The sequence below is a fragment of the Streptomyces sp. NPDC048415 genome (assembly GCF_040651675.1).
In the GTDB taxonomy this organism is placed as follows: Bacteria; Actinomycetota; Actinomycetes; order Streptomycetales; family Streptomycetaceae; genus Streptomyces.
On record NZ_JBEZKJ010000055.1, the window covers coordinates 1 to 54,704 of the forward strand.

The window sequence follows — 54,704 nt, forward strand, 5'->3', positions numbered from 1 at the left end:
GCTCTGCCCCCCAGACCCCCCTTGTCGCGCTTCGCGCTCGTCCTCAAACGCCGGACGGGCTCGATCACAGCGCCTGGGGGTACGTGAAGAAGCGGTTCGGGTCGTACTGGTGCTTGAGGGCCGTGAGGCGGGTGGCGGCGTCGCCGTAGTAGGCCTTGCGCCAGTTGGTGAGGGTGGGGTCGGTGTAGTTCTGGTACGCGGCGCCCGAGGCGTGGCGGGACATGGCGTTGTGGGCGGTGGTCAGCCAGGACTGGGCGGTGGTGCCGGACGTGCCCGCCTGCCAGGAGGCGATGTACTGGGCGAGCATCCGGGAACGCCGGTGCACGAAGGCCGTGGAGGTGGGGGCCACGCGGTTGACCGCGCCGCCCAGCGCCGTGAGCGCGATGCTTCCCGCGCCGCCCCGGACCGCTGATATCTGGTTCAGGAGTGTCTGGATGCCCGCCGCCGATATCGAGCGGTCGAAGAAGTCCGAGCGGGCCGCGTAGGTCTCACGGCCGAGTGCGCCCTGCGCACTGCGGCCCGGCGTCGAGCCCGGAAGGTGGCATTGGGCGTCCGTCGAGAAGGACGAGCAGCCCGCGTAGACCTCCATCGACTCCTCGTACGAGCGCTTCTTGAGGGAGACGCTGCGCGCGGGGGAGCCGATCCGGTCGGCCAGGCGGTCCACGGCGTTCTGGAGTTCGCCGTACGTGCCGAGGGAGAAGGCGGCGACGGAGACGGTGGGAGTGCCGCCCGCCGCGTTCGCGAGGTGGCACGAGGACCAGATCTCGTCGGGCTGGTCCGGGCCCCACTCCTGCCAGGCCTTCATCACGGCGGCGGCCTTGGCCCAGGGCCAGCTCATGTACGCGGAGACGGCCTGCGGCGCCGGATGGGTCCTGAAGCGCAGTTCGGTGACGACGCCGAAGTTGCCGTTGCCGGCGCCGCGCAGCGCCCAGAACAGGTCCTTGTTCTCGGTGGCGTTCGCGGTGAGTTGTCTACCGTCCGCCGTGATCAGGGTCGCCTGGGTCAGGCTGTCGCACGTCAGGCCGTACGCCCGTGACACCACCCCGTGGCCGCCGCCGAGAGTCAGCCCGGAGACGCCCACGGTGGGGCAGGAACCGGCGGGTATGGTGACGCCCTTCGCGGCCAGCGCGCGGTAGACGTCGATCAGCTTGGAACCGGCGCCCACGACCGCCTCGTTGGCGCTCGCCCGGATCTTGTTCAGCTTGGAGACGTCGATGACCAGACGGCCGTCCCCGGAGGACCAACCGGCGTAGGAGTGGCCGCCGTTGCGGATCGACACCTTGACGCCGTGGGCGCGGGCGTACTCCATCGTGGTGCGGATGTCGTCCGCGTGGGCGACGTACGCGACGGCGGCGGGCTTCAGGCTGTCGAAGCGGGTGTTGTAGAGCTGGTGGGCGGCCGGCCAGGTGTGGTCGCCGGGGCGGACGAGAGCGCCGTCCAGCTGCCTGGACAGGGCCGCCCAGTTCGCCGCGGCGCGGACGCTGGTGGTCGCCGTGCGTATCGGCGTGCCCGTCGTCTCGGTGGCGGCGGAGGCCTTGGTGCCCCCGCTGTCGCTGCCGTTGCACGCGGACGTCGCCGCCGCGAGTGCGGCGGTGACTCCGCCGATGAACATACGCCGTTGCATGTGCGCCTCCCCTGGGTTCCGTGGAACGAGACGGACACCCGGGCCCAAGGGTTCCATGCGCGAAAGCCACAGAACTGCTACAGCGACGAGAGTCACAGAGGTGCGCGGGCGGAGGCGTGAAAGAACCCATTCCGCCGTGGATTACCCCCCGTGGCCCTCCGCGTCCGCGCGGGCCAGGCTGCGGGCTCGGCGGGCCGGGCCCCTCCAGCCGCAGGTGCAGCGGGCCACGCAGAAGCGGCCCTGTTCGACCGTCGTCGTGCGATGTTGCGGGGAGGAGCCGGTCTCGTCCTGGTGCGCCACGCCGACAACGTTACCCAAGGCAAGTGAACGGGATGCCGCCGCGTGACGGGCGCCCCTACTCGTCGTTAACCGGAACGACAGGGAGGGCCCGGACGGACCGGCTGGGGGTCGGCAGGCGATGGTGGCGCAGGAGGAAGGGCAAAGAAGGAGCGGCCGGCTCGTCGTCTTGGCCGTGGCGGCGGGGCTGCTGGCCTGTACCTGTGCCACGGGGTGCTCCGGCGGCGGGGCCGCCGCCGAGGACGCCCGCGCCAGGTCCGATTCCGTCGAGGTGCTGCACCACGCCGCCGCCACGTTGGCGCACGCGGGCAGCGCGAAGGCCCGTACGTCCATGGAGATGGCCACCGGAGGAACGCGGGTCACCATCCGGGGGCAGGGCGTGTACGACTTCAGGAAGCAGACCGGGCAGTTCAAGGTGCTGCTGCCGGAGGACCCGGCCGGTACGGACGAGCACCGGCCGATCACCGAACTCCTCACCCCGGGCGCCCTGTTCATGAAGAACCGCGGCGCCGGCGTGCCCGACGACAAGTGGGTCCGCGTCGACACGGCAGGCCTCTCCGACGGAAACCTGGTGACGGGCGGCGCCACCGACCCGTACGCGGCGGCGGAGTTGCTGCGCGGGGCGCGGACGGCGACGTACGTGGGCAGGACGGAAGTCGCCGGGACTCCGGTGCGGCACTATCGCGGGACCGCCGATCTGGACATCGCGGCGAGCAGTGCGTCGAAGGGGCAGCGGTCGGCGCTGAGGGCGGCGGCGAAAGGGTTCGCCACCGCCGAAGTGCCGTTCGACGCCTACCTCGACGACCAGGGGCGGCTGCGCAAGGTCCGCCACCGGTTCAGTTTTGTCAACGGGCTGCGGAAGGGCACCGTCGCGGTCGCCTCGACGACCTTGCTGTACGACTTCGGGGCCCCCGCCGACGTACGGCTTCCGGCGCGCGGTGACATCTACGCCGGGAAGATCGCGGAGCAGTAGCTTCCCGGGAGAGGCTGGAAATGGCCCTTCCGTGCCATGCGCGGTGTGTAGGCCGCTCCCTACTCTAGGAGTCGGTGACGGCAGGAAGAGGTGATGTACGTGGCTCCGGTCGGCGGTACGGCAGTTCAGGACCACGTGGCCCTCGCCGAGATCGAGCTGTGCGGTGACCTGATCATCGCGGCCTCGGCCGCCCTTGAGGACCGGCTCAGTCTTGAGAGCATCGACGAGGTGCTGAGAGTGGCCGAAGAGCGTTCCCGTGACCGGGGTGGGGAGCAGTAGGCAGCCGGGCCGGGGTCACGTACGGAGCAGTCGGCCGATCGCCTTTGTCGCTTCCTCCACCTTGGCGTCGATCTCGTCGCCGCCCTTGAGGGCCGCGTCCGCGACGCAGTGGCGCAGGTGCTCCTCGAGGAGCTGGAGGGCGAAGGACTGCAGGGCCTTCGTGGACGCGGACACCTGGGTGAGTATGTCGATGCAGTAGACGTCCTCGTCGACCATTCGCTGCAGACCCCGGATCTGGCCCTCGATACGGCGCAGGCGCTTGAGGTGCTCGTCCTTCTGCTTGTGATAGCCGTGGACACCGCGGTCGTGGTCCGTCACGATTTCCTGGGCATCTCCGGCTTCGGAAGGCGTCGTCGCGCCGGCCTCGGTGGTCGTCATGGCGTCCTCCCGCTATCTCATACCCCTGGTGGGTATATGGTATCGAACTTTGCTGGGTATACGGCCCTTGCTCGATGCCGGGACCGGACCCCGTGCTGATCACTGTGCTCGATGGGCGACACTGGGGGACGGCCCATTAGCCGTGGCCGGATGATGCGCCTAGCATCAGCCTGACCTGACCGAAGCACCCCGAGGACCCCAAGTGCGCTTTCGTCTGACCCCCAGGGAGACGAGCTTCTACGACATGTTCTCCGCCTCCGCGGACAACATCGTCACGGGCTCGAAACTCCTGATGGAACTGCTCGGGGCGGACGCCTCCGCCCGGGCCGAGATCGCAGAGCGTATGCGGGCCGCGGAACACGCCGGTGACGATGCGACGCACGCGATCTTCCACCAGCTGAACTCCTCCTTCATCACGCCGTTCGACCGCGAGGACATCTATAACCTGGCCTCATCCCTCGACGACATCATGGACTTCATGGAGGAGGCCGTCGACCTGGTCGTGCTGTATCAGGTCGAGGAGCTGCCCAAGGGTGTGGAGCAGCAGATCGAGGTGCTGGCGCGCGCGGCCGAGCTGACCGCGGAGGCCATGCCGAACCTGCGGACCATGGACAACCTCACCGAGTACTGGATCGAGGTCAACCGCCTGGAGAACCAGGCCGACCAGATCCACCGCAAGCTGCTCGCCCAGCTCTTCAACGGCAAGTACGACGCCATGGACGTGCTGAAGCTCAAGCAGATCGTGGATGTGCTGGAGGAAGCGGCCGACGCGTTCGAGCATGTGGCGAACACGGTGGAGACCATCGCCGTCAAGGAGTCCTGACTTCTTCATGGACACCTTCGCGCTGGTCGTGACCATCCTGGTCGCGCTCGGATTCACGTACACCAACGGCTTTCACGACTCGGCGAACGCCATCGCCACGTCGGTGTCCACGCGGGCGCTGACCCCGCGGGCCGCGCTTGCCATGGCCGCGGTGATGAACCTCGCCGGTGCCTTCCTCGGCAGCGGGGTCGCGCAGACCGTCAGCAAGGGGATCATTCAGACACCCGCGGGCGGCAAGGGGATGGGGATTCTCTTCGCTGCGCTCATCGGGGCGATCGTCTGGAACCTCGTCACCTGGTACTTCGGGCTTCCGTCCTCCTCTTCGCACGCGCTGTTCGGCGGCATGGTGGGGGCGGCGCTCGCGGGCGGTACGGATGTCATCTGGACCGGCGTTCTCGACAAGATCGTCATCCCGATGTTCCTGTCGCCGGTCGTCGGTCTGATCGTCGGCTATCTGGTGATGTGCGCGATCATGTGGCTGTTCCGCAGGTCCAATCCGCACAAGGCCAAGCGGGGGTTCCGTATCGCGCAGACGGTGTCGGCGGCCGGGATGGCGCTCGGGCACGGTCTTCAGGACGCGCAGAAGACGATGGGCATCGTGGTGATGGCGCTCGTCATCGGCGACGTCCAGGGGGCCGACGATCCGATCCCGGTGTGGGTGAAGATCATCTGTGCCGTGATGCTGTCGCTGGGGACGTACGCGGGTGGCTGGCGCATCATGCGGACGCTCGGACGGAAGATCATCGAGCTTGATCCGCCGCAGGGGTTCGCCGCCGAGACGACGGGGGCGTCGATCATGTTCGCCACGGCGTTCCTCTTCAAGGCGCCGATCTCCACGACGCATGTCATCACCTCCGCCATCATGGGCGTCGGCGCGACGAAGCGGGTGAACGCCGTGCGGTGGGGTGTCGCCAAGAACATCGTCCTGGGCTGGTTCATCACGATGCCGGCCGCCGCGATCGTCGCCGCCGCCAGCTTCTGGGTCGTGGATCTGGCGTTCCTGTAGGGGCGGGGTGCGGGTGGCTGGGTGCGGGTCAGGCGGTTTCGCCCCCTCCGCCCTTGCCCGTCCCTCCTTGGGGGGCTCCGCCCCCACACCCCCGCTCCTCAAACGCCGGAGGGGCTGAAATACAACGGCGTAGGGCTGAAATGCAACGCCGTAGCGGCTGAAATAGAAATGAGCGGGCCCGCCCCCGGGAGCCAGGGGCGGGCCCTTCTCGTCCTCGCGGTGGCACCGCCATGCAGCACCGCGAGGGGTTTGGGGGAGGCGGTCCGCTCAGCCGAAGCGGCCGGAGATGTAGTCCTCCGTGGCCTGGACCGACGGGTTGGAGAAGATGCGCTCCGTGTCGTCGATCTCGATGAGCCGGCCGGGCTGCCCGACCGCCGACAGGTTGAAGAACGCCGTGCGGTCGGAGACGCGGGCCGCCTGCTGCATGTTGTGCGTCACGATGACGATCGTGAAGCGCTCCTTGAGCTCACCGATCAGGTCCTCGATGGCGAGCGTGGAGATCGGGTCCAGGGCCGAGCAGGGCTCGTCCATCAGCAGGACCTGGGGCTCCACCGCGATCGCCCGCGCGATGCACAGCCGCTGCTGCTGACCGCCGGACAGGCCCGAGCCGGGCTTGTTCAGGCGGTCCTTGACCTCGTTCCAGAGGTTCGCGCCCTTGAGGGACTTCTCGACGACGTCGTTCAGCTCGGACTTCTTGTACGAACCGTTCAGGCGCAGGCCCGCCGCCACGTTGTCGAAGATGGACATCGTGGGGAAGGGGTTGGGGCGCTGGAAGACCATGCCGATCGTGCGGCGCACCGCGACGGGGTCTATGCCCTGCCCGTACAGGTCCTCGTCGTCCAGGAGCACCTTGCCCTCGACGCGGCCGCCGGGGGTCACCTCGTGCATCCGGTTCAGGGTGCGCAGGAAGGTCGACTTGCCGCAGCCGGAGGGGCCGATGAAGGCCGTCACCGAGCGGGGCTCGACCGTCATCGAGATGTCTTCGATCGCCTTGTGGGCGCTGTAGTAGGCGGTGAGACCGCTTACGTCGATTCGCTTGGCCATGTCAATCACTGCTTCTTTCGCAAAGTTTCAGGTCGCTGATTGGCCGCGTCAGCGGCCCGTCTTGGGGGCCTTCCAGCGCGCGATGCCGCGCGCCGCCAGGTTGAGGATCATGACGAAGGCGATGAGGGCGAGTGCCGCCGCCCAGGCCCGGTCGTAGGCCGCGCCGGAACCGGCGCTGTTCGCGTACTGCTGGTAGATGTACAGCGGCAGCGAGGCCTGCGGGTCCGAGAACGGGTTGGTGTTGATGAAGTTGGTGCCCCACACCAACAGCAGCACAGGAGCGGTCTCACCGGTGATGCGCGCGACCGCGAGCATCACACCCGTGGTGATACCACCGATGGAGGTCGGCAGAACCACCTTGATGATGGTGCGCCACTTCGGGACGCCCAGCGCGAGGGAGGCCTCACGCAGCTCGTTCGGTACGAGCTTGAGCATCTCCTCCGTGGAACGGACCACCACGGGCATCATCAGGATCGACAGGGCGAGCGAGCCGGCGAAGCCGGAGTAGCCCATGTCCAGGATCAGGATCCAGAAGCTGAGGACGAACAGACCGGCGACGATCGACGGGATGCCCGTCATGACGTCGACGAAGAAGGTGACGGCCTTGGCGAGCTTGCCGCGCCCGTACTCGACCAGGTAGATCGCGGTGAGCACGCCGACCGGCACGGCGATCAGGGCGGCGATGCCGACCTGCTCCAGGGTGCCGATGATCGCGTGGTAGATGCCGCCACCGGTCTCGGTGTCGGCGACCACACCCATGGAGTGGGTCAGGAAGTAGACGTCGAAGACCTTCGTACCGCGCTTGACGGTCTCCCAGATCAGGGAGGCCAGCGGGACGACGGCGACCAGGAAGCAGACCCAGACGAGACTGGTCGCGACGCGGTCCTTGGCCTGACGGCGGCCCTCGACGCGCGCGGCGATGCCGTACGTACCGAGGACGAAGAGGATCGCGGCGATCAGGCCCCACTGGACCTTGCTGTCGAGGCCCGCGCCCAGGCCGATGCCCACGGCGACGGCGACGGCGCCCGCGGCGATCGCCCACGGGGACCACTTCGGGAGGCTGGCGCCGCGCAGCGAGCTGGGGCGCTTGTCGGTGACGGGTGCGGTGCTCATGCGTTGGCCCCCGAGTACTCCTTGCGGCTGTTGATGATCATCCGCGCCGCACCGTTGACCAGCAAAGTGATGACGAACAGAACGAGACCGGAGGCGATCAGCGCGTCCTGGCCGAGCGGGGTGGCCTCGCTGAACTTGCTCGCGATGTTCTGCGCGAAGGTGCCGCCGCCCGGGTCGAGCAGGCTGGCGTGGATCTCGAAGGTCGGGGAGAGGACCGTGGCGACGGCCATCGTCTCGCCGAGCGCGCGGCCGAGGCCCAGCATCGAGGCGGAGATCACGCCGGAGCGCCCGAAGGGCAGCACCGACATGCGGATGACCTCCCAGCGCGTGGCGCCGAGGGCCAGCGCGGCCTCCTCGTGCATCTGCGGGACCTGCCGGAAGACCTCACGGCTCACGTTGGTGATGATCGGCAGAATCATGATCGCGAGCAGGATGCCGACGGTGAGCATCGAGCGGGGCGCGCCGCCCTGCCACTCGAAGATGCCGGTCCAGCCGAGGTAGTGGTCGAGCCAGCCGAAGAGGCCGTTCATGTGCGGTACGAGGACGAGGGCGCCCCAGAGGCCGTACACGATGGACGGGACGGCGGCGAGCAGGTCGATCACGAACGCGATGGGGCCGCCGAGCTTGCGCGGCGCGTAGTGCGTGATGAACAGGGCGATGCCGACGGCGACCGGGACCGCGAGGGCCATGGCGATGACCGCGGAGACCACCGTGCCGAAGGCCAGGACCGCGATGCCGAAGGAGGCCGGTTCGAGGTTGGTGTTCCACTCGAACGTGGTGAGGAAGTTGCCGTGGTCCTTGCTGATCGCGTTGGCGGCGCGATAGGTGAGGAAGGCCGCGATGGAGGCCATGATCACCAGCAGGAAGATGCCGGAGCCGCGCGAGAGACCGAGGAAGATCCGGTCTCCGGGGCGGGTGGCGCCGCGACCGGCGCGCTTCTGCTCGGCCACGGAAGGCTGGGGGGTGGGGGGAGGCGCTTCAGTGTTCTGTGTCGATATGTCCATCAGGATTCTCCGGTCTGCGGAGCCGTAAGGGGTGGCGGCTCCAGGCGGCGGTGCACCGGACGGTGCGGCCCGCCTCGGTGAGGCGGGCCGCACACTCAGGTCAGCTCAGGTTCGAGACAGTCGTGCGGACCTTGGAGATGATCTCGGCGGGGATCGGCGCGTACTTGGCGTCGGTCAGCAGCTTCTGACCGTCCTCGCTCGCGATGTAGGTGAGGAAGGACTTGGTGGCGGCCAGGGTGTCGGCCTTGTTGCCCTTCTCGCACACGATCTCGTAGGTGACCAGGGTGAGCGGGTAGGCGCCCTCCTCGGTCGGCTTGTAGTTCAGGGACAGCGACAGGTCGCTGCCGGTGCCGGCGACCTTGGCGGTCGAGATGGCCTTGGTGGCGTTCTCGACGCTGGCCTTGACCGGGGTGGCGGCGCCCGTCTTGAGGTCGACGGTGCTGATGCCGTCGGCGGCGTACGAGAGCTCGAAGTACGAGATCGCGCCCGCGGTCTGCTTCACCTGCTGGGCGAGGCCGGAGGAGCCCTGGGCGGACTGGCCGCCCTTGGCCTGCCAGGCCTTGCCGCCGGAGTAGGTCCAGTCGGACGGGGCGACGGCCTTCAGGTACTTGGTGAAGTTGTCCGTGGTGCCGGAGTCGTCCGAGCGGTGGAACGTCTGGATCTTGGTGCTGGGGAGCTTGGCGCTCGGGTTCAGCTTCGCGATCGCCGCGTCGTTCCACTTCGTGATCTTGCCGTTGAAGATCTTGGCGAGAGTGGAGGCGTCCAGGGTGAGGTTGTCCACGCCCGGCAGGTTGTAGCCGATCGCGATGGGGCCGCCGACCATGGGCAGGTCGATGGCCGCGTTGCCGCCGCACGCCTTCTTGGCGGCGGTGACCTCTTCGGGCTTCAGCGGGGAGTCCGAACCGGCGAACGCGGTCTGGCCCTGCGTGAACGCGGTGACACCGGCACCCGAACCCGTCGGGTTGTAGTTGATCTGCACGTTCTTGCAGGCCGCGGTGAACTGCTTCACCCAGGCGTCGATCGCGTTCTTCTGAGCGGAAGAGCCGGAGGCCTGCAGCTGCCCCTTGGCGTTGTCGCACTTGATGGCGCTGTTGTTGCTGGCCGTGGCCGAGCTGCCGCCACCGTTGCTCTTGCCGGTGTCGTCCGAGCCGCACGCCGTGAGGGCCAGGGCGCCGGAGACGGCGACAGCACCGAGCGAGAGGGCGCGAAGCCGGTTCGTGCGCTGAAGCTTCACTTTCGGGAGTTCCTTCCAGGAGCCGCCGTCTGGTGGCGGCGTGCGAGGGTCGGTGTAACGCGGAAGCCACATCCAAGAGGCGCTCCGCACCGGGTAAGGCCGAAAGTAGGCAGAACAGGTGAAGGCGCCGAAGGGCGTAAGTGAACGGGGGGTGAACCCCTGAGGGCGGTGCGGTGAGGTAACGGAACGCTTACGTCGAGGACACGGGGACATTCCATTATTTGTGACTGGTTGCGCGGTTCGCCGCGCCCTTGACGGGGTGCCGGTCTCAGGCCGTGTGCAAGGTGCTCAGCAAGGCGTTCACCAGGGTGCGGTCCGGTGGATGAGTCAGGCAGCGGCGGGCGTTTGTGGGGGAAAGCCACATTATGCGGTCCACCTCGCGGTTCGGCCGGAAAACGCCGTCCGTCGCCTCGGCCGCCCAGTAACGGACCTCCTTGAGCCGGCCGCCGACGAGATAGCGGAGGGTGGGGAGAGCGGCGCCCGGGACAGCGACGTACCCCGTCTCCTCCGCGACCTCGCGGATCGCCCCGGCAAGGGGGTCCTCGCCGCGTTTCAGCTTGCCCTTCGGGTGCGACCAGTCGTCGTACTTCGGCCGATGGACGAGACAGATCTCCAGCTCGCCGCCGACCGGCGAACGGCGCCACAGGACGCAGCCCGCCGCGTGGATGGTGTCGTCGGCCATGGGGCCTCCCTCACGGGGTGCGTACGGCTTCCTTCTGCCAGGCCTGGTGGAACGCGAACCGTGCCGCCTCGACCTCGTGCCGCTGGTCGGCGTGGAGCACACCGAGCGCGTACGCGGTGGCCGGCGCGATACGCGGGGTGCGCGCCGCGGACGCCGCGGCCGACGCCGCCTCCGACGCGTCCCGGTGCCGGTTGAGGGCCTGGCCCGCGCCGAGGAGTCGTACGTCGACGGGGTCGTCCCCGACGTAGAGCACCTCGCGGGCGTAGCGGTGCAGCCGGAGCAGCAGGCGGACCTGGTGCCAGGGGGCGTCCTGCGGATGGGGCGCGGTGTCGGCGGAGAGGCCGTGCACGAGGGCCTCCGCGTTGTAGGGGTGACCCGCGGTGACCAGCGGCAGCGCGGTGACGGCGTCGGTGAGCCGGTCCTGCGCGGCGGCGGCCAGTGGGCGCAGGTCGATCGCGCTCGCCGCCGGGGTGAGCGGGACCTCGCTGGCGAGGACGGCGACGCTGTCGGCGACGGCGTGGAAGCGGGAGGAACCCAGCGCCTGGAGAGCTGCCGAGTGAGCCCTTGTACGGGCGAGGGTGAGCTGGCGGTCCAGGAGGGCGCCCGCTTTCGCGGCGCCCACGGTCAGGTTGCCGGACGGTTGAGTACGTGAGCCGGCCGGTTCCGCTGACTGCCCCTGTGCGGGGAAGGCGGCTGACCCCGAGAGCCGGTTCAGCGCCCCCAGCAGCCGCTCCAACCGCCCTCCGTACGCGTGTTCCCTGGCCAGCGTGCCCGACAGCCAGGCCAGTTCCGGGCGCATGCTCTCCGACCAGTCCGCGTCCAGCAGGGGACGGAAGGTGTGGAGGCTGCCGCTGATGCGGCGGGCCGAGCGGCGCAGGGCCCGGGCCGCGTCGACGGACTCCTGGGAGCCGTTCTCCACCGCTCGCGGCTTCGTCCGGACGGGGGGACCCCCGTCGCCACCGGTCTCCCGGTGCTGGCGCAGCGCACGGAGGAACTCCGTTGCCTGGGTCCGCAGATAGCCCGCGAGGGCGTCACCGCAGACCGGCCCGGCTGTGGGGTCGGTGGGGGGATCAAGGTGCTGCTGTGCCACGCCGGCGCCTCCGGGCGTCTATGAGCATCTCCTGGACGTTCCGCAGGGGCTGGCCGTCCGCGTCGGTCGCGTGCCGGGTCCACTCGCCGTCGGGGCCGAGGTGCCAGGAGGCGGTGGTGTCGGACATGCCGGTCTCGAGGAGCCGGTTGAGGGCTGCCCGGTGAGCGGGGTCGGTGACCCTGACGAGGGCCTCGATCCGCCGGTCGAGGTTGCGGTGCATCATGTCGGCGCTGCCGATCCACACCTCGGGTTCGCCGCCGTTTCCGAAGCCGAAGACGCGGGAGTGCTCGAGGAAGCGGCCGAGGACGGAGCGGACCCGGATGTTTTCGGACAGGCCCGTGACGCCGGGGCGGACCGCGCAGATCCCGCGCACCCACACGTCGACGGGCACCCCGGCCTGCGAGGCGCGGTACAGCGCGTCGATGATCGCCTCGTCCACCATCGAGTTGACCTTGATGCGGACATGGGCGGGGCGTCCGGCGTTGTGGTGCTGGACTTCCTTGTTGATCCGCGAGATCAGGCCGTCGCGCAGGGACTTGGGGGCGACCAGGAGCCGGCGGTAGGTCTCCCGGCGCGAGTAGCCCGACAGCCGGTTGAAGAGGTCGGAGAGGTCCGCGCCGACCTGCGGATCGGCGGTGAGCAGCCCCAGGTCCTCGTACAGGCGGGCGGTCTTCGGGTGGTAGTTGCCCGTGCCGACGTGGGAGTAGCGGCGCAGGGTGTCGCCCTCCTGCCGTACGACGAGCGACAGCTTGCAGTGCGTCTTCAGGCCGACCAGCCCGTACACCACATGGCAGCCGGATTCCTCGAGCTTCCTGGCCCACTTGATGTTGGCCTGCTCGTCGAAGCGGGCCTTGATCTCGACGAGGACGAGGACCTGCTTGCCCGACTCGGCGGCGTCTATCAGCGCGTCCACGATGGGCGAGTCGCCCGACGTGCGGTACAGCGTCTGCTTGATGGCGAGCACATCCGGGTCGGACGCGGCCTGCTCCAGGAACGCCTGCACGGAGGTGGAGAAGGAGTCGTACGGGTGGTGCAGCAGGACGTCGCGCTCACTCAGGGCGGCGAAGATGTCGGGCGCGGACGCCGACTCGACCTCCGCGAGATCGCGGTGGGTGCCCGCGATGAACTTGGGGTACTTCAGCTCGGGCCGGTCCAGGCCGCCTATGCCGAAGAGGCCCGTGAGGTCCAGGGGACCCGGCAGCGGGTACACCTCGGCCTCGGAGATCTTCAACTCCCGTACCAGCAGGTCGAGTACGTACCGGTCGATGGACTCCTCGACCTCCAGGCGCACCGGCGGCCCGAAGCGGCGCCGCATGAGCTCCTTCTCCAGCGCCTGGAGCAGGTTCTCGGCGTCGTCCTCCTCGACTTCCAGGTCCTCGTTCCGGGTGAGACGGAAGGTGTGGTGCTCCAACACCTCCATACCCGGGAACAGCTCCTCCAGGTGGGCCGCGATCACATCCTCGATGGGGACGTAACGGTTCGGCGAGGCCTCCAGGAAGCGGGAGAGCAGCGGCGGGACCTTGACGCGCGCGAAGTGCCGGTGGCCGGAGACGGGGTTGCGGACCACGACGGCCAGGTTGAGCGAGAGACCCGAGATGTACGGGAAGGGGTGCGCGGGGTCGACCGCCAGCGGGGTCAGCACCGGGAAGATCTGGTGCCGGAACAGCGTGAAGAGGCGGGCCTGCTCCTTCTCCGTCAGCTCGCTCCAGCGGACCAGGTGGACGCCCTCCTCCGCGAGCGCGGGGGCGACGTCCTCCTGGTAGCAGGCCGCGTGCCGGGCCATGAGCTCGCGCGAGCGGGCCCAGATCATCTCCAGGACCTCGCGGGGCTGCAGCCCGGACGCGGACTTGGTGGCCACGCCGGTCGCGATACGGCGCTTCAGACCCGCCACCCGGACCATGAAGAACTCGTCCAGGTTGCTGGCGAAGATCGCCAGGAAGTTGGCGCGCTCCAGGAGCGGGGTGTCCGGGTCCTCGGCGAGTTCGAGGACCCGCTCGTTGAACGCCAGCCAGCTGCGTTCCCGGTCCAGGAACCGGCCCTGCGGCAGGGTGACGCCGTCCTGCACCGTGTCCTCGTACGCGTCGAGATCGGCATCGAGGTCGGGCTCGAGGTCGGAGACGTTCGCCGCCACCGTGTGCGGGCGGTGGGCGGTCAGGGAGCCGACGGAGGGCTGCGGGTGCTGGACCGGTGCCTGGGCGCTGGGCTGGTTCATGGAGCCATTCTTCCGCGCCGGGAGCGGGACCGGCGCGTCGGAGAGGGCGGGGGGCAGCGCCGCGAGGCGGATGTTCCCGTTCCGAGCGGCGCGGGTGGGCGTCCTCGCCGTAGTCGGCGAGGACTCGTTCTCCGACGACGGCTCCTGGTCCGGCGGAGGCGACGGCTCGGGCACGGCGGGCTTCATTGCTTGAGCGTCGCAAGGTCACCTGAATCGATGGTTACGGCGACATGACGTGCGGGACACCGAGGGGCGGCTCCCGGACGTCGGCCACGTCCGGGAGCCGTGTACGCACCCACCCCCGCGGGATGCCTACCGATCAGGGGGTACGGCGGCGCAGCAGCTGGTTCAGCGCGGCCCGTCCGGTGACCGTGTCCGCGGGCCGCAGGCTCGGCCGGTACTGGTCGAGGACGTCGTAGAGGGCCAGCATCGCGACGAAGGCCACGCCCGCCGCGGGCAGGGCCTTCCCGATGACCAGGCCCGCGAGCGCGCCGAGGGCGAGCCCGGCGAGGACGTGGGCAACGGCGGCCGGCCTGGTGGAGACGAAGGTGCCCGAGCTGTACCAGTCGCCGACGAGGCCCACGGTGGCGAGCAGTGCGGCGCCCCAGAGCAGCGGGGCCGTGCGGTGCAGGCGCAGGACACTCCAGGGCAGGCCCTGGACGGCGGGTGCGCTCATACGGCGCCTCCCTTCACGACGGTGCCGGTCCGGCGCTCGAGCACCCGGAAGGCGACGAGGACCACCACGGCCGTGACGGCGAGGGTGAGGGCGGTAGCCGTGAGCTGGAGAGGCCAGTAGTGGGAGTAGGGGTGCATGTCGCTGTAGAAGCGCACGATGTGCTGTTCGTCGAGCGTGGCGCGACAGTCCTTGGTGGCGGTCCAGTACTCGGCGCAGTCGGGGACCGGCACGTGGGCACCGCTGGAGGTGACCGCGCCGTAGGAGACGACGGGGCCGCCGAACCACGGGCCGTCCTCGAGGGAGGTGGTCACCGTGACGGTCGGCCAGAAGTACCCGCGAAACCAGCTGAGCCCGAAGCCCACGGCCGCGGTGAGCGCGACGGTGGCGGCCAGCGCGGGCAGCGAGCGGCGCAGCAGCAGGCCTGTGAGGACGCCCGCGGCCAGCCCGAAGAGGGTCAGGGCGACGGTGGTCGGGCCGTTGGCCTGGAAGACCAGGATGTCGTTCCAGCCCAGGACGTCGGCGCGGCGGCCCTCGGCCCACAGCAGGTGGTGCAGCAGCACCAGGAGGGAGGTGCCCGCCGTGAGGAGGGTGGCCGGGACGACCAGGGTGGCGGCGAGCCAGCGGGCGGGACTCAGCGACTGGGTCCAGGCGAGCTGCGCCGTGCCGGTCTCCAGCTCGCGGCCGGTCAGCGTGGCGCCGGCCCACGCGGCGACGAGCAGGGGCAGGAAGGTCACGACGTACGAGGCGTAGTGCAGGACGTCCTTGTAGGCGAGGTACGCGTCCTGGTCGTACGAGCAGGAGTAGTCGCACGCCTTGAGGCGCTGGTACGCGGCGGCCGCCGGCTGCGCGAGCCATCCGTAGCCCCACACCATGAGGACCAGGGCGGCGAGGACCACTCCTGTCCAGAGGAACAGTGCGGGGCGGTGCAGCCGCAGGATCGTGCGCGCCGTGGCGAACGGGGCGGGCGCCGCCCGGCGGCCGGTGGCGGTGAGGGCGGTCATACGGCGGGCTCCTGGGCCAGGGTGCGGGCGGGGTCGAGGATCAGCGCGGGCGCTTCGGGGTTGCGCAGGTGTGCCAGGAGCAGTTCCTCCAGCGAGGGCGCGGTGGCGCGGGCGCCTGTGGGCAGCGGGCCCCGCGGGCGTATCAGGGCGGTCAACTGGCGCCCCGTCGTGCGGGATTCGACCACCGTGTGCGGGGCGAGATCGCGGACAGGGCCGGTGGTCAGGGTGTGCGCGGCCAGCACGTCGTCCAGGTCGCCGGCGAGGCGCACCCGGCCGCCGCCGATCAGCAGCAGGTAGTCGCAGCAGCCCTCCAGTTCGGCGACGACGTGCGAGGACATCACGACCGTCGTGCCGTACTGGGCGGCCTCGGCCATCAGCACGCCCATCAGCTCGTGCCGGGCGAGCGGGTCCAGGTCGGCCATCGGTTCGTCCAGGAGCAGGAGTTCGGCCCGTTTGCCGAGCGCGAGGGCGAGTGCGACGCGGGTGCGCTGGCCGCCGGAGAGGGAGCGGATCCTCGCCTTCGGGTCCAGGCCGCCGGCCTCGTAGGTGACCCGCTCGGCGACCGAGGCGTCCCAGCGGGCCGGGTTGAGATCCTGGCCCAGGCGCAGTGTGGCGGCGACCGTGAGCTGCGGATACAGGGGCTTGTCCTGGGCGACGTACGCGACGCGCTCGCGGGCGGTCGCCGGGTCGGTGCCGAGCACGGTGAGAGAGCCCTCGGTGGGGGCGAGCAGTCCGGCCGCGTGGGCCAGCAGGGTCGACTTGCCCGCGCCGTTCGGGCCGACGACCGCGCAGACCCGTCCGGTGGGCAGCCGGAAGGAACAGTCGCGCAGCGCCCAGCCCCCTCGCCGCCCGAACCGCTTGCCCAGCGCGGCCGCCTCGATGGCGGTGTCGGTCATTCCTGGTCTCCCTTGAACTGTTCATCGAGTACGGCGGTGAAGAGTGCCGCCACGTCGTCGTGGTCGAGCCCGGCCTCGCGGGCCCTGGCCGCCCAGGCGTCCAGCTCGGCACGGAGCGGCGAGTCGGCAGGGGTGGCGCCCAGCGAGCGCTTCACGAAGGTGCCGAGGCCGCGCCGGGCCTCGACCAGGCCCTCGCGCTCCAGCTCCCGGTAGGCCTTCAGGACGGTGTTCGGATTGATCGCGGTGGCCTCCACCACCTCGCGGGCCGTGGGGAGCTTGTCGCCCGGCTCCAGCAGGCCCAGGCGCAGAGCCTGTTTGGTCTGCTGGACGATCTGGACGTAGGTGGCGACACCGCTGCGCCGGTCGATGCGGTACTCGACCACTCGGACAATCACCCTTTCACTAATTGAGTAGTGAAAGGGTGGTGCAAGATGGTGGCCGGAGTCAAGAGAGATTCGCGGCGGGCGTCCGCGATGTGTGGGGCTTTGAGATTCGTGGGCCGATGTGTGAACCGATCGGCCGGGCTCGTCCGATGAGGGTGTGTGAGGGAAACGAGAAGCGACGGGGAGCTGCTGCGGGCCATCGCGGCGGACGGGGACCGTCGCGCCTTCGAGGAGCTGTACCGGCGGTATGCGCCGTGGCTGACCGCCCGGCTGCGCGGCCGGTGCGCGGACGCCGGGGTGGTCGACGACGTCGTCCAGGAGACGTTCCTCGCCGTATGGCGCGGCACGGCTCGCTACCGCGAGGAGGGCGACGCGGCCGGCTGGCTGTGGCGCATCGGCTCGCGCCGGCTGGTCGACGCGCTGCGCGGCGACGGGGCGCGCGGCCGCATGCGGCAGGCGCTGGCCCGCCTGCGACACCGCGACGAGGCCTCCGCGGAGGAGCGGGTCCTCGCCGGGGTCGAGCACGGCGACCTCGCGGGCGCGCTGACCAGGCTCTCGCCCGAACTCCGGGCGGTCCTGCAGGCCACGGTGATCGACGGGCTCAGCACCCGGGAAGCGGCCGTCCTGCTCGGCATTCCGCCGGGCACGGTCAAGACGCGGGCACTGCGTGCGCGCAAGCAGCTGCGGGAGGCGTTGGCATGAGCGGTGACAGTCGTACGACGTGGCATGTGCCGCAGGAGGACCTCCGGGCGTATGCGCAAGGGGAGTTGGCCCCACCGATGCTGTGGTCCGCCGACACCCACCTCGCCGCGTGCGCGCGCTGCCGGGAGGCGCTGGCCGCGGTGAGCGATCCGCTCGCGCTGGACGCGGGATGGGAGCGGCTCGACGCCGAGCTGGACGTCCCGCGACCGGGCCTCGTCGAGTCGCTGCTGGTGCGGATCGGCGTCGCCGATCACACGGCGCGGCTGCTCGCGGCCACCCCCGTGCTGCGCGCCTCCTGGCTGGGCGCGGTCGTCGCCGTCCTGATGATGACCGTGGTGGCGGCCTACTCCATGCGGGTCGCGACCTCGCCCAGCTTGTTCCTGGCCCTCGCACCGCTGCTCCCGCTCGCCGGGGTCGCGCTGTCGTACGGGCCCGCGCTCGATCCCACCTATGAGATGGCGGTCGTCTCACCGACCCACGGCTTCCGGCTGCTGATGATCCGTACGGTCGCGGTGCTGACCGTCGGTCTGGGTCTGAACGGCCTCGCGACCCTCGCCCTGCCCTCCTACGGTCTGCGCGCGCTGGCCTGGCTGCTGCCCGCGCTCGCCCTCACCGGGACCGGGCTCGCACTGACCCCCCGGCTGGGGCCCGTCCTCGCGCCCTCCCTGGTGGGCGGCGCCTGGGTCGCGCTGCTGGTCGCGGCGCAGGCGACGGCCGAGGGCCACGGGACGCTCGCCCCGTTCACTGCGGCGGGCCAGGGCGTCGCCGCGGCGGTAGCGGCCCTCGCCACTGGCCTGCTCTATCTCGTACGGGACCGGTTCGACGCGTCCCGCCTCCCCTTCACCGACTTCTCCGAGGGAGGCGCCGGATGACCGCTGCGCCGGCCCGGCCTTCCGGCAGGGCGTGCTGTATGACCGCCGCGCCGGCCCGGCCTTCCGACAGGGCGTGCTGTATGACCGCCGCGCCCGCCCGGCCTCCCGACAGGGCGTGCTGTACGACCGCCGCGCCCGCCCGGCCTTCCAACAAGGCGTGCTCTATGACCGCCGCCCCTGACCGACCTTCCGACAGGAGCGCCGGATGACCGCCGCCCCTGACCGTCCCTCCGACAGGAGTGCCGCTCGTATGATCCCCACCGTCTCCGCCTCCGGCCTGACCCTCCGTTTCGGCGGGACCGTCGCGCTCGACGACGTCTCCGTGCGGCTCGGCCAGGGAGTCACCGGGCTGCTCGGGCCCAACGGCGCGGGCAAGACCACCTTGCTGCGGGTGCTCGCCACCGCGGTGCCCGCCGACCGGGGCGCCTTCACCGTCCTCGGGCACGACCCGAGTACGACGGCCGGCCGCCTGGACGTGCGGCGCGCACTCGGCTATCTGCCGCAGACACCCGGCTTCCACCAGGATTTCTCGGCCTTCGAGTTCGTCGACTACGTGGCGATCCTCAAGGAACTGACGGACCGGACAGCCCGGCACCGGGAGGTGCGGCGCGTCCTGGAAGCCGTTGATCTGTCCGACGTACGGGGCAAGCGCATCAGGAAGCTGTCGGGCGGCATGCGTCAGCGGGTCGCGCTGGCCGCCGCGCTCGTCGGCGACCCCGGCTTCCTCGTTCTCGACGAGCCGACCGTCGGCCTCGACCCCGAACAGCGCATGCGTTTCCGCGAGTTGATCGCCCAGGCGGGCGAAGGCCGGACGGTGCTGCTGTCCACCCACCAGACCGAGGACGTCGCGATGCTCTGCCACCGCGTGATCGTCATGGCCCGCGGCCGCGTCCGCTTCGAGGGCACCCCCGCCGAGCTGACCGCGCGAGCGGCCGGCCGGGTGTGGAGCAGTACGGAGCGGGACCCCGGCGCGAGAGCCGGATGGCGTACGGGCACGGGCACCTTCCGCAATGTCGGCGACCCGCCCGAAGCCGCCGAACTCCTCGAACCGACCCTGGAGGACGGCTACTTGCTCACCCTGGACGGCGAGCCCGCGGAGGTGGCGGCGTGATCCCCACCGCGAGCACGCTCCTGGAGGCGGCCCCCACGGGGGTGGAGCCGCCCGCCGAGGTCAGGGTGTCCAGGACGGCGGCGGTCCTCGCCCTCGCCCGCTTCGAGGCACGCGAACTGCTCATGCAGATCCCGGTGTTCGTCTTCCTCACCCTGTACGTCGGCTACACCGGCTGGACCCTCTTCTCCGGCGGGGAAGGCATGGACGACTACCCGGTCCTGCAGAACGTCGACCGGGCCACCCAGAGCGCCCCCATGCTCCTCGGCATCGCCCTGCTGGTCTGCGTCAACCGTGCCGTGATGCGCTCACGCCGACAGTCCACCGACCGCCACTTCGACGTGCTGGTCATGGAGCCCTGGCGGCGCACGGTGGCGCACGCGCTGTCCGTCGTGCCGTTCGCCGGGGTCACCGCGCTCGTGGTCGCCTTCCAGTTCGGCTGGTCGGCGCTGAAGCCGGGCGCCGTCGGCCACGGTTCGCTCGCCGAACTGGCCGTGGGCCCGCTGGTGATCCTTCTGTCCGGTGTCCTCGGCGTCCTGCTCGCGCGGCTGATCCCGCGCGGCTTCATCGCGCCGCCCTTCGTGATCGGCGCCTATGTCGTCACCGTCCTCGTGTCCGCGTCCACCCGTGGAACGCACTGGGTGCGCTGGCTCGCGCCGGCCGTCTCCGACGAGGGCGCCGACCCGTTCCCGTCCGATCTGCTGGGCCGCCCGGCGGCGTGGCACGCGCTGTATCTGACGGGGCTCGTGATCCTGCTGCTCTGCGTCGCCGTGCTGATAAACGGCGGCCGTACGCGCATCGTCATGGCGGTGACCGCGGTCGCTCTCGCCGCGACGGCCGTCGGTGTGGCCGGGCAGTCCCCGGGCGACTCGGCCGGGCTGACGGCGGCCCGCGACAAGGCGTCCGTCAGCCCGCAGAAGGTCCAGTCGTGCGTCGCCCACGGCAGATCGACGTACTGCGCCTACCCCGAGTGGACCGGCCTCACCGCCGACTGGGCCGAGGTCGTCGGCCGCGCCCAGTCCCTCGCGGGCGGCGCGGGCGGCGGTGCGCGGCTGACCGTACGACAGCGGGTCGACGCCCGCTACGGCCTGGACGGCGACGCCGCGCTCGAACCGTCCACCACGCCGGGCGCGGTGACCGTCGGCACGCGTTGGGGCGGCAACCGCATCCCCGAGTTCGCGGTCGGCGTCGCCTCGGTCCTGGTGACGGGTGACGAGAAGTCCGCCGGAGAGATGTGCGACGCCCGGATGGTGACGACCATGTGGCTGGCGCTGAGCACCCAGCCCGACCCGATGAAGGCGCTCCGCGACGTCCGTCTCGACGACAGCGTGGAGGGCTCCGCGATCGTGCTCGCTCCTACGGACAGTCTCTCCATGAGCGGGCAACAGACCCAGATTGTCCGGGAGTTGCTTCAGAAGCCGCGCTACAGCGTCACCGCCAAGGTGAAGGCTCACTGGACGGAGCTCACCTCCCCGAAGACGTCCACGGCGCGGGTCGCTCAGCTGTTGGGGGTTCCGGCCGGGGGCAAGGGAGCGGCAGCGGAGAGCGCCTCGTGCGAACAGTGACCGCGCCCGACACCGCTACGCCGACCGGGAGGCCGGCGTACGCCGTGGTCCGCGCGCTGGTGCGGCCCGTGTGGCGCACGGTGCCCTGGTGGGCCCTCGCGGTGGGCGCCGGGCTGGGATTGCTGCTGGCCGGCATCCCGCGGCTGCTGCCGGCCCCGCCCGACGCGTGGCTCTGCCTCAACCTGCTGCGGGCCGCCGCGCTCGCCTTCGGACTTGGCCTGGCGTTCCTGCTGGACGACCCGGCCCGGCACACCACGGCTGTCGTGCCGACCCGGCGTCCCGTGCGCATCGGCCTGCGGGTGGCGTTCGTCGTCCCGTTCGCCGTGCTGTGGTGGACGGCCGCGCTGCTTCTCATACCGGGGCGGGCGCGGCCCCCGGTGGGCGCGGTCAGCCTGGAGGCGGCGGCCACCGCTCTTCTCGCCCTCGCGGCCGCGGCTGTGGCCGTGCGGCTCACGCAGGTGACCGAACCGGGGATCACGCTGGCGGCCGGACTGCTGCCCACCGCGCTTGGCCGCGGCCCTGCTGCTGCCCGACCGCTGGACGCTCGTCGCGGCGGCGACCGACCCGCGCTGGGACGGCGCCCATGTCCGGTGGGCGGTGCTGTTGGTCGTCGCGGCGCTGGTGGGGGCATACTCCACCGCGGAGCCCGCACGTCGGCGCCGGCCGCGCCGGAGAAGCGGTTAGGGCCTGCCCGGCGGATCAGGTCGCAGGGAAGCAACGGTTCCTGTCGGCGCGCGGGTGAGCGGGGCTTGGTGCGTGCAGTTGCAAGGCGGGGGAGGGAGTCGACGCGATGGGGGTCCCCCGCGCGAGCAGGGAAGCAACGGTTCCTGTCGGCGCGCAGGTGAGCGGGGCTTGGTGCGTGCAGCTGCAAGGCGGGGGAGGGAGTCGACGCGATGGGGTCCCCCCGCGCGAGCGAAGCCGGGCGTGGGTCGGCAACCGACGACATCGCGGATGAGGGCCTGCCCGCGCGTGCGAAGTCGGGCGTGGGGGAGTCGGCAACCGACGACAACGCGGATGAGGGCCCGCCCGCGCGTGCGAAGCCGGGCGTGGGGGAGTCGGCAACCGACGACAACGCGGATGAGGGCCCGCCCGCGCGAGCGAAGCCGGGCGTGGGGGAGGGCGTGCCAAGCCCCGCGTCCGCGGCGTGACCCGCGGGACGCTAGGACTCCGTGCGGTACATCAGGTCCGTCTCGTGGGTGAAGAAGCCGAGTCGTTCATACACCGTGACGGCCGCCTTGTTGTCGGCGTCGACGTACAGCATCGCGGTGGGCAGGCCCTGGTCGGCGAGGTGACGGAGCCCGATCGTGGTGAGCGTCTTGCCCAGGCCACCGCCCTGGGAGCCGGGGCGCACCCCGAGGACGTACACCTCGCCGAGCCTCTCTTCGGCGTGGACCTTCGTCCAGTGGAAGCCGATGAGTTCGGTTCCGCGGAAGGCGAGGAAGAAGCCGGACGGGTCGAACCACGGCTGGGCCATCCGGTCGTTCAGGTCGCGCTGGGTGAGGGAGCCCTGTTCGGGGTGGTGGGCGAAGGCCTGGGCGTTCACGGCGAGCCAGGCGGTGTCGTCCTGACCCGGTACGAAGGTGCGGACGCTCACGCCGTCCGGGAGCTTCGGGTCGGGCAGGTCGAAGCCGGTCAACGGGCGCCGCAGCTGGCGCAGTTCGCGGAAGAGGGTGAGTCCGAGGACCTGGGCGAGGTGCCGGGCGGCGGAGTGGCCGCCGTGCGCCCATACCCGCAGCCGCTTGCCGGACTCGGCGAGCAGGGCCGAGCCCAGCGCCCGTCCGTGACCGCGCCCCCGATAGGCGGGGTGTACGACCAGTTCGGCGGCCGGGGCCTCCACCGGGTCGGTGTCCTCCAACTGTGCGTAGCCGACCAGTTCGTCGCCGACGTGCAGCAGCAGATGCCGTACGCCCTCGCGGGACCCGCCCTTGAGCTGTAGCCGTCCCTGCTCGGACACCGCCTGTTGACCGTCGGCCCGGGCGGCGTCCGCGAGCAGCCGGAGTACGTCCTCGGCCTGGGCCGGGGAGAGCGCGGAGTAGGTCTCGATGGAGCGGGAGAGGGGGGTTGGTGCGGTGTCGTCGCTGGTCATGGATACGAGGGTACGGCGCGGTGATTTCGGGACAAGGAGTTGGGCGGGGGAGGGTCCCTACGGGTCGCTTTCCGCCGGGGGTGGGTCGGGGCCGCACCGGTACATCCGCCCGCATCCGGACGGATCGGCTGTGGACTGGAGGGTGCTGGCTTCTTTGGATCCGTCCGGATGCGGGCATTCGATGTACCGGCACGGCCCCTTCCGTGCGTCGGCGGCTGCGGGCCTGTGGGGGCGCGCGATGCGCCGACCCTTCCATGCGTGGGCAGGGGCCGGCCCGGTGAGGCGATGGCAATCAGTCCGTAACCCGAAGGCCCTGTTGTGCTACGCGCGTTGATTCTAAAGTGCGTGCAAAGCCACAGGCCTCGCACAGGGCTCGTGGCTCTCACCGCTCTCACGGTTCCAGGGGGGACCCATGCCACCTACGCCCCGGCGTACCCATCGCATCCTCGCGGCCGCCGCAGGGCTGGCCACCGTCGGTGCGCTGGCCGCAGCGATGCCCGCCAGTGCGGGTCAGGACAAGGCGACGCCGCTGCACCACCAGGGCAGCGGGCGTTATCAGGACGTACAGCTGCTGTCCTTCAACGATCTGCACGGCAACCTGGAGCCGCCGTCCGGGTCCTCGGGCCGTGTGACGGAGCTGCAGGCGGACGGCACCACGAAGACCGTCGACGCGGGCGGGGTGGAGTACCTCGCCACGCATCTGCGCGAGGCCCGCAAGAACAACAAGTACTCGATCACCGCCGCCGCCGGTGACATGGTCGGCGCCTCCCCGTTGATCTCCGGGCTGTTCCACGACGAGCCGACGATCGACGCGCTGAACAAGCTCGACCTGGACGTGACGAGCGTCGGCAACCACGAGTTCGACGAGGGGGCCAAGGAGCTGGCCCGGTTGCAGAACGGCGGCTGTCATCCCAAGGACGGGTGTTATGACGAGAGTGAGGAGTTCACCGGCGCCAACTTTCCGTACCTCGCCGCGAACGTGACGGATGAGAAGACCGGTAAGCCTCTCCTCAAGCCCTACTGGGTGTGGAAGAAGAACGGCGTCAAGGTCGGCTTCATCGGTGTGACGCTCGAGGGCACGCCGAACATCGTCTCCGCCGACGGCGTCAAGGGGCTGAAATTCGGCGACGAGGTCGAGACCATCAACAAGTACGCCAAGGTGCTGCAGAGGCAGGGCGTGAAGTCGATCGTCGCGCTGATCCACGAGGGCGGGGCGCCCGCGTCGACGGCGTACAACTACGACTGCGACAGCCCCGGTGCCGGTGACGGTATCTCCGGGCCGATCGTCGACATCGCCAAGAATGTCACCCCGGCGGTGGACGCCCTCGTCACCGGGCACACCCACCAGGCGTACGCCTGCACGATCAACGATCCGGCGGGCAAGCCCCGCATGGTCACCTCGGCCTCGTCCTTCGGCCGCCTGTACACGGACACGACGCTGACGTACGACCGCTGGACCGGCGACATCGCGCGTACGGCGGTGAAGTCCGCGAACCACGTCGTCACCCGTGATGTGGCCAAGGCCGCGGACATGACCGACCTGATCGCGAAGTGGAAGACCCTCTCCGCGCCGATCGCCTCCCGGCCCATCGGCTATATCGCGGGCGAGATCGGCAACACCGGAACCGAGTCCCCGCTCGGCGACATGATCGCCGACGCGCAGCTCGCCCACGCCAAGTCCCTGGACCCCGAGGCCGACCTCGCCGTGATGAACCCGGGCGGCATCCGTGCCGGGCTCACCTACACCGCGAGCGGCGGTGAGGGTGACGGCGTGGTCACGTACGGGGAGGCGTACACGGTGCAGCCCTTCGCCAACACGGTGAACCTGGTGGATCTGACCGGCGCCCAGGTCATCACCGCACTCCAGCAGCAGGTCAGTGGTTCGAACGAGGCCGCGCCTAAGATTCTTCAGGTGTCGTCCGGGCTGACATACACGCTGGACCTGACCAAGACGGGCGCCGCGCGTGTCGTCACCGACTCCGTCAAGCTCAACGGCACCGCGATCGACCCCGCCGCCACCTACCGCGTCGCGATGAACTCCTTCCTCGCGGGCGGCGGCGACGGCTTCGCCGAACTCGGCAAGGGCAAGAATCCGCTGGTCGGCGGGGATGATCTGGCCGCCTTCGAGGCGTATCTGACGGCCAACTCGTCGGCCACGGCGCCGTATCCGGTGCCGGCGGCGGACCGGATCACGATCGTGAAGTAGATCGTGAAGTAGATCGCATACGGGGGGTAGCGGTTGCGGGGAGGGGCGGTACGCGTGGTCGGATGGATCGATGCGTACCCCCCACCGCATTGCAACGCATTTTGGTTCAAACCCCAACTATTCGAATCCCTATGATGAGCTGGGCGCTCTCGATGACGGTCCGCTGGAGGAGTTCCTCCACGACGCGGACGCCGAGGGTGCCGGGAGCGCTGATGACTGGGCCCCGCCCAATCACCGCCGGGGCTCCCGGCGTCGCCGCAGGCGCTTCGCCGGGGTGTCCCGCGCGGCCAAGGCCCTGATCGGCGTCCTCGTCCTCGCCGCCTTCCTCACCCTCGCCGACCGCTGGGCGCTGCTGTACGCCGAGCACCAGGCGGCGGACAAGCTCAAGGACCAGCTGAACCTGCGCGCCGCGCCCGAGGTCGAGATCGGTGGTTTCCCCTTTCTCACCCAGCTCGCCGACCACCGGCTGGACTCCGTGAAGGTGACCGTGCCGGACGTGGCCGCCGACCGGGTCTCGCTGGCGAAGGTGTCGGCGACCGCGACGGACGTCCGGCTCGACGGCGACGGCCCCGTCGCGATCCGGGGCGCCCGTATCCCCGAGCTGCACGGCGAGGTGCTGCTCTCCTTCGACGACCTCGACCGTGAACTCGGCGCGTCCCAGGTGACGTTCACGGGGCACGGCCGAGATCAGGTGCGGGCGCGCGGCACACTGCCCGTCGCCGGGCACGACCTGAGGCTGCGGGCCGACGCCCGGATCCGCCGCGACGGCGAGCGCGGCATCGCGACACGCATCGGCGGAATGCGCCTGGACATAGGCGACTTGGCGACGTACCGCCCCGGCGTCCGCGCCTCGGAGGGCCTGCACCTCACCCGGCGCTCGGCCGCGCGCCTCGGCCGGGAGAGCGCCAAGGCGCGGGCCCTGCTGTCCGTCCCGTCGATCGTGCGCCGCCTCGGCGTTCCTGACTCGGCGGTCCGGGCGGCCCTGCGCGACGACACCCGCCTCGCCTCCCTGACGGGTTCGGCGTCCTTCGTCCGCGAGGCGATGCGCCTGAACCTCCTCGACGTGGCGGCGGACCACCCCCGGCTCCTTGAGCGCCTCGGCCTCGACCCCGCCCTTCTCGACGGCCTCTCCCGGCTCACCCGTCCTGTCCTCGTGGACCAGCTGTCCCTGGGCTTCCGCCTGCCGCATCCGGCGGACGGGACCATGCGGCTGCGGGATGTGCGGGTGGAGAAGGACGGGATACGGGTGCGGGTCACGGGGGCGGCATTGGTCATCGGGCATTGACAGAGCACCGGCGAGACCAATTAACCTCTGAATTACCTCGGTAAGTTCCAAGTGAAGCCCGTAATAAATTCTGTGTGAGAAGCGGTTCGGTTCCACCGGCGCTCTAAGAATCTCTTTCAGCTGTAATTCATCGAGGTCTAAGCTGAATTCGTGATTTCCGGGTCCGGAGTCCAGTAGTGTTTTCCATGTCGAAAGCGAACAGCGCGAACCGGCAAAGGGAATTCACCCGCTGAGAGAAGGAGAACCCCCATGAGCTTCCACAAGATCGCCCCGGTCAAGAAGCAGCACAAGCCCGCCCCCAAGCACGCCAAGCCCGCTCCGAAGCCCGCCGCCAAGAAGGCCGCCGCTCCGAAGCCGCGCCCGGTGAGCCGTCAGGGCCGCTAGCAGCCAACGGCAGTCGCTGCGAGGCGGGGCCCCGGAAGTGAATTCCGGTGGTCCCGCCTCGGCCATGTTCGGGACGGGTAAGGGGATATGACATGCGGGAAGTGAGAGAGGCGTTCGCGCGCTTCTGGCCGTTGACGCGCGGAGACCGTAAGTGGCTGGTGCTGATCATCGGCTGCGTAGTCGTGGCCGCGCTCGCCGAGACCGCCTCGATCCTGCTCTTCGCGCAGCTCACCGACCACGCCCTCAAGGCGGGCTCGCTGTCCGCGTTCTGGGGGCCGGCCGGGGCCTGGCTCGGCGTCGCCGTGCTCGGCGCGCTCGTCGGCTACCTCGGCAACTCGCTCGCCGTGTGGACCGCCGAAAGATTCGTGCTGCGGCTTCGCGCGGGTGTCTTCCGTCATGTCCAGGGGCTGCCCCCGCACTTCTTCCAGCAGCACCGCCAGGGTGACCTGGTCGAACGCCTCACCGGTGACATCGAGGCCATCGAGCAGATGGTCGTCTCGGGGGTCGTCGGGACCGTCTCCGCCCTCTTCTCGGCGGTCTTCTACTCGGCCGCCGCCCTCTGGCTGCGCTGGGACCTCGCCCTCGTCACCTTCGTCCTCGCTCCCCTCTTCCTCGTCGCCGCCCGCCTTTTCTCCGGGCGCATCAAGACCGCCTCCCAGGAGGAGCGCGCCGCCGACGGCGCGATCACCTCCGTCATCGAGGAGTCGCTCGGCAATGTGGTGCTGACGCAGGCGTACAACCGGCGTCGCGCCGAGGAGAAGCGGCTCGACCGCGAGGCGCGCGCCTGGATGCGGGCGTCCGTGCGCGGCGCGCGGGCGAGCGAGATGTACGAGCAGTTCGTCGAGGTCGTCGAGACGGTGTGCGTGCTCGCCGTGATCGGGCTCGGTGCCTGGGAGATCTCCCAAGGGCGCATGTCCTTGGGGCAGTTGCTCGCCTTCGCCGCCTTCCTGGGGTACCTGTATCCGCCGATCCGCAACCTCGGTCAGCTCGGGCTCACCCTCACCGCCGCCACCGCCGGCGCCGAGCGGCTGCAGGAGATCCTGGACGCGGAGCCGGCGGTCACCGATCCCGCCGATCCGGTGCGGGAATGGCCCGTGCGCGGCTGGGTCAGCTTCCACGGCGCCTCCTTCCGCTACCCGGGCGCCGAGCGCGACTGCCTGCACGATGTGACCTTCACCGGCGGACCCGGTGAACTCGTCCTGATCACCGGTCCGAGCGGCGCCGGAAAGTCGACGCTGTCGAAACTCCTGACCCGCTTCTACGACCCCACGGCGGGCGTCATCTGCCTGGACGGCGTGCCGCTGACCGACGTACCCCTGGAGTTCCTGCGCGAGAACGTCGCGCTGCTGCCCCAGGAGACCCTCATCCTGCACGGCACGATCCGCGAGAACATCGAGTGCGGACGGCCGGGGGCCTCCCTGGCCGACATCGAGCGGGCCGCGCGGGACGCGGACGCGCACGAGTTCATCCGCGCGCTGCCGCGGGGGTACGAGACCCCGATCGCCCCCGGCACCGCGGCGCTCTCCGGTGGCCAGCTCCAGCGCGTGGCCATCGCCCGTGCCATGCTCCGCGCCGCACCCGTCCTCGTGCTCGACGAACCGACCGCCGGCCTCGACGCCCTCGCCGCACACCGGGTGGTCGAGCCCCTGCGCCGCCTGATGGCAGGCCGTACGACCATCATGATCACCCACGACCTGAGCCTGGCGCCCGACGCGGACCGGATCCTCGTCGTGGACGGGGGGCGCCTGGTGGAGGTCGGTACGCATGGGGAGTTGTCGGCGCGGGACGGGGTGTACGCGCAGCTGACTTTTCCGGGCAACAGAGTCCCCGTTGGGGGCCCCTGACGGTATTTCACAGACCCGGGTTCCCATTCCCCGGTGTGACATAGGCCATCTCCGGTATGAGGTGGCTGGATTGTGCCGTGAGAGGGATCCCATGTTTCTATGGGGAACGCAAAGTGGATCTTGGGATTCGGATCCGATGCGTTCGCGGTTCCTTGACCCAGAAACCGCTGTCGGTATCTCACGGGGAGACAATCGAAATGAACAAGGCCATACGTATGCGCCTGATGTCCGGGGCTGCCACCGCGTTCGCGGCCGGTGCCCTCGTGCTGACGGCCGCGCCGGCCCACGCCACCTCGGCCTCCACTTCGGTGGGCATCCCGGGCGGCAACAAGGTCAGTATCAATGCCTGGCACTGCGGCTTCTACGTGAGCGCATGTGACTGGAAAGCGTCCACGAAGATGTCGGGGACGAACCCGCGCAAGGCGAAGTGGATCCAGAACCGCACGGAACTGGCGGCCCACGGCATCAGCGTCTCCATCACCATCTCGAAGAACCCCGAGGCCACGCTCACGATGAAGAGCCGGTCCCTGGGCGAGGTGCGCTGGAAGAACACCAATGCCAACATCTCCGACACCTATGGTCAGATGCGCCCGGGCGGCACCACCACGTACGTCTCGACCAAGAGCTGTGGTTCGGCCCAGGTGACCAGCGCGATCAAGATCAGCGAGAAGTGCGCCTACGCGGGCGCTGCCTGATCATCTTCCGGTAAGGGTGTCACACCGTCGGGCCCGGCGGTGTGACACTTTTCGCTGCGGTGCCGCGCACACAGCGCGGTGAACGTGTAGGACGACGCACGGGGGCGTTCGGTGAGATTCGGTTCGGTGACGCGCTGCGGAAAGCTGGCGTCCCGGTTGGCCGGGGCGGTCATGTGCGCCGCCCTCGTCACTTCATGTACATCCCTGTCCAGTTCCGGCGAACCCGTGCGGCGTGAATCCGCCGCTGCCCGGCAGTTCGACCTCCTGGTCAGTAAGCAGAACGGCTACTACTACCACCCGTTCCTGCGGCAGCAGCCGGCCGGTCCCCAGGCGCAGTCCTTCGCGCTGCGGACGCTTTCCGAACTCGGCCGTGATCCGAAGACGAGCGTGGCTTCGGCGCGGGTCGAGTCCCTGCGCGGCGGAGCGCTGGAGACCTCCTCCCTCTGGGGCCGCGACTGGATGATCCCGCTGTGGCGGGCCGGTGCCGGCAAGGCGCTGGGCGCGGGTGACGCGGCGGACGTGAACAGGCTCCGGGCCAAGGGCGGCTGGTACGTCGACTCCGCCCTCGGCGACGACAGTGACGCGGCGCGACTCGGCGCGACCTGGGCGGCCCTCGAAGTGCTCGACGCACTCGGGCGCGTGGACGACCTCCCGGCGGCGGACCGGGCCGCCACCGTCTCCTGGCTGCGCTCGCAGGCCAGGAAGGTCCGGGCGCTCGACGAGGGCAGTGCCCTGGCCCGCTCGCTGCACTTCCTGCACGAGCCGGTCCCCGGCACCCTCACCCGGATCGCCGCGCCGCGTACGGACGACTTCGCGGACCTCGCGCCCGACGCACGGGCGACCCGGCTCGACGACACGTACAGCTATGCGCTGATCCAGCAGGCCGCGAGGAAGCGGCCCGCCGTGAGCCGCCAGGTATGGGAGCCGGTGCTCCGGGACGGCGCGGCGACGCTCCCGTACGAGCAGCTCTACGAACTGGTCCACGTCTTGAAGGCGGCCGGTTCGCCCAAGAGCGTGTTCGCGCCGGTGCTGAAGCGGCTCGACGGCGACCGGCTCGACGACGGGACCGTGCGCGACCCCGACGCCTACATCGGCGACCCGGACGCCTCTCTCTTCGTGCAACGCCTACGGGCGCTGGCCGGATGGTCGCGCAAGGATCCCGGCCTGCTGGCGGCCCTCGAGCGGGAGGAGAAGTCCGACGACGTCAGTCAGGAAGGCGCCGAGCGGCTGAGCCGGGCCGCTCTGCGCAAGGTCACCGCGGGCGGCGGCACCGGCGAGCGGACGCGGCAGCTGTGCGCCGACCCGCGGGTACTGCCCACCACCGTGACCGAGCGGAACGCCACGCAGTGGCAACGGACCACTCTCAACTGCGCCGACGCCGGGGCTTCGGTCGCCGTCCCCAAGATCGCCACCTGGAGCCCGGACACCCCGGAGCGGGTCGTCGCGGCGGCCACGGTCGCCGTCGGGCTCGCCGACGGCGGGCGGCGTGACAATATCCCGTCCTGGATCACCGCCGATGCCCTGAAACCCTGGGCGCAGAACCCGGACCGGTTCACCTCCGTCTACACCTATGCCTTGGTCGTACGGGCGTACTCGTTGCTCGGTGGCGCACTGGACGCGTCGCTGCGCGAAGCCCTCGGGCGCGGCATCACGCCGTACGGCGGCTGTCCCGGACTGCCCGGCCTGTACCAGGTCGGCGGCGGGGACTCCGCCTGCGACCTGAAGACCACCTGGGCGGTGTGGACGCTGGACCGTCAACTGCACGGCGCCATGGGCTGGCTGCCGGCCCCGAAGAACGGAAAGTGAGCGAGAGTTCGGTGAACGCACTGCTGCGCGCCGAGGGCGTGGGCAAGTCCTACTCCCTGCGCGGAAGGAGGGTCGACGTCCTGCGTGGCGTCGACCTCGCCGTGAGGGGTGGCGAGGTCACGGCCCTGGTCGGCCACTCGGGCTCCGGGAAGACCACCCTCCTGCACATCCTCGGACTGCTGACCCCGCCCGACAGCGGCCGGGTGTTCGTCGAGGGCACGGACACCGCGGGGCTGGGTGACGGCGCGCTGGCGGATCTGCGCCGCGGCCGGCTCGGGTTCGTGTTCCAGTCGTACAACCTGCTGCCGCAGCACTCGGCGTTGCGCAATGTCGTCCTGCCGTTCGTCGGCCGCCGCGCCGAGGGCGAGGCACGCGCCCGTACGTTGCTGGAGCGGGTCGGGCTCGCCGAGCGCGCCGACCATCTGCCCGGCGAACTGTCCGGCGGCGAGCAGCAACGGGTGGCTCTGGCACGGGCGCTGATCAACGACCCGCCCGCGGTACTGGCTGACGAGCCCACCGGAAACCTCGACTCGCAGAGCGAGGACGTGCTGCTCGGACTGTTCCGGGAACTGGCCGACGAGGGCCGGGCCGTGCTCCTGGTCACGCACAATCCGGCGGTGTCGGAGTTCGCGGATGTGGTGCACCGCCTGGAGCAGGGCACGTTCACGCCGGTCACAGAGACCACAGAAGCCACAGAAGTCACAGAGGCCACGCCGGTCGCGGCGGAAAAGTCCGCGGGTAAGCGGGCCAGGGCCGAGACCGGACGGGCCGAGGCCAAGAAGCAGCAGACGGAGAGCGCCGAATGAACGTCTTCAGCCTGGCGCTGGCCAACGTCCGTGCCCTGCGCCGCCGCCTGCTCGGCCTCGTGGCACTGGTCTCGGTCGCCGCAGCCGTCTGCCTCGGCGCACTGGGCATCGCCAACAGCGCCCAGGGCGTCACCGACTCGGGCGTCAAGGAGAGCAGCGCCAACCGCAGCATCACGGTCGACCGCCCCGACTCCCGCCCCGACACCCCGCAGCTCACGGACCGTACCGCCGCCCGGCTGGCGAAGCTGCCGCACGTCGAGTCGGTGCAGCACCGGGCGCAGGCGTCGTTCGGGGTGCTGACCAAGGCGGGCGACACCGTCTTGCTGTACGCCACGACCTACCGCCCCGCACTGCCCCCGCCGGTCACCAAGTCCGTACGCAAGCAGCTCTTTCCACTGCACCCGGGCGAGATCGTGGCCCCGGCCGCGTCCCAGGGCGTGGACCTGAGCAAGCTGGTGGGCCACGAGATAGAGATCGAGACCACCCGCTTCGTACGGCAGGGCGAGGGGACCGGAGTCAGCGGCCACGCCCGCCTTGTCGGGGTGTACGACCCGACCTGGCAGCTGGACAACCCGGATGCCGCGTACGCCGCTGACTCCACGGTGGTCAAGTGGGCGGCGCAGCGGTCCGGTGAGCCGGAGAAGAGCTACCTCTCCACTGTTGGCTACGACCAGCTGACCGTGGTCGCGAAGACCGCCGCGGACGTGCCGGACGTGACGAAGGCCGTGCAGAAGCTGGGCTATCCGGCGGTCACCCTTCAGCAGCAGCTCAACGCGCTGCCCGGCGTCCTGGAGATGATCAGGATGGTCGGCCAGGTGCTGCTCGGTGTGCTCGGTGTGCTGGCGTTCGTCGGCGCGGTCACCGTGACGGGCGCGCTCTCGCGGCAGCGGGCGCAGGAGATCGGCATCCTCAAGGCGGTCGGATTCCGTACCAGGTCGGTGCTGACGATGCTCGTCACGGAGATGGCGCTGGTCGGAGTCGTGGCCGCGCTGATCGGCACCGTGCTCGGCGCGGTGCTCGGCAGCGGTGCCGCGGCCCTGCTGCGCGGCAGCGCGGACCTGGCGCCGTATGTCAAGGGCTGGGTGCTGCTGCCGTCGGCGGGCACCCTGCTTCTGCTCCTCGCCCTGACGGTGCTGGTGGTGGCGATGGGTTCGCTGGTCCCGGCGCGCAGGGCCGCGAGCATGTCCCCCACAGATGCGATGAAGGACTGGTGAACCACTCCATGGCGTACCCCACGACGCGTAAGCACCTCACGCGGCGAGCGGGCCTCCTGCTGGCCGGCCTCGGCACCACGGTCGCGCTGACGACGGCCTGTTCCGGGCCGGGCGGGGTGGATCTGGGCACGGACTGGAAGGGCTCCTCGACCTTCGCGCTCGCCAAGGTCGACGGCCTGGTGACGGTGGTCGGGATCAACCCGGACAAGTCCAGGGCGCAGAGCCTGGCCGTCGTGCCCCAACAGGCCGACGACGACGCGTCGATCAGCCCGCACATAGTTCAACTGGCTGACGGCCGCTGGCTGTTGAGCGTGCCCCGCAAGAACGGCAAGCCGGACCGGCGCTACGAGGTCAACCGCAAGGACCACACCCTCGACGGCCTGACCGGCGATGAGCGGCTGCGCCGGATCCTGCCCGGCAGGACGCTGGTCGCCGAAGTCGCGGGGCTGCCCGACACCAAGTCGGACAAGGGGGACGCCGAGACCAGTGTGCTGGTCCGCGATCCGGCCGACTGGGCCACCAAGCGTGAGCTGAAGGTCCCCGGCACGCTCACCCTCGCGGCCTCCGACCCGGCCTCGGACACGATCTGCCTGGGCAGTGGTTCGGGTACCGGCACGAAGATCTCCGTCGCGCGGCTGACCGACGGCAGGATCACCGCCGTACGCGTCCCGAGCGGCCTGGATGTCCAGGAGCTGGCCTGCCCGGCCGGACGTCCGGTCGTCGTCGGCTCGCCTGCCTCGGGATCCGCCGGCACATCCGGGGGAGCCGTCAAGGTCGCCCTCACGCGCGGCGGCGACGCGACGGTCGTCTCGGTGCACGGCGGCCGGGTCGACGCGGTGGCGGCGACGGACTCGTCGGTCGTCGTGGCGGTGGCCACGGGCGGCGGCACCGAGCTGGTGGAGCTCGACGCCACCACCGGCAAGGAACTGCACCGCGCCCGCGTCAAGGGCCTCACCGGCTCCCTGAACCTCACCCACACCTCGGCGGGCTGGCTCGTCTACGCCGAGAAGACGGTGACCCGCGTGGACCTCACGACAGGCAGGACCAAGCGGTTCGACCTGCCGGGAACCCTGCTGGATTCCTGACGGAAGGTAGGCGGGGAGGCTGGGGAGCGGTTGTCCCGGCTCGCCCAGCCTCCCGGAGTCCCGGGGCGGCCCCCCGGCCGTCCCGGGCGTCTGGTGGCCCTGGTTCTCAGGAGGCCGTCGGCGTCCAGTCGCCCAGCCAGGCGGCGACCGACTGGCCGGCGGCCTGCGCGTCCGTCAGCTGCGGACGGTCACTGCTCGCGGTGCCCGCGCCGGCGCCGGTGTTCTTGTACTCGGCGAAGCGGTCGTCCTTCCAGGAGAAGCCGCCCATGTCGGACCACGGGGCCGCCTTGACCGCGGCGCTGAGGGTGGAGTCGCGGACCGTGGTCTGCGGGTCGAGGGAGGCGTCGCCGCCCGCGTGCCAGTTGCGGCCCAGACAGAAGCTCGCGGCCGACACGTCACCGGTCACCGTGGAGTGGGTGATCAGGAAGCCCTTGCGGTTCGCCGGGGTGCTGGGGGCCGTGACGAAACCGGCCGACGAGCCGTCCGCCCGCTTCTTCAGCGTGACGACCGACTTGTTGATCACGGCGGTGGCGCGGCCGAAGACGAAGTCGACGTTGCCGGTGATGTAGGAGTTGGTGATGTAGACCCGGCCGAGCTTGTCGGAGCCCGCGGTCTCCAGCTCCAGGGTGTCCTGGTCGCCGGTGACGATCACACCGTCGAGCATGATCTTGTCGGCGCCGGTGCGCAGGGCCACGGCCTGATGGCCCTGCACGCTCGCGTTCGCGGCCTCGTCGAAGTCGTTGGAGATCGTGAGGTTACGGGCCTGGAAGTCGTCCGCCTCCACGGCCACGGTGGCGCTGCCGGTGGTGCCGTACGTCGTGCCGTCGGCCCTCTTCGTACCGGCCGCGTTGTTGTAGACGATCACCGTGTCCTTACGGCTGCTGCCCGTGCCCTGGATGGTGACGTGCGGCTTGTCGGAGGGGACCTTGACGGTCTCGCGGTACGTTCCCGGCTTCACGGAGATGACCACGCGCGAGGTGTTGTTCGCGGGTACGGCGTCGACGGCGGCCTGCACGGTCTTGTACGCGCCCGTCCCGTCCTTGGCGACCGTGAGCGTCGTGACGGCGGAGGTGGTGGTGACCGTGGTACCGAGGGAAGTTCGGGGCCCCGCACCGGACTTGACCAGGGCGGGCACGTCGGTCGCCTTGTCGAGCGTGTAGCTGTAGTACGTCTTCGGGTCGAACGCCGTGCCGCTGCCGCCGCTCTCGTTGCGGCCGCTGGTGCCGGAGAAGACGTTGCCGCGCTGCACGAGGGTGGCCGTGCTGTCGCGGATGACGGGGTTGTTCATGCCCTGGAAGTAGCTGTTCTCCAGAAGCATGTTGGTGTTGCCGCGCGCGTAGTTGCCGTACGAGGACGTGATGGCGGTGCCCGCGTCGTCCTCCAGGTAGTTGTTGTAGAGGTGCGCGTGGGCCACGTTGTCGGTGGAGGGGTTGCGCTGCTCGGTCTCGCGGATCCAGTTGTGGTGGATCGTGATGTCGGCGGTGGTGTTGGCGGTCCAGCCGATGCCGAACGCCTTGTTCTCGTTGCTGAGCTTGTTGTACGACACCGTCAGGTAGGTCGTGTCCTTGCGGCTGTCGATGAGCCCGTCGGCCATGTGCCGGATGTCGTTGTGGTCGATCCACACATGGTGGGCGCCGTCCATCTGGATGCCGTCGTAGTCGTGCTCCTTGTCGTTCCAGACGCCTTGGTACGCGTCCCGGATCGTCAGGTTCCGGATGATCACGTTGTGCACACCCTGGCCGAGGAAGAAGCCGCCGCCGACGATCTGCCCGGCGGTCCCGGACCCGATGACGGTCTTGTTCGACTGGACCTTGATCTCCTTGCCGACCGGCTCCATGTCGATGGTCGCGGCGACGACGATGACGTACGGGTCGGCCGCCGTCGCGTACTTCTCCAGGTCGGCGAGCGTCTTCACGGTGACGGTCTTGCCGTCCCGGCCGCCGTACGTCCCGTTCTGCCCGAGCGCGTCGACGGACGCGAACCCGTCGGCGGTGGCGGTGGCCCACGCGGGGGCGGCGCTCGCCGCAGAGGCCTTGGGCTGCGCGTCCTCACCGAAGACGCCGAAGACCGTGCCGTAGGCCATGGTCGCTGCGGCGGTCAGGGCCAGCGGGACACCGACGTACAGGGCGGTCCTGCGTCTGCGGTGGCGTGCTTTGCGGATCTCACTCACGGGTTGGGTCCGTTCAACGTCTGTGGAGGGCAGGGTCGTTGACTGGTCGCCGCCGGTGCGCGAATGGTTGCCGTGTCGAGCGGAAAACGAGGAGTGGTCGCGGCGTGGAAGGGCGCCCCTTACGGGGTGGTCGTGCGCGCTGCGACTGACGGTGACGTCAGCGGCACGGCTGCGTCGGCTCCGCGAGTGCCCCACGACGTGGTCCTGGGGCACTGAACCGGCCTGCGCGTCACGGATGAAGCCGGGGGCCGCGATCACGCCTGCCGGCGTCTGCGGTTACGGCACCTCGGGCGGAGGCGTCGGCGCGCCCGGCAGTCGTACCGTCGCCACCGTTCCGCCGCCCTCCGCCGGGCGCAACGACACCTCGCCGCCCGCCTGCTGCACCGTCCGCGCCACTATCGACAGGCCCAGGCCCGAGCCCGGCAGGGCGCGGGCGCTCGGGGAGCGCCAGAAGCGGTCGAAGACGTGGGGGAGTTCGTCGGAGGGGATGCCGGGGCCGTGGTCCCGGACGGTCAGTTCGCCGTCCTTGAGGGCGACATCGATGACTCCGCCCTCGGGGCTGAACTTCACCGCGTTGTCGAGGATGTTCACGATGGCCCGCTCCAACGCCGACGGTTCCGCCCGTACGAACCAGGGCTGCACATCCGCCGTGATCGTCAGCTCCGGTCCGCGCAGGCGTGCGCGGCGCAGGGCCGCCTCGACGGTGTCCTGCAACGCGACCACCTGCGCACGGTCCGCCGGCGTTCCGGCGTCCGACCGCGACAGCGTCTGCAAGTCGCCGATCAGGGCGGCCAGTTCGGTCATCTGGGCGGTGACGGAGGTGAGGAGTGCCTTGCGGTCCGCCGGGGGGATCGGGCGGCCCGTCTCCTCGCTTCGGGTGAGGAGTTCGATGTTGGTACGGAGAGAGGTGAGGGGGGTGCGGAGTTCGTGGCCCGCATCGGCGATGAGCTGTTGCTGGAGGTCGCGGGAGCTGGCCAGGGACGCGGTCATCGAGTTGAAGGAGCGGGAGAGGCGGGCGATCTCGTCCTCGCTGTCCTCCTCCACCGGGATGCGGATGGCGAGGTCCTCCGTGCGCGCCACGTGCTCTACGGCCTCGGTGAGCTTGTCGACGGGGCGGAGGCCCGCGCGGGCCACCGCCAGGCCCGCGGCTCCGGCGCCGACCACTCCGATGCCGGAGACGAGGAGCAGGACGAGGGCCAGGTCGTTCAGGGTGGCTTCGGTGCCCGCGAGGGGTACGGCGACGAGGAAGGCGACGTTCGGGAGCAGGGTCGGTCCGACGCCCGGGATATCACCGACGAGCGGCATGGTGAGCACCTGCACGGCATTGCCCTCGCTGTCGGTGCCGGTCCGGAGCTTGGTCAGGTGCAAGTTCGGATCCTTGGCCACGGCCTTGTCGCTGTCGGTGACTTTCACCGTGCCCGCGGAGCCGTCGAAGGCGCAGACAGTGCCGTCTACCTGGACCACCTGGGAGTAGTACTCGGACCGTCGAGGGCCGTCGCTGCTGTGCTTCGGATCCTGACCACAGTTGCTGATGGCCCGCTGGATCAGTCCGTACTCCACGGCTCCCTTCTGCGCCCGGAGATTGCTGTTGATCTCGTCGTACAACTTCTCCCGCACGATGAACCAACACGTCACCGAAACCGCCGCCACCCCGAACGCCACCGCCGCCGCCACCAGCAGCGCCAAGCGCGAGCGGATCGGCAGTGACCGGAACCGGCGTAGCACCTTGCTCACTCCGCGCCACCCGACCGCAGTACATACCCCACACCCCGCACCGTGTGCACCAGGCGCGGCTCGCCGCCCGCCTCGGTCTTGCGGCGCAAGTACATGACGTACACGTCCAGCGAATTCGACGACGGCTCGAAGTCGAAGCCCCAGACCGCCTTCAGGATCTGTTCGCGGGTGAGGACCTGGCGCGGGTGGGCCAGGAACATCTCCAGGAGGGTGAATTCGGTGCGGGTCAGTTCGACGGGGCGGCCCGCCCGCGTGACCTCGCGTGTCGCGAGGTCCATGCGCAGGTCGCCGAAGGTGAGCGCGTCGTTCTCGGGGACGCCCACCGCGGCGGCGGCGTAGGAGCTGCGGCGGAGCAACGCCCGGACGCGGGCGAAGAGTTCGTCGAGTTCGAAGGGCTTGACGAGATAGTCGTCGGCGCCGGCGTCGAGGCCGGTGACGCGGTCGCCCACGGTGTCGCGGGCGGTGAGCATCAGAATCGGAGTGGTCGTGCCCGCTCCGCGCATGCGGCGGGCCGCCGTCAGGCCGTCCATGCGGGGCATCTGGATGTCCAGGACGACCAGGTCGGGCTGGTAGGCCGTCGCCTTCTCCAGGGCGTCCGCGCCGTCGACCGCGACCTGCGTGCCGTACCCCTCGAAGGCGAGGCTGCGCTGGAGTGCTTCGCGCACGGCCGGCTCGTCGTCGACGATCAGGATGCGCAGGGGTTCACGGTCGCCTTCGGCGGGGCTCATGGGCGGGGTTCCTCGGGTGCGGTGGGACGGTGCGGCTGACGTCCCTCAGCCTCGCATGTTTGAGGACGGGGACGGAAAGGATCAGCCGGGGACGGAGCGGCTCAGACAGGGATGGAGCGGCTCAGGCAGGGACGGAAAGGATCAGTCGGGGACTAAGCGGCTTAGACAGAGGGAAGCGGCTCAGACAGGAACGAGCGGCTCAGGCGGAGACGGAGCGGCTCAGCCCGGCAGCGTGCTCAGCGCGGTGAGCCGGCGCAGCGGGACCTTGCGGCGGTGGGGGTGCGCCGCGGACGTCCGCAGGCCCATCAGCTCCGGGACCGCCACCTCTGGCACCCGTGCCGCCGGGGGGTGCAGCTTGTAGGCCACTTCAAGGGCCAGGGTGAAACCGGCCGGGTCGCGGTCGGCGACGATGTGGGAGACGCGCGTGATCATGTCAACCTCCAGGTGTTAGCTGTCGGAGCCGCCGGCCCGCAGAGAGGCCAGGTCGGACTTGACGGTGTTGATCGGGATGGCGAAGCCGAGGCCGACGCTGCCCGCGCTCGACGAGGAGGACGAGGAGTCCGAAGCGGCCGAGTACATCGCGGAGTTGATGCCGACGATGTTGCCGTTCATGTCGATCAGCGCTCCTCCGGAGTTGCCGGGATTGAGCGAGGCGTCGGTCTGCAGCGCCTTGTACGTCGTCGTCGAGGAACCGGTGTCGCCGTTGAACTGCCGGCCGCCGAACTCGAACGGCCACTGGCCGCTTCCGCCGCCCTGCTGTTGCTGCTGGCCCTGGCTCTCGTCGGTGGAGACGGTCACGTCACGGTGCAGGGCGGAGACGATGCCGCTGGTGACGGTGCCGGTCAGGCCCTCGGGGGAGCCGATCGCGACGACCTGGTCGCCGACCTGCACGCCGTCGGAGTTGCCGAGCGTCGCGGTCTTCAGTCCGGAAGGCGCGTTCTCCAGCTTAATCAGCGCGAGGTCCTTCTTGCTGTCCGTGCCGACGACCTTCGCCGTGTACGACTTGCCGTTGCTCAGCTGCACCTTGATCGACGAGGCGCCCGAGATGACGTGGTTGTTGGTGATGATCTCGCCGCCGGTCGTGATGATCACGCCCGCACCGGTGGACGAGCCCGCGTTCGAGGTCGCGCTGATCTCGACGATGCTCGGGCTGACCGCCTTGGCGACCCCGGCGACCGTGCCCTTCTGGCTGGTGGGCACCACGCTGGCGCTGGTGCTGCTGGAGGCGACGGTGTCGTTTCCGGTCAGCTCCTGAATGCCGTACGCGGTGCCGCCTCCGATGGCCGCGGCGACTATCGCGACGGCCGCGAGCAGGGCGAGCGGGCCCTTGGCGCGCTTCTTCTTGGCGTGGACCGCCGGAACCGGCTCGGCCGTCAGCACCGCGGTGCTCGCGGCCCCCGGCTCGGAATAGCCCGCGAAGCCACCGCCACCGTGGCCCCCGAAGCCGCCGCCACCGTGGCCCTCGCCACCGCCGCCACCCTGACCGGAGCCCGGCCACACGGTGGTGCCCGGCTCGACGGCGACCGGCGCGACCGGCTCGTACGCCGGCGGGGGAGGCCACTCGGGGTTCACGGGAGAGGAGGCGTGCTGCTGCTCAGGGGCCCCCGGCAGGGGGTAGGCAGCCTGCTGGTTGTCGCCCTGGGGGTACTCGCCGCTGCGGCGGAAGCTCTCGGTCATGGAATAAAGACTGGCCCCCGATCATGAGAGGTCCCTGAGTCCCCGCTGAGAAGCCCGACAGAAGCTCGTATGCCCGATATAAAGGCGCCGGGGCCCAGGAAACAGCGGGTTGCGGTGGGGTGATGTCAGGGAACGCCACGGACGAACACTTGTCTGCCCGCTGTGTAGCCCGTGTGTGAAGGGGCGCGTGAGGCCTACGATCGCCGCGCCGGAGGGGGGCTCCGCGGTTACGCCTGAATCGATGCAGTCGATGCAGTCGATGCAGTCACTGCAATCGATGCAATCGATGCGATCCATGCAGCTCATGCAGCTCATGCGGTTGCGATCGATCAGGCGGGTGCGTCGTACGCCCTTCTCGGGCTCTTTACGACATCACACGCACCCACCACCTCAGGAGCCCCGAGTGATACGTGCTCTGCGCGACCGTTGGAGACGCCCCGTCACGGCGTTGCCCACGGCCGCTCTCGCGCTGGCGCTGACCTGCGCCGGCGCCCTGGCGGCGCAGCCCGCGACCGCGGCCGGCAACCCGGCAGGACTGCCCGACGCGAGCGTCGCCCAGCCCGCCGACCGGGCCCCGGCCCCGACCACCTCCGACAAGGAGCTGCGCAGCCGGGTCGTCGAGGCCGCCAAGGACCAGGCGACCCCGGAGACGACCCCCAAGAAGACCCCATTCATCATCGGCGGCAGCGAGACGACGATCTCCGTCGCCCCGTGGATGGTCCAGCTCGCCTACTACGACGACGCCGCCGGCACGGGCTACTTCTGCGGCGGCACCCTCGTCGCCCCGAACAAGGTCCTCACGGCGGCGCACTGCGTCGCGGGCCTCGACTGGGTGAAGAACGGCGCGGTACTGGCCGGCGCCACCGGCCTCTACGACGACACCAACGGCACCGTCGCGGGCGTCTGGCGCCAGTGGAACCACCCGCACTACAACTCCACCACCGTCCAGAACGACATCGCGGTGCTCACCCTGGACCGCCCGCTGAACCAGCAGTGGATGCGCCTCGCGGCCGCCAACGACACGCCCTGGTACACCCCGGGCAACAACGCCACCGTCTACGGCTGGGGGCTGACCTCCGGCGCGGACGGCGCCGATCTGTCGGCGAAGCTGCGCAAGGTCGACCTCGCGGTGCAGTCGGACGAGACCTGCAACTCCGCGATGCGGACGGTCCTCGGTGAGGACGACTTCATCGAGGGCTCGATGTTCTGCGCGGGCACCCCCGCCACCGGCGCCGACGAGGGCACCAAGAGCCCCTGCAACGGCGACTCCGGTGGCCCGGTGATCACCGGCGGCAAGGTCATCGGCATCGTCTCGTGGGGCGTCGCGGGCTGCACGGCCAAGGGCGCCTACCCGGTCTTCACCAAGGTCGACTCGTACACCTGGGCGGCCCAGCCGCGCATCGACGACACCGACCTGTCCTTCGACGGCAAGGCCGACCTGCTGGCCCGTACGCCGTCCGGCGGGCTGTTCGAGCAGGACAGCAAGGGCACCTCGCTCGCGCAGCGCGCCTTCCAGGGCACCGGCTGGCAGGGCATCAGCTGGGGCCTGCAGGCCGACCTGGACCGGGACTTCTCACAGGACCTGATCGTCCGCGACAAGGGCGACGGCAAGCTGTACCGCGACTACCTCAACCACAGCTCCGGCGAGTTCGAGTGGATGCAGGTGAGCTCCGTCTGGGGCGGCTACACGTCGTACGCCATCCCAGGTGACCTCACCGGTGACGCCCGCCCCGACCTCGTCGCGGTGGACGTCGACGGCTCGGTCTACCTCTACCCGGGCAAGGGCAACGGCCAGTTCTACGCCCGCGTCAAGGTCGTCGACAAGGCCTGGAAGAACGTGAAGATCTTCGGCCACGGCGACCTGACCGGCGACGGCCGCGCCGACCTGCTGGTCCGCAACAGCTCCGGCGTCCTGTACCTCTACAAGGGCACGCAGTCCGAGCACGCCCCGTGGTCGACGCGGATCCAGGCACGTACGGGCTGGAACTTCACCTCGTACGTGTCCAACGGCGACGTGACGAACGACGGCATCGCCGACGTCATCACCCGCGACTCCGTCGGCAATCTCTGGCTCTACCCGGGCACCAACAAGGCGTCCAGCAGCCTCTTCGGCTCCCGGATCGGCCTGGGCGGCGGCTTCAACCAGTACAACCTGCTGTTCTAGAAACCCCGAGTGCGCCGGTCCTGCCCGCTACTCGCAGCCGCAGGACCGGCGTACGACCAGCCGCGACGGGAACAGCTTCAGCCGCTCACGGCGCGAACCCGCGACCCGCAACCCGTCGTCCAGGACGAGGTCGACGGCCGCGCGAGCCATCGCCGAGCGGTCGGAGGCAATCGTTGTCATCGGCGGGTCGGTCAGCGCGGCTTCCTTGACGTCGTCGAAGCCGGCCACCGCAAGCTCACCCGGCACGTCGATGCGCAGCTCGCGGGCGGCCCGCAGCAGGCCGATCGCCTGGTCGTCCGTGGAGCAGAAGATCGCCGGTGGCCGGTCCGGCCCGGCCAGCAGCCCCAGGGCGACCTGATACGCGTCGTACCGGTTGTACGGGGCCTCGAAGAGGCGCCCCTCCGTGGGGAGGCCGGCCTCCTGCATGGCGCGCCGCCAGCCCTCGACGTGGTCGGAGACGGGGTCGCCGACGGCGGGGGTCTCCGCCGTACCGCCGAGACAGGCCACGTACTCGTACCCGTGTTCAAGCAGGTGACGCGTGGCGAGCTGGGCGCCGCCGATGTCGTCCGTGACGACAGCGACGTCGTCGATCGCTTCGGGGCGCTCGTGCAGCAGCACCACCCGGGCGTCCCACGCGTCGATCTCGGCGGCCGCGTGGTCGTTCAGCGCGTGGCTGACGAGGATCAGACCGGAGACCCGCATGCCGAGGAAGGCGCGCAGATAGTGCACCTCGCGCTCCGCGACATAGTCGGAGTTGCCGACGAGGACCATCTTTCCGCGCTCGGCGGCGGCCTGTTCGACCGCGTGCGCCATCTCCCCGAAGAAGGGCTGGCGTGCGTCCGGCACGATCAGGCCTATGAGCTCGGTCCGCCGCGATGCCATGGCCTGGGCGACCCGGTCGGGCCGGTACCCCAGCTCCTTGATCGCGGCGAGAACGCGCTCGCGCGTGGCCGGGGCGACCGGCCGGGGTCCGTTGTTGATGACATAGCTGACGACGGCGGTGGAAGTACCCGCCAGCCGCGCCACATCATCCCTAGTCACCTTGGCCACGCGCGGAGTCTACGCGGATGGACCTACCTCTGGGCAGGGCGTACGGCGGCTTGCTGCTCCTCGGCTGTGGCCTCCGCCGCGCCGACGGCATCCAGGTGCGCCGTCTCGTCCGCATCATCCGGCTTTGGCTGGGCCGCCTTGGCCTTGGCCTCGTCCGCCGCGCGGTCCACCTTCTCCGGAGTAACGAATCGATAACCGACGTTCCGCACGGTTCCGATCAGCGACTCGTGCTCGACTCCGAGCTTCGCGCGCAGCCGTCGTACGTGCACGTCGACCGTCCGTGTGCCACCGAAGTAGTCGTAGCCCCAGACCTCCTGGAGCAGCTGGGCGCGGGTGAAGACCCGGCCCGGGTGCTGCGCCAGGTACTTCAGCAGCTCGAACTCCTTGAAGGTCAGGTCGAGGACCCGGCCCTTGAGCTTCGCGCTGTACGTCGCCTCGTCCACGGAGAGATCGCCGTTGCGGATCTCCATCGGGGAGTCGTCGTTGACGATCTGCTGGCGGCCCATGGCGAGCCGCAGACGGGCCTCGACCTCGGCCGGCCCCGCGGTGTCCAGCAGGACGTCGTCGATTCCCCAGTCGGCGGTGACGGCCGCGAGACCGCCCTCGGTGACGACGAGGATGAGGGGACAGCCGGGGCCCGTGGAGCGCAGCAGCTGGCACAGACTGCGCACCTGCGGGAGATCACGGCGGCCGTCGATCAGGATGACGTCGGCACCTGGGGTGTCGACGAGAGCGGGGCCTTCCGCCGGAGCCACTCGCACGTTGTGCAGGAGCAGGCCGAGGGCGGGAAGCACCTCCGTCGACGGCTGAAGGGCATTGGTAAGGAGCAGCAGAGAACTCATCGCGCCCCACCTGCCTGGGTCGTCATACGTTCGTGCACGGTTCGCTCGCCCATAACGTCTGGTTCCTCCTCGGTCCCTGCGAGGACGTTTACGGCACTGCTTTGTACGTGCGGCTCCCGCGCCCTGGGATCCGCTGTGCATTCCAAGGCCCCGTACACCTGCGGTTTCCCGCTTCGTATACAACGGTTCCGAAAGCACAAAAGGACCCGGGGGCTACGCTGCCCGAGTCCTCTGCCCAGCAGAATAGCCCACATGAGCTCAGGTCCGGCAGGTCAAGTGACGCGATCTTTCAATAGTCCACACCTTGAGACAACGTCGCGCACCTCTTTGCGGAGGTTTCTGCGCACGGACGACGGGGTGACGATCGATGCGGCGTACGACCCCGGAACGGGGCCTTCCAGTGACCTCGCGTTCATCGTGGCGCACGGGTTCACGGGCGATCTGGACCGTCCGCACGTGCGCCGCGCGGCCGGTGTCCTGGGACGGAACGCGGCCGTCGTCACCTTCTCCTTCCGTGGTCACGGCAGATCCGGCGGGCGCTCCACGGTCGGCGACCGCGAGGTTCACGACCTGGCTGCCGCGGTGGCCTGGGCGCGGGAACTCGGGCACACCCGGATCGCGACCGTCGGCTTCTCGATGGGCGGGTCCGTGGTCCTGCGGCACGCGGCGCTGCACTCCGTGGCCGGACAGGAGCACGAGGGGCGCACGGACGCGCATACGGACGTGGTGGTTTCGGTGAGCGCACCGGCCCGTTGGTACTACCGGGGCACTGCCCCTATGCGACGCCTGCACTGGCTGGTAACGCGGCCGGTGGGGCGGGCGGTGGGCCGCTACGGGCTGCGTACGCGCATCCACCACCGTGACTGGGACCCGGTGCCCGCCTCGCCCGTCGAGTCGGTCCCGCTCATCGCGCCCACCCCGCTCCTGATCGTCCACGGCGACCGGGACGGCTACTTCCCCGTCGACCACCCGCGTATGCTCGCCGCCGCCTCCGGCGACCACGCCGAACTCTGGCTCGAGCACGGCATGGGGCACGCCGAGAACGCGGCGGACGACGAGCTGCTGGGCCGTATCGGGGACTGGGCCGCCGCGCACGCGGGCTAGCCTGACTGTGTTCGACGGCTTCACAGAAACCGACGATGTTCACGGAAACCGACGGTTTTCACGGAAACCACTGGTTGCGGAAACCACTGATTGAGGAACGAGATGGCAAAGGGCACGGTGCGTTACTGGGCCGCCGCCAAGGCCGCGGCAGGCATCGCCGAGGAGCCGTACGACGCCGGCACGCTCGCCGAGGCGCTCGACGGGGCCCGCGAGCGACACCCCGGCGAACTCGTCCGCGTCCTGCGGCGATGCTCCTTCCTCATCGACGGTGACCCCGTGGGCACCCGCGAGCATGAGACGGTACGGCTGGCCGAGGGCGGCACGGTCGAGGTGCTCCCGCCGTTCGCAGGAGGGTGAGCGAGACGATGAGCGAGCAGCCGTATGAGGGTGCGTACGAGGGATACGACCCCTACCAACAGGCCCACCCGCAGCCGCAGGCCGAGTGGCAGCCGCAGTACACCCAGCAGTGGGAGGGGCAGACCTGGGAGACGCAGGCGCAGCTGCCCGTCTCGGCGGCGGAGACGGCCTATCTGCCTCCGCAGGGGTACGGCGAGCCGTCCGCCCACGGCGCCTATGGCCAGCCCCTGCCTCCGGAGGCGCCGACGCCCGCGTACGAACCCTCCGCCTATACGGCACCCGGTGATGCCGGCATGGCCCAAAGCGGTGGCGGTAGCGGCGTCGATGAGGCCGCGTCCGGCTACGGGCCCCCCACCGTCACCGGCAACCCCCGTGTCACCGACGCCCAGCGGGCCCGGGCCGAGGGGCGGTCGCCGATCATCGAGCCGGGGATGCAGCCCGCCGCGCTCACGGCGCTGCTCGGGCTGCTGCTGTCCGGTGCGGCGGCGATAGGGGAGTACGCCCTCGTCGTACCCCTCGTACTGCTGCAGGCCGTCACCGCGGCGGGATGGTTCCGGCTGAACGGGATGTGGCCGGCCCGGCAGGGCATCGCGCTGGCGTTCGCCGGTGCGCTGACCGCGGATGTCGCGCTGCTCGTGGCGGGCCGGGAGAACGGGCCCGCCGCGATCCTCGGCACCCTCGGCGTGTGGGTGCTGCTCACGCTCGTCCTGCAACTGCGCAGCCACGCCGACCCCGACACCCGGATGTACGGCCTGATGGCGACCGTCGCCTCGGCGGCGCTGTCGATCGTCGCGGCCGGGCACCTCGCGGCGGAACCGGACGCCGTCACGGCGGGCGCGGCCGCGGTCGCCGTGGCGATCCTCGCCCGTGCGCTGCCGCTGCCTACGGGGGCCTCCGTCGTGGTGGCGCTGCTGGCCGCCGCGGGCGCCGGAATCGCGGTGGGCGGGATGACGGACCTGGGTTCCCAGGGCGCCTTCCTCGGCCTCGCCGCGGGGGCGTGCGCCCTCATCGGCCATCGGGTCGCCAGTTACGACTACCCGTCCCGTTTCGTGCACTTGACCGCGGGCGTCGCCCTGCCGCTGGCGGCGGCGGCCCCGGCGATCTATCTGCTGGGCCGGGCGCTGGGCTGAGCATTCTTGGCCTGCCCGCACCCGCGCGGGGTGCCCTGTCACAGGTGATCGACAACTCCGCCGCAAACCACCCCGGAGGGTTACGCTCGCGCTCAACGGCCACTCGGCCGTTGACACCGGGCCGGCCGAGGCGGGGGAAACACCGAGCATGCGCGCACTGCGAATAATCCTGATCGTCGTCGTCATCCTGGGCGGTTTGTTCGTGATCGCGGACCGGGTGGCGGTCGGATTCGCGGAGAACAAGGCGGCGGACCGGATCAAGAGCACCGAAGGGCTGGCCAGCACCCCCGACGTGTCCATCAAGGGCTTTCCCTTCCTCACCCAGGTCGCCGGCGGCGAACTCGACGACGTGAAGATCGGCATCAAGGACTACGAGGCGTCGACGGGCGGCACGAACGCGGCGACCAGCACGATCCGCATCGACGACCTCAACGCCGAGATGCACGGCGTCGTCTTCAACGGCGACTACAGCTCCGCCACCGCCAACAGCGCCACCGGCACCGCGACCATCGCGTACGCCGAGCTGCTGAAGGCCGCGAAGTCGGAGCCCGCGCAGGTCGCCCCCGGTGTCACCGCCCGGGTCATCGGGCTCTCCGACGGCGGCAACGGCAAGATCAAGGTGACGGTCACGGCGACCGTCCTCGGCACCAAGGTGCCCCAGCCGGTCTCCGTACTCAGCTCCGTCAGCGTCTCCGGCGACACGGTGAAGGTGCACGCCGACTCCCTGCCCAAGCTGGGCGTCGAGCTCGCCGAGGGGCGCATCCGCGCGATCACCGACTTCCAGCAGAAGATCGACAAACTGCCCGGCGGCATCCAGCTCGACAAGGTCGAGGCGGCCAAGGAGGGCGTCGACATCTCGGTGCGGGGTTCGAACGTCAAGCTGGTCGGGTAGGACGGCTCTTTGGTAGGGGAACGGTTGTCCGAAAGGCGAGACGTCCCCGTCCGTCCAGCAGATGGGCTGACGGTGTGATGACCGATACAGCCGCCCGGCGAGCGGGTGTCCTCGGCCTCGACGGCCACCCCATCTCACATCACGGACGATCGCGTCTCAGGATTCGACACGCCGGTGACATGCCCGCCTGTCCGTCCCTACGATCGACACCATGAAGCGACAGGCGGATCTTACGAAGCGGCGGGCAGTAGACCTGTGCCGCGTCGCCGCCATGCTCTGTCGCACTTTCTGAGCGGAAGCGTTCGTACTTCCGCGAGCCGGGCCCTTCGACCTCTCTCGTCGGGGCCACCCTTGCGCAGAGCAGCCGTAATCGGCGTGACCGCGCACCCCTCTCCAACGCACCACCCCGCCGCAACTGCCCCGGAGGAGAACGAGCATGAGCCGCAGCGACGTCCTGGTAGACGCCGACTGGGTCCAGGCCCACCTGGACGACCCGAACGTGGCCGTCGTCGAGGTCGACGAGGACACGTCCGCGTACGAGAAGAACCACATCAAGAACGCCATCCGGATCGACTGGACCAAGGACCTCCAGGACCCGGTCCGTCGTGACTTCATCGACCAGGAGGGCTTCGAGAAGCTCCTCTCGTCGAAGGGCATCGCCAATGACACGCTGGTCGTGCTCTACGGCGGCAACAACAACTGGTTCGCCTCGTACGCCTACTGGTACTTCAAGCTGTACGGCCACGAGAACGTGAAGCTGCTCGACGGCGGCCGCAAGAAGTGGGAGCTGGACTCCCGCGACCTGGTCGTCGAGGTGCCCGAGCGTGCCGCGACCGACTACAAGGCCAAGCCCCAGAACACGGCCATCCGCGCCTTCCGTGACGACGTCGTCGCCGCGATCGGCTCGCAGAACCTGGTCGACGTGCGCTCGCCCGACGAGTTCAGCGGCAAGCTGCTCGCCCCGGCGCACCTGCCGCAGGAGCAGTCGCAGCGTCCGGGCCACGTCCCGTCCGCCCGCAACATCCCGTGGTCGAAGAACGCCAACGACGACGGCACCTTCAAGTCGGACGACGAGCTCAAGGAGCTCTACGCCGAGGAGCAGGTCGACCTCGCCAGGGACACCATCGCGTACTGCCGTATCGGTGAGCGTTCCGCGCTCACCTGGTTCGTGCTGCACGAGCTGCTCGGCGTGGAGAACGTCAAGAACTACGACGGCTCCTGGACCGAGTACGGCTCCCTCGTCGGCGTCCCGATCGAGCTCGGCGCCAACAAGTAACCCTCAAGGCCTGAAGGACGGAAACGAATATGTGTGGAGCGAAGGCCGGCGGCCCGGACGCCTCGACGATCAAGCCCGGTGAGACCACGATCCAGGGGCAGGTGACCCGCGACGGCGAGCCGGTGACGGGCTACGTCCGTCTGCTGGACTCGACCGGCGAGTTCACCGCGGAGGTTCCCACCTCCGCCACGGGCCAGTTCCGCTTCTACGCGGCCGAGGGCACCTGGACCGTACGGGCCCTGGTCCCCGGCGGCACCGCGGACCGCACGGTCGTCGCCCAGACGGGTGGCCTCGCAGAGGTCGCCATCGCCGTCTGACGGCACCTGCAGAGCGGCCGAAGGGCCGCACCCCCGGGGGTTGGACGCTTACCGGATCGGGGTGCGGCCCTTCGGCATGCCCCATGCTGCGGCCTTCGGCGGGGGGTCTGTGTGGGTGCGGCGCCGTCGTCGCCGGATGCTCGCACCGATCCGGTGTCGCGGACCTGTCCTTTGACGTACGTACGCCCGACGCCGGCACGTGCCCCCTCCTTGACGCGCTGCTTCGCAGGCTTCGCAGCGCTGCGCCGGACTCCGTCCGGCGGCCTTCGGCGGGGGGTCTGTGTGGGTGCGGCGCCGTCGTCGCCGGATGCTCGCACCGATCCGGTGTCGCGGACCTGTCCTTTGACGTATGTACGCCCGACGCCGTCACGTGACCCCTCCTTGACGCGCTGCTCGCACTGCTTCGCAGGCTTCGCAGCGCTGCGCCGGACTCCGTCCGGCGGCCTTCGGCGGGGGGTCTGCGTGGGTGCGGCGCCGTCGACGCCCGATGCCCGCACCGATCCCGTGTCGCGGACCTACCCTTGACGTATGTACGCCCGACGCCGTCACGTGTACTTCGCCATGATGGGCACCTGCATCGCCCTCTTCGTCCTGGCCTGGGGAGTCGTGCGCATCTGGTCGATCCCGGTGGCTGTCGGGATGTGCGTGGTGGCGATGGTGATTCCGCCGGTCGCCGCGATGGTCGCCAACCGGCGCGGCCCCGAGGACCGGTGGTGGGACGACCCGTCCGGGGACGCGAAGTCCGACGAGTGGTGGGATGAGCTGGACGGTAAGAAGCGGCGGCAGTAAGAAGGCGCTCATGGGGCGTACGAGATTGTCCACCGTGGTGTTCGATGCGCCTGACGCGCATGGGCTGGCCGGCTTCTACCGGCGTCTACTCGGGTACGTGGTGCGCGCGGAGGAGCCGGACTGGGTGCTCATCGGCCCGACGTACGGCGGCACCGCGCTCGCTTTCGAGACGGAGCGGCTCTACACGCCGCCGGTCTGGCCCGCCGGCCCCGGCGACCAGCGGATGATGCTGCACCTCGACATCGAGGTCGACGATCTGGCCGAGGAGACGGCCCGCGCCGTGGCCGAGGGCGCCACGCTCGCCGACTACCAGCCCCAGGAGGACGTACGGGTCCTCCTGGACCCGGCGGGGCACCCCTTCTGCCTCTGGGTGCACACGCGTCACTCGCGCCGGCCGAGTCGGACGCCTCAGTAGACCAGCGCCTGCGTCTCGTCGGCCATCGCTTCCTGCACGAACACCTGCGCGCCCGCGATGCGTACGCCCTCCAGGACGTCCTTCTCCGTGATCTCGCGACGGGCCGCGCACTGTGTGCACAGGGTGATCCGCCCAGCCGCCAGGATCGAGTCGATCAGGCCCGGCAGCGGCGCCGCGTGCGGAAGCTCGAACTCGGCGGCGCGGCCCGGCAGCGCGAACCACGACGACTCGCCGGTCAGCCAGAGGGACACATCGACGCCGCTGGCCACCGCCACCGCCGCCACGGTGAACGCCTGCGAGCAGCGTTCCGGGGCGTCCGCCCCCGCCGTCACCTTGATCACGAGCTTCTTCGCCATGCCCGAATGGTAGTCCGAATCGTGATCACCGCCCGCGCGAAACCGACCACCGCCGAGGTCGACGACGTCAGCCGCTACACGTACGCCGCGGCCAAGCCGTACGGCGCCGAGCAGGTCAGGCAGGCGTACCTGGTCGCCGGGGGCACCTTCGGACTGGTGGTGCAGTCCCGCGAGGGCGGTGCGCCGGCGGTCCCGTTCCAGCGGACGGTGATCCTGCAGAGCCAGCCGCTCGGCTGAGTCACCGGCAAGGCGTACCTCACGGAGAGCGCCGGGCCCCGGCCGACTAAGCTGGGACCCGGCTCTAGTACCGCCCACCCCGCTCATCCGAGGAGCACCCCGTGGAGATCTTCTTCGAAACCCTGCTGGTCCTGGTCTGCGTCGGCGTTCTCGCCTTCGCCGGGCTGACCGTGAAGAAGCTGTACCAGGGCCAGCGCTGACCACCGTCAAGGAACTGCCGACCTCATGATCGAGATCCCGTCCGACCTCCACAAGGACCTCGTCCCCCTCGCCTTCCTGCTCGGCGACTGGGCCGGCGCAGGCGTCCACGACTTCCCCGGCTCCGAGAAGTGCAACTTCGGGCAGGAGGTCTCCTTCACCCATGACGGCCGGGACTTCCTGGAGTACCACTCGCACACCTGGGTGCTCGACGCGGACGGGAACAAGGTCAGGCCGCTGGAGACCGAGTCCGGTTTCTGGCGCATCGACTCCGGCCGCAAGGTCGAGGTCGTCATGACCCGCGACGACGGCGTCGTCGAGATCTGGTACGGCGACCTGGCCGACAAGAAGCCACAGATCGACCTGGTCACGGACACCGTGGCGCGCACGGCCGCGTCCGGTCCCTACAGCGGCGGCAAGCGCCTGTACGGGTACGTGCACAGCGACCTCATGTGGGTCGGCGAGAAGCAGACCCCCGAGGTCGAACTGCGCCCCTACATGTCCGCGCATCTGAAGAAGGTCGTCACCCCGGAGGACGTCGAGCGCTGGGCCAAGGCCCTGCCGGACGACATGCCGGACGACGGGATCGCCTTCTTCAAGTAGTTCATCAGGTCGGCACCACCGGGAATGGTCCTAGACTTCCAGTGTGGTGAGCACCGACTGGAAGAGCGACCTCAGGCAGCGCGGCTATCGGCTGACGCCGCAGCGTCAGCTTGTCCTCGAAGCCGTGGACACCCTGGAGCACGCGACCCCCGACGACATCCTCGTGGAAGTGAGGAAGACCGCGTCGGGGGTCAACATTTCCACGGTCTACCGGACCCTGGAGCTTCTGGAGGAGCTGGACCTGGTCAGCCATGCGCACCTGGGGCACGGCGCGCCGACGTACCACCTCGCCGACCGGCACCACCACATCCATCTGGTGTGCCGCGACTGTACGAACGTGATCGAGGCCGATGTCTCGGTCGCCGCCGAGTTCACCGCGAAGCTCCGGGACACGTTCGGCTTCGAGACGGACATGAAGCACTTCGCGATCTTCGGCCGCTGCAAGGATTGTTCGCTCAAGAGTTCAACTATCAAGTCGTAGGCTTAGGTCTATGAAGAGTCCCCTCCTGTCTCTGCCCGGCGCCGTTCCCGCCGAGGGCGTGGACGAAGCCGTCGCCGCCCACTACGGCGACCTGTTCCGTGAGCAGCGCGCCCTCGCCGACGGCACCGGCTTCGTGGACCTCTCGCACCGCGGCGTCGTCACCGTCACCGGCGACGACCGGCTCAGCTGGCTGCATCTGCTGCTCACCCAGCACGTCACGGACCTGCCGGTGGGCCGCGCCACCGAGGCGCTGATCCTCTCCGCGCACGGTCACATCGAGCACGCGCTGTATCTCGTCGACGACGGCACGACGGTGTGGATGCACACAGAACCCGGCACCCAGGACGCGCTGATCGCGTACCTGGAATCGATGAAGTTCTTCTACCGCGTCGAAGTCGCCGACCGGACGGGCGACTTCGCGGTCGTGCACCTGCCGGCCGGTTCCATCGCCGAGGTCCCCGAGGGCGCCGTCGTACGCGAGACGCCGTACGGGCGTGATCTGTTCCTGCCGCGTGCGGGGCTGGAGGCGTACGCCGAGAAGGCAGGACCCGCGGCCGGGCTGCTGGCCTACGAGGCGCTGCGCGTCGAGCACCACCGCCCGCGCCTCGGCTTCGAGACCGACCACCGCACCATCCCGCACGAGCTGGGCTGGATCGGCACCGCGGTGCATCTCCAGAAGGGCTGCTACCGCGGCCAGGAGACGGTCGCTCGCGTGCAGAACCTGGGCAAGCCTCCGCGCCGCCTCGTCTTCCTGCATCTCGACGGAAGCGAGGTCCATCTGCCGCCGCACGGCACGGAGCTGCGTCTGGCGGACGAGGGCCCGGACGGCCGCAAGATCGGTTTCATCACGACGTCCGTACGCCATCACGAGCTGGGCCCGATCGCGCTGGCGCTGGTGAAGCGGAACGTGCCGTTGGACGCGCCGCTGATGGCGGACTCGACGGCGGCGGCGCAGGAGGTCGTGGTCGAGCCATAGGGCCCTGCATCCTCTGTACCCCCTATGTCCCCTACGCGGCCCCTACATCTCCACGAGGACCGTGAACGGGCCGTCGTTCGTCAGCGAGACGCGCATCTGGGCGCCGAAGCGGCCCGTCGCCACCGTCGCGCCCAAGGCGCGGAGTTGGGCGACCACCTCGTCGACCAGGGGCTCGGCCACCTCGCCGGGGGCGGCGGCGTTCCAGGTGGGGCGGCGGCCCTTACGTGCGTCGCCGTACAGGGTGAACTGGCTGATGACGAGCAGCGGCGCGTCGATGTCCGAGCAGGACTTCTCGTCGGCCAGCATCCGGAGGGACCAGAGTTTTCGGGCGAGTTGGGCCGCCTTCTCCTTGGTGTCGTCGTGCGTGACCCCGACGAGGACGCACAGCCCCTCACCGCTGATCTCGCCGACCGTCTCGCCCGCTACGACGACGCTCGCGCCGTCCACCCTCTGCACCACCGCACGCATGCCGACCATCATGCCGTGCGGGCCCTTCGCGTGATTTCCGGGGTCCCGAACCCCCCATCTGGGGCCGATCGGGGGCACTCGGTCACATAGCGGCCACTTGGGGTGGCACGATGCGGTGTGTTGCGGTGCATACGTGGGGTGGACCGCGCCGGTCGAGGGGACGGTAGAGGCAGATGAGCACACCGAGTACAGGGCAGCCGCCCGGAGTCGTGTCATTGACCCGTACGGGCGTGCGGGCCGGGAGGGTGACGGTCCGGCCGCCGGTGCAGCGCACCGACAGCGGCCCGCTGGCGGTCGAGCCGCCCCCGCACGACCTCGACCTGCTACGGCTGCCCGAACTGCGCACGCTGCGGCGGGACGCCCAGCG

58 protein-coding genes (1 of these 58 running past the window's edge) are annotated in these 54,704 nt (G+C 70.1%); 34 read left to right on the top strand and 24 right to left on the bottom strand.

The features are described 5' to 3' along the window. Positions 1 to 64: 64 nt before the first annotated feature. Both AB0D27_RS29295 and AB0D27_RS29300 read right to left on the bottom strand, forming a co-directional pair. The gene (locus tag AB0D27_RS29295) at positions 65 to 1,624 is read right to left on the bottom strand and encodes an FAD-binding oxidoreductase (RefSeq protein ID WP_362514909.1); all 1,560 of its coding nucleotides are present in this window, start codon (positions 1,622 to 1,624) and stop codon (positions 65 to 67) included. 141 nt (positions 1,625 to 1,765) lie between these two features. After that, on the bottom strand, positions 1,766 to 1,924 hold the full coding sequence (locus tag AB0D27_RS29300; RefSeq protein WP_362514911.1) for a hypothetical protein: 159 nt from the start codon (positions 1,922 to 1,924) through the stop codon (positions 1,766 to 1,768). Between the two features lie 118 nt (positions 1,925 to 2,042). On the opposite strand from AB0D27_RS29300, the gene AB0D27_RS29305 reads away from it, so the two are divergent. After that, the gene (locus tag AB0D27_RS29305; protein WP_362514913.1) at positions 2,043 to 2,894 is read left to right on the top strand and encodes a hypothetical protein; all 852 of its coding nucleotides are present in this window, start codon (positions 2,043 to 2,045) and stop codon (positions 2,892 to 2,894) included. Positions 2,895 to 2,987: 93 nt separating this feature from the next. Further along, complete coding sequence (locus AB0D27_RS29310) at positions 2,988 to 3,173, top strand: hypothetical protein (protein WP_362514915.1); 186 nt, start codon at positions 2,988 to 2,990, stop codon at positions 3,171 to 3,173. 15 nt (positions 3,174 to 3,188) lie between these two features. On the opposite strand, the gene AB0D27_RS29315 is transcribed toward AB0D27_RS29310, so the two are convergent. Further along, on the bottom strand, positions 3,189 to 3,551 hold the full coding sequence (locus AB0D27_RS29315; RefSeq protein WP_362514917.1) for a metal-sensitive transcriptional regulator: 363 nt from the start codon (positions 3,549 to 3,551) through the stop codon (positions 3,189 to 3,191). A gap of 202 nt (positions 3,552 to 3,753) precedes the next feature. Between AB0D27_RS29315 and AB0D27_RS29320 the strand changes: the two genes are divergently transcribed. Together AB0D27_RS29320 and AB0D27_RS29325 are read left to right on the top strand one after the other, a co-directional pair. Next, the gene (locus AB0D27_RS29320; protein WP_362514919.1) at positions 3,754 to 4,374 is read left to right on the top strand and encodes a DUF47 family protein; all 621 of its coding nucleotides are present in this window, start codon (positions 3,754 to 3,756) and stop codon (positions 4,372 to 4,374) included. A gap of 7 nt (positions 4,375 to 4,381) precedes the next feature. Beyond that, positions 4,382 to 5,380 carry an inorganic phosphate transporter gene (locus AB0D27_RS29325; protein WP_362514920.1) on the top strand — a complete coding sequence of 333 codons (999 nt, stop codon included), beginning with the start codon at positions 4,382 to 4,384 and terminating at the stop codon, positions 5,378 to 5,380. Between the two features lie 267 nt (positions 5,381 to 5,647). Here AB0D27_RS29325 and pstB read toward each other — a convergent pair whose 3' ends face one another. The 7 genes from pstB to AB0D27_RS29360 all read right to left on the bottom strand — a co-directional run bounded on the left by pstB (position 5,648) and on the right by AB0D27_RS29360 (position 13,759). Then, the gene (gene pstB / locus AB0D27_RS29330; protein WP_362514921.1) at positions 5,648 to 6,424 is read right to left on the bottom strand and encodes a phosphate ABC transporter ATP-binding protein PstB; all 777 of its coding nucleotides are present in this window, start codon (positions 6,422 to 6,424) and stop codon (positions 5,648 to 5,650) included. A 48-nt stretch (positions 6,425 to 6,472) separates the two neighbouring features. After that, positions 6,473 to 7,537, bottom strand: coding sequence for a phosphate ABC transporter permease PstA (gene pstA, locus AB0D27_RS29335; protein WP_362514923.1), 1,065 nt, complete (start codon positions 7,535 to 7,537; stop codon positions 6,473 to 6,475). Further along, positions 7,534 to 8,541: a phosphate ABC transporter permease subunit PstC gene (gene pstC / locus AB0D27_RS29340; protein WP_362514924.1), complete on the bottom strand. Its 1,008-nt coding sequence runs from the start codon at positions 8,539 to 8,541 to the stop codon at positions 7,534 to 7,536. Before pstC ends, pstA begins: the two co-directional genes overlap by 4 nt. Positions 8,542 to 8,641: 100 nt before the next feature. Next, a complete protein-coding gene (gene pstS / locus AB0D27_RS29345; protein WP_362514926.1) occupies positions 8,642 to 9,775 on the bottom strand; it encodes a phosphate ABC transporter substrate-binding protein PstS in 1,134 nt (377 codons plus the stop codon). 268 nt (positions 9,776 to 10,043) lie between these two features. Next, entirely contained in the window at positions 10,044 to 10,457 is a 414-nt protein-coding gene (locus tag AB0D27_RS29350; protein WP_362514927.1) for an NUDIX hydrolase, read from the bottom strand. Between the two features lie 10 nt (positions 10,458 to 10,467). Beyond that, positions 10,468 to 11,547, bottom strand: a complete 1,080-nt coding sequence (locus tag AB0D27_RS29355; protein WP_362514929.1) for a CHAD domain-containing protein — start codon at positions 11,545 to 11,547, stop codon at positions 10,468 to 10,470. Further along, positions 11,528 to 13,759 (bottom strand): RNA degradosome polyphosphate kinase, encoded by a 2,232-nt coding sequence (locus AB0D27_RS29360; protein WP_362514931.1) that lies wholly within the window; start codon positions 13,757 to 13,759, stop codon positions 11,528 to 11,530. The genes AB0D27_RS29355 and AB0D27_RS29360 overlap by 20 nt, the downstream gene beginning before the upstream one ends. A 70-nt stretch (positions 13,760 to 13,829) precedes the next feature. On the opposite strand from AB0D27_RS29360, the gene AB0D27_RS29365 reads away from it, so the two are divergent. After that, entirely contained in the window at positions 13,830 to 13,952 is a 123-nt protein-coding gene (locus tag AB0D27_RS29365; RefSeq protein ID WP_362514932.1) for a hypothetical protein, read from the top strand. A 126-nt stretch (positions 13,953 to 14,078) separates the two neighbouring features. Here AB0D27_RS29365 and AB0D27_RS29370 read toward each other — a convergent pair whose 3' ends face one another. Genes AB0D27_RS29370 through AB0D27_RS29385 form a run of 4 tightly spaced genes read right to left on the bottom strand, consistent with a single transcriptional unit; the run spans position 14,079 to position 16,715 of the window. Beyond that, on the bottom strand, positions 14,079 to 14,435 hold the full coding sequence (locus AB0D27_RS29370; RefSeq protein ID WP_362514934.1) for a hypothetical protein: 357 nt from the start codon (positions 14,433 to 14,435) through the stop codon (positions 14,079 to 14,081). Next, entirely contained in the window at positions 14,432 to 15,436 is a 1,005-nt protein-coding gene (locus AB0D27_RS29375) for an ABC transporter permease (protein WP_362514935.1), read from the bottom strand. Before AB0D27_RS29375 ends, AB0D27_RS29370 begins: the two co-directional genes overlap by 4 nt. After that, positions 15,433 to 16,332, bottom strand: coding sequence for an ABC transporter ATP-binding protein (locus AB0D27_RS29380; RefSeq protein ID WP_362514937.1), 900 nt, complete (start codon positions 16,330 to 16,332; stop codon positions 15,433 to 15,435). The genes AB0D27_RS29375 and AB0D27_RS29380 overlap by 4 nt, the downstream gene beginning before the upstream one ends. Then, positions 16,329 to 16,715, bottom strand: a complete 387-nt coding sequence (locus AB0D27_RS29385; protein ID WP_362514994.1) for a GntR family transcriptional regulator — start codon at positions 16,713 to 16,715, stop codon at positions 16,329 to 16,331. Before AB0D27_RS29385 ends, AB0D27_RS29380 begins: the two co-directional genes overlap by 4 nt. Positions 16,716 to 16,874: 159 nt before the next feature. Between AB0D27_RS29385 and AB0D27_RS29390 the strand changes: the two genes are divergently transcribed. The 5 genes from AB0D27_RS29390 (at position 16,875) to AB0D27_RS29410 (ending at position 21,807) form a co-directional block, all read left to right on the top strand. After that, positions 16,875 to 17,417, top strand: a complete 543-nt coding sequence (locus AB0D27_RS29390; protein WP_362514938.1) for an RNA polymerase sigma factor — start codon at positions 16,875 to 16,877, stop codon at positions 17,415 to 17,417. Beyond that, complete coding sequence (locus AB0D27_RS29395; protein ID WP_362514939.1) at positions 17,414 to 18,289, top strand: zf-HC2 domain-containing protein; 876 nt, start codon at positions 17,414 to 17,416, stop codon at positions 18,287 to 18,289. Before AB0D27_RS29390 ends, AB0D27_RS29395 begins: the two co-directional genes overlap by 4 nt. A 250-nt stretch (positions 18,290 to 18,539) precedes the next feature. Then, positions 18,540 to 19,400, top strand: a complete 861-nt coding sequence (locus AB0D27_RS29400; RefSeq protein ID WP_362514941.1) for an ABC transporter ATP-binding protein — start codon at positions 18,540 to 18,542, stop codon at positions 19,398 to 19,400. A gap of 41 nt (positions 19,401 to 19,441) precedes the next feature. Next, a complete protein-coding gene (locus AB0D27_RS29405; protein ID WP_362514995.1) occupies positions 19,442 to 20,962 on the top strand; it encodes an ABC transporter permease in 1,521 nt (506 codons plus the stop codon). Continuing rightward, complete coding sequence (locus AB0D27_RS29410) at positions 20,950 to 21,807, top strand: hypothetical protein (RefSeq protein ID WP_362514942.1); 858 nt, start codon at positions 20,950 to 20,952, stop codon at positions 21,805 to 21,807. The genes AB0D27_RS29405 and AB0D27_RS29410 overlap by 13 nt, the downstream gene beginning before the upstream one ends. A gap of 314 nt (positions 21,808 to 22,121) precedes the next feature. Here the strand turns inward: AB0D27_RS29410 and mshD are convergent, their stop codons facing one another. Beyond that, a complete protein-coding gene (gene mshD / locus AB0D27_RS29415) occupies positions 22,122 to 23,048 on the bottom strand; it encodes a mycothiol synthase (protein WP_362514944.1) in 927 nt (308 codons plus the stop codon). A gap of 412 nt (positions 23,049 to 23,460) precedes the next feature. Between mshD and AB0D27_RS29420 the strand changes: the two genes are divergently transcribed. The 9 genes from AB0D27_RS29420 to AB0D27_RS29460 all read left to right on the top strand — a co-directional run bounded on the left by AB0D27_RS29420 (position 23,461) and on the right by AB0D27_RS29460 (position 34,373). Next, positions 23,461 to 25,254, top strand: a complete 1,794-nt coding sequence (locus AB0D27_RS29420) for a bifunctional metallophosphatase/5'-nucleotidase (RefSeq protein ID WP_362514945.1) — start codon at positions 23,461 to 23,463, stop codon at positions 25,252 to 25,254. Positions 25,255 to 25,324: 70 nt separating this feature from the next. Then, on the top strand, positions 25,325 to 26,539 hold the full coding sequence (locus AB0D27_RS29425; RefSeq protein WP_362514947.1) for a DUF2993 domain-containing protein: 1,215 nt from the start codon (positions 25,325 to 25,327) through the stop codon (positions 26,537 to 26,539). A 249-nt stretch (positions 26,540 to 26,788) separates the two neighbouring features. Continuing rightward, positions 26,789 to 26,923, top strand: coding sequence for a hypothetical protein (locus tag AB0D27_RS29430; RefSeq protein ID WP_362514948.1), 135 nt, complete (start codon positions 26,789 to 26,791; stop codon positions 26,921 to 26,923). A gap of 92 nt (positions 26,924 to 27,015) precedes the next feature. Continuing rightward, positions 27,016 to 28,767, top strand: coding sequence for an ABC transporter ATP-binding protein (locus AB0D27_RS29435; RefSeq protein WP_362514950.1), 1,752 nt, complete (start codon positions 27,016 to 27,018; stop codon positions 28,765 to 28,767). Between the two features lie 197 nt (positions 28,768 to 28,964). After that, positions 28,965 to 29,462, top strand: coding sequence for a hypothetical protein (locus AB0D27_RS29440; RefSeq protein ID WP_362514951.1), 498 nt, complete (start codon positions 28,965 to 28,967; stop codon positions 29,460 to 29,462). Between the two features lie 225 nt (positions 29,463 to 29,687). Beyond that, positions 29,688 to 31,268: a hypothetical protein gene (locus AB0D27_RS29445; protein WP_362514952.1), complete on the top strand. Its 1,581-nt coding sequence runs from the start codon at positions 29,688 to 29,690 to the stop codon at positions 31,266 to 31,268. 11 nt (positions 31,269 to 31,279) lie between these two features. Then, entirely contained in the window at positions 31,280 to 32,074 is a 795-nt protein-coding gene (locus AB0D27_RS29450) for an ABC transporter ATP-binding protein (RefSeq protein ID WP_362514997.1), read from the top strand. After that, positions 32,071 to 33,288 carry an ABC transporter permease gene (locus AB0D27_RS29455; protein ID WP_362514954.1) on the top strand — a complete coding sequence of 406 codons (1,218 nt, stop codon included), beginning with the start codon at positions 32,071 to 32,073 and terminating at the stop codon, positions 33,286 to 33,288. Before AB0D27_RS29450 ends, AB0D27_RS29455 begins: the two co-directional genes overlap by 4 nt. Positions 33,289 to 33,296: 8 nt before the next feature. Then, entirely contained in the window at positions 33,297 to 34,373 is a 1,077-nt protein-coding gene (locus tag AB0D27_RS29460; RefSeq protein ID WP_362514956.1) for a hypothetical protein, read from the top strand. A 106-nt stretch (positions 34,374 to 34,479) separates the two neighbouring features. Here the strand turns inward: AB0D27_RS29460 and AB0D27_RS29465 are convergent, their stop codons facing one another. From AB0D27_RS29465 to AB0D27_RS29485, 5 genes are all read right to left on the bottom strand, one after another. Continuing rightward, the gene (locus AB0D27_RS29465) at positions 34,480 to 36,543 is read right to left on the bottom strand and encodes a pectinesterase family protein (protein ID WP_362514957.1); all 2,064 of its coding nucleotides are present in this window, start codon (positions 36,541 to 36,543) and stop codon (positions 34,480 to 34,482) included. 276 nt (positions 36,544 to 36,819) lie between these two features. Then, positions 36,820 to 38,277, bottom strand: coding sequence for a HAMP domain-containing sensor histidine kinase (locus AB0D27_RS29470; RefSeq protein WP_362514958.1), 1,458 nt, complete (start codon positions 38,275 to 38,277; stop codon positions 36,820 to 36,822). Further along, positions 38,274 to 39,005, bottom strand: coding sequence for a response regulator transcription factor (locus AB0D27_RS29475; protein ID WP_362514960.1), 732 nt, complete (start codon positions 39,003 to 39,005; stop codon positions 38,274 to 38,276). The genes AB0D27_RS29470 and AB0D27_RS29475 overlap by 4 nt, the downstream gene beginning before the upstream one ends. A gap of 219 nt (positions 39,006 to 39,224) precedes the next feature. Then, positions 39,225 to 39,437: a hypothetical protein gene (locus AB0D27_RS29480; RefSeq protein WP_362514961.1), complete on the bottom strand. Its 213-nt coding sequence runs from the start codon at positions 39,435 to 39,437 to the stop codon at positions 39,225 to 39,227. Positions 39,438 to 39,452: 15 nt separating this feature from the next. Next, positions 39,453 to 40,682: a trypsin-like peptidase domain-containing protein gene (locus AB0D27_RS29485; protein ID WP_362514963.1), complete on the bottom strand. Its 1,230-nt coding sequence runs from the start codon at positions 40,680 to 40,682 to the stop codon at positions 39,453 to 39,455. Between the two features lie 403 nt (positions 40,683 to 41,085). Here AB0D27_RS29485 and AB0D27_RS29490 point away from each other — a divergent pair, with 403 nt between their 5' ends. Further along, the gene (locus AB0D27_RS29490) at positions 41,086 to 42,846 is read left to right on the top strand and encodes a trypsin-like serine protease (protein ID WP_362514964.1); all 1,761 of its coding nucleotides are present in this window, start codon (positions 41,086 to 41,088) and stop codon (positions 42,844 to 42,846) included. A gap of 27 nt (positions 42,847 to 42,873) precedes the next feature. Here the strand turns inward: AB0D27_RS29490 and AB0D27_RS29495 are convergent, their stop codons facing one another. Both AB0D27_RS29495 and AB0D27_RS29500 read right to left on the bottom strand, forming a co-directional pair. Continuing rightward, the gene (locus AB0D27_RS29495; RefSeq protein ID WP_362514966.1) at positions 42,874 to 43,896 is read right to left on the bottom strand and encodes a LacI family DNA-binding transcriptional regulator; all 1,023 of its coding nucleotides are present in this window, start codon (positions 43,894 to 43,896) and stop codon (positions 42,874 to 42,876) included. A 23-nt stretch (positions 43,897 to 43,919) separates the two neighbouring features. Next, the gene (locus AB0D27_RS29500; RefSeq protein WP_362514968.1) at positions 43,920 to 44,738 is read right to left on the bottom strand and encodes a response regulator transcription factor; all 819 of its coding nucleotides are present in this window, start codon (positions 44,736 to 44,738) and stop codon (positions 43,920 to 43,922) included. 252 nt (positions 44,739 to 44,990) lie between these two features. On the opposite strand from AB0D27_RS29500, the gene AB0D27_RS29505 reads away from it, so the two are divergent. The 9 genes from AB0D27_RS29505 (at position 44,991) to AB0D27_RS29545 (ending at position 51,018) form a co-directional block, all read left to right on the top strand. Further along, positions 44,991 to 45,842, top strand: a complete 852-nt coding sequence (locus tag AB0D27_RS29505) for an alpha/beta fold hydrolase (RefSeq protein ID WP_362514970.1) — start codon at positions 44,991 to 44,993, stop codon at positions 45,840 to 45,842. 102 nt (positions 45,843 to 45,944) lie between these two features. Continuing rightward, complete coding sequence (locus AB0D27_RS29510; protein ID WP_362514971.1) at positions 45,945 to 46,199, top strand: MoaD/ThiS family protein; 255 nt, start codon at positions 45,945 to 45,947, stop codon at positions 46,197 to 46,199. 8 nt (positions 46,200 to 46,207) lie between these two features. Further along, positions 46,208 to 47,329, top strand: a complete 1,122-nt coding sequence (locus AB0D27_RS29515) for a hypothetical protein (protein WP_362514973.1) — start codon at positions 46,208 to 46,210, stop codon at positions 47,327 to 47,329. Between the two features lie 148 nt (positions 47,330 to 47,477). Continuing rightward, positions 47,478 to 48,221, top strand: coding sequence for a DUF2993 domain-containing protein (locus tag AB0D27_RS29520; protein WP_362514975.1), 744 nt, complete (start codon positions 47,478 to 47,480; stop codon positions 48,219 to 48,221). 211 nt (positions 48,222 to 48,432) lie between these two features. Continuing rightward, on the top strand, positions 48,433 to 48,513 hold the full coding sequence (locus AB0D27_RS29525; RefSeq protein WP_350310325.1) for a putative leader peptide: 81 nt from the start codon (positions 48,433 to 48,435) through the stop codon (positions 48,511 to 48,513). 144 nt (positions 48,514 to 48,657) lie between these two features. Continuing rightward, entirely contained in the window at positions 48,658 to 49,497 is an 840-nt protein-coding gene (locus AB0D27_RS29530; protein WP_362514977.1) for a sulfurtransferase, read from the top strand. A gap of 29 nt (positions 49,498 to 49,526) precedes the next feature. Beyond that, a complete protein-coding gene (locus AB0D27_RS29535) occupies positions 49,527 to 49,814 on the top strand; it encodes a DUF1416 domain-containing protein (protein WP_054232391.1) in 288 nt (95 codons plus the stop codon). A 528-nt stretch (positions 49,815 to 50,342) separates the two neighbouring features. After that, the gene (locus AB0D27_RS29540; protein WP_362514979.1) at positions 50,343 to 50,603 is read left to right on the top strand and encodes a DUF3099 domain-containing protein; all 261 of its coding nucleotides are present in this window, start codon (positions 50,343 to 50,345) and stop codon (positions 50,601 to 50,603) included. Between the two features lie 10 nt (positions 50,604 to 50,613). After that, a complete protein-coding gene (locus AB0D27_RS29545; protein ID WP_362514981.1) occupies positions 50,614 to 51,018 on the top strand; it encodes a VOC family protein in 405 nt (134 codons plus the stop codon). On the opposite strand, the gene AB0D27_RS29550 is transcribed toward AB0D27_RS29545, so the two are convergent. Further along, positions 51,012 to 51,374 carry a DsrE family protein gene (locus AB0D27_RS29550; RefSeq protein WP_362514982.1) on the bottom strand — a complete coding sequence of 121 codons (363 nt, stop codon included), beginning with the start codon at positions 51,372 to 51,374 and terminating at the stop codon, positions 51,012 to 51,014. The two genes, AB0D27_RS29545 and AB0D27_RS29550, sit on opposite strands and share 7 nt — an antisense overlap. A 6-nt stretch (positions 51,375 to 51,380) precedes the next feature. Between AB0D27_RS29550 and AB0D27_RS29555 the strand changes: the two genes are divergently transcribed. From AB0D27_RS29555 to AB0D27_RS29570, 4 genes are all read left to right on the top strand, one after another. Further along, positions 51,381 to 51,611, top strand: a complete 231-nt coding sequence (locus AB0D27_RS29555; RefSeq protein WP_362514998.1) for a hypothetical protein — start codon at positions 51,381 to 51,383, stop codon at positions 51,609 to 51,611. Between the two features lie 225 nt (positions 51,612 to 51,836). Then, positions 51,837 to 52,412: an FABP family protein gene (locus AB0D27_RS29560; RefSeq protein WP_362514984.1), complete on the top strand. Its 576-nt coding sequence runs from the start codon at positions 51,837 to 51,839 to the stop codon at positions 52,410 to 52,412. Between the two features lie 43 nt (positions 52,413 to 52,455). After that, complete coding sequence (locus AB0D27_RS29565; RefSeq protein ID WP_362514985.1) at positions 52,456 to 52,893, top strand: transcriptional repressor; 438 nt, start codon at positions 52,456 to 52,458, stop codon at positions 52,891 to 52,893. Positions 52,894 to 52,903: 10 nt separating this feature from the next. Continuing rightward, positions 52,904 to 53,869 carry a folate-binding protein gene (locus AB0D27_RS29570; RefSeq protein WP_362514987.1) on the top strand — a complete coding sequence of 322 codons (966 nt, stop codon included), beginning with the start codon at positions 52,904 to 52,906 and terminating at the stop codon, positions 53,867 to 53,869. A gap of 42 nt (positions 53,870 to 53,911) precedes the next feature. Here AB0D27_RS29570 and dtd read toward each other — a convergent pair whose 3' ends face one another. Further along, positions 53,912 to 54,337, bottom strand: coding sequence for a D-aminoacyl-tRNA deacylase (dtd, locus tag AB0D27_RS29575; RefSeq protein ID WP_362514988.1), 426 nt, complete (start codon positions 54,335 to 54,337; stop codon positions 53,912 to 53,914). A gap of 173 nt (positions 54,338 to 54,510) precedes the next feature. Between dtd and AB0D27_RS29580 the strand changes: the two genes are divergently transcribed. Continuing rightward, a protein-coding gene (locus AB0D27_RS29580; protein ID WP_362514990.1) for an AmfC protein crosses the window boundary here: on the top strand, positions 54,511 to 54,704 show its start. It continues 463 nt past the right edge of the window; the window shows 194 of its 657 coding nt (coding positions 1–194); it begins with the start codon at positions 54,511 to 54,513; the stop codon falls past the right edge of the window.

What these genes read in the sequence shown, in the direction of transcription:
- AB0D27_RS29295 (WP_362514909.1), bottom strand. Translation starts at nt 1,624, where the DNA reads ATGCAACGGCGTATGTTCATCGGCGGAGTCACCGCCGCACTCGCGGCG.
- AB0D27_RS29305 (WP_362514913.1), top strand. Translation starts at nt 2,043, where the DNA reads ATGGTGGCGCAGGAGGAAGGGCAAAGAAGGAGCGGCCGGCTCGTCGTC.
- AB0D27_RS29310 (WP_362514915.1), top strand. Translation starts at nt 2,988, where the DNA reads ATGTACGTGGCTCCGGTCGGCGGTACGGCAGTTCAGGACCACGTGGCC.
- AB0D27_RS29315 (WP_362514917.1), bottom strand. Translation starts at nt 3,551, where the DNA reads ATGACGACCACCGAGGCCGGCGCGACGACGCCTTCCGAAGCCGGAGAT.
- AB0D27_RS29325 (WP_362514920.1), top strand. Translation starts at nt 4,382, where the DNA reads ATGGACACCTTCGCGCTGGTCGTGACCATCCTGGTCGCGCTCGGATTC.
- pstB (WP_362514921.1), bottom strand. Translation starts at nt 6,424, where the DNA reads ATGGCCAAGCGAATCGACGTAAGCGGTCTCACCGCCTACTACAGCGCC.
- pstA (WP_362514923.1), bottom strand. Translation starts at nt 7,537, where the DNA reads ATGAGCACCGCACCCGTCACCGACAAGCGCCCCAGCTCGCTGCGCGGC.
- pstC (WP_362514924.1), bottom strand. Translation starts at nt 8,541, where the DNA reads ATGGACATATCGACACAGAACACTGAAGCGCCTCCCCCCACCCCCCAG.
- AB0D27_RS29350 (WP_362514927.1), bottom strand. Translation starts at nt 10,457, where the DNA reads ATGGCCGACGACACCATCCACGCGGCGGGCTGCGTCCTGTGGCGCCGT.
- AB0D27_RS29360 (WP_362514931.1), bottom strand. Translation starts at nt 13,759, where the DNA reads ATGAACCAGCCCAGCGCCCAGGCACCGGTCCAGCACCCGCAGCCCTCC.
- AB0D27_RS29365 (WP_362514932.1), top strand. Translation starts at nt 13,830, where the DNA reads ATGTTCCCGTTCCGAGCGGCGCGGGTGGGCGTCCTCGCCGTAGTCGGC.
- AB0D27_RS29370 (WP_362514934.1), bottom strand. Translation starts at nt 14,435, where the DNA reads ATGAGCGCACCCGCCGTCCAGGGCCTGCCCTGGAGTGTCCTGCGCCTG.
- AB0D27_RS29375 (WP_362514935.1), bottom strand. Translation starts at nt 15,436, where the DNA reads ATGACCGCCCTCACCGCCACCGGCCGCCGGGCGGCGCCCGCCCCGTTC.
- AB0D27_RS29380 (WP_362514937.1), bottom strand. Translation starts at nt 16,332, where the DNA reads ATGACCGACACCGCCATCGAGGCGGCCGCGCTGGGCAAGCGGTTCGGG.
- AB0D27_RS29395 (WP_362514939.1), top strand. Translation starts at nt 17,414, where the DNA reads ATGAGCGGTGACAGTCGTACGACGTGGCATGTGCCGCAGGAGGACCTC.
- AB0D27_RS29400 (WP_362514941.1), top strand. Translation starts at nt 18,540, where the DNA reads ATGATCCCCACCGTCTCCGCCTCCGGCCTGACCCTCCGTTTCGGCGGG.
- mshD (WP_362514944.1), bottom strand. Translation starts at nt 23,048, where the DNA reads ATGACCAGCGACGACACCGCACCAACCCCCCTCTCCCGCTCCATCGAG.
- AB0D27_RS29420 (WP_362514945.1), top strand. Translation starts at nt 23,461, where the DNA reads ATGCCACCTACGCCCCGGCGTACCCATCGCATCCTCGCGGCCGCCGCA.
- AB0D27_RS29425 (WP_362514947.1), top strand. Translation starts at nt 25,325, where the DNA reads ATGCGTACCCCCCACCGCATTGCAACGCATTTTGGTTCAAACCCCAAC.
- AB0D27_RS29430 (WP_362514948.1), top strand. Translation starts at nt 26,789, where the DNA reads ATGAGCTTCCACAAGATCGCCCCGGTCAAGAAGCAGCACAAGCCCGCC.
- AB0D27_RS29435 (WP_362514950.1), top strand. Translation starts at nt 27,016, where the DNA reads ATGCGGGAAGTGAGAGAGGCGTTCGCGCGCTTCTGGCCGTTGACGCGC.
- AB0D27_RS29440 (WP_362514951.1), top strand. Translation starts at nt 28,965, where the DNA reads ATGAACAAGGCCATACGTATGCGCCTGATGTCCGGGGCTGCCACCGCG.
- AB0D27_RS29455 (WP_362514954.1), top strand. Translation starts at nt 32,071, where the DNA reads ATGAACGTCTTCAGCCTGGCGCTGGCCAACGTCCGTGCCCTGCGCCGC.
- AB0D27_RS29460 (WP_362514956.1), top strand. Translation starts at nt 33,297, where the DNA reads ATGGCGTACCCCACGACGCGTAAGCACCTCACGCGGCGAGCGGGCCTC.
- AB0D27_RS29475 (WP_362514960.1), bottom strand. Translation starts at nt 39,005, where the DNA reads ATGAGCCCCGCCGAAGGCGACCGTGAACCCCTGCGCATCCTGATCGTC.
- AB0D27_RS29480 (WP_362514961.1), bottom strand. Translation starts at nt 39,437, where the DNA reads ATGATCACGCGCGTCTCCCACATCGTCGCCGACCGCGACCCGGCCGGT.
- AB0D27_RS29485 (WP_362514963.1), bottom strand. Translation starts at nt 40,682, where the DNA reads ATGACCGAGAGCTTCCGCCGCAGCGGCGAGTACCCCCAGGGCGACAAC.
- AB0D27_RS29500 (WP_362514968.1), bottom strand. Translation starts at nt 44,738, where the DNA reads ATGAGTTCTCTGCTGCTCCTTACCAATGCCCTTCAGCCGTCGACGGAG.
- AB0D27_RS29505 (WP_362514970.1), top strand. Translation starts at nt 44,991, where the DNA reads ATGAGCTCAGGTCCGGCAGGTCAAGTGACGCGATCTTTCAATAGTCCA.
- AB0D27_RS29510 (WP_362514971.1), top strand. Translation starts at nt 45,945, where the DNA reads ATGGCAAAGGGCACGGTGCGTTACTGGGCCGCCGCCAAGGCCGCGGCA.
- AB0D27_RS29515 (WP_362514973.1), top strand. Translation starts at nt 46,208, where the DNA reads ATGAGCGAGCAGCCGTATGAGGGTGCGTACGAGGGATACGACCCCTAC.
- AB0D27_RS29520 (WP_362514975.1), top strand. Translation starts at nt 47,478, where the DNA reads ATGCGCGCACTGCGAATAATCCTGATCGTCGTCGTCATCCTGGGCGGT.
- AB0D27_RS29525 (WP_350310325.1), top strand. Translation starts at nt 48,433, where the DNA reads ATGAAGCGACAGGCGGATCTTACGAAGCGGCGGGCAGTAGACCTGTGC.
- AB0D27_RS29530 (WP_362514977.1), top strand. Translation starts at nt 48,658, where the DNA reads ATGAGCCGCAGCGACGTCCTGGTAGACGCCGACTGGGTCCAGGCCCAC.
- AB0D27_RS29535 (WP_054232391.1), top strand. Translation starts at nt 49,527, where the DNA reads ATGTGTGGAGCGAAGGCCGGCGGCCCGGACGCCTCGACGATCAAGCCC.
- AB0D27_RS29540 (WP_362514979.1), top strand. Translation starts at nt 50,343, where the DNA reads ATGTACGCCCGACGCCGTCACGTGTACTTCGCCATGATGGGCACCTGC.
- AB0D27_RS29545 (WP_362514981.1), top strand. Translation starts at nt 50,614, where the DNA reads ATGGGGCGTACGAGATTGTCCACCGTGGTGTTCGATGCGCCTGACGCG.
- AB0D27_RS29550 (WP_362514982.1), bottom strand. Translation starts at nt 51,374, where the DNA reads ATGGCGAAGAAGCTCGTGATCAAGGTGACGGCGGGGGCGGACGCCCCG.
- AB0D27_RS29555 (WP_362514998.1), top strand. Translation starts at nt 51,381, where the DNA reads ATGGTAGTCCGAATCGTGATCACCGCCCGCGCGAAACCGACCACCGCC.
- AB0D27_RS29560 (WP_362514984.1), top strand. Translation starts at nt 51,837, where the DNA reads ATGATCGAGATCCCGTCCGACCTCCACAAGGACCTCGTCCCCCTCGCC.
- AB0D27_RS29570 (WP_362514987.1), top strand. Translation starts at nt 52,904, where the DNA reads ATGAAGAGTCCCCTCCTGTCTCTGCCCGGCGCCGTTCCCGCCGAGGGC.
- dtd (WP_362514988.1), bottom strand. Translation starts at nt 54,337, where the DNA reads ATGCGTGCGGTGGTGCAGAGGGTGGACGGCGCGAGCGTCGTCGTAGCG.